Source organism: Nocardiopsis sp. NRRL B-16309, assembly GCF_001279585.1.
Lineage (GTDB): Bacteria > Actinomycetota > Actinomycetes > Streptosporangiales > Streptosporangiaceae > Nocardiopsis.
In genome coordinates, this window is the sequence record NZ_LGEC01000148.1 from 56,351 (window position 1) to 114,021 (window position 57,671).

At 72.9% G+C, this 57,671-nt stretch carries 50 protein-coding genes (2 of these 50 running past the window's edge); 10 read left to right on the forward strand and 40 right to left on the reverse strand.

Annotated features, from left to right (window positions below):
* Positions 1 to 749 carry the 5' portion of a LysR family transcriptional regulator gene (locus ADL05_RS28670; RefSeq protein WP_053620139.1) on the reverse strand. Its footprint begins 157 nt before the window's first position, so only the first 749 of its 906 coding nucleotides appear in the window; the start codon lies at positions 747 to 749; its stop codon lies beyond the left edge, outside the window.
* 73 nt (positions 750 to 822) lie between these two features.
* Here ADL05_RS28670 and ADL05_RS28675 point away from each other — a divergent pair, with 73 nt between their 5' ends.
* Positions 823 to 1,791, forward strand: coding sequence for a DMT family transporter (locus ADL05_RS28675; protein WP_053620140.1), 969 nt, complete (start codon positions 823 to 825; stop codon positions 1,789 to 1,791).
* Between the two features lie 81 nt (positions 1,792 to 1,872).
* Here ADL05_RS28675 and ADL05_RS28680 read toward each other — a convergent pair whose 3' ends face one another.
* From ADL05_RS28680 to ADL05_RS28700, 5 genes are all read right to left on the reverse strand, one after another.
* Complete coding sequence (locus tag ADL05_RS28680; protein WP_053620141.1) at positions 1,873 to 2,799, reverse strand: RluA family pseudouridine synthase; 927 nt, start codon at positions 2,797 to 2,799, stop codon at positions 1,873 to 1,875.
* Complete coding sequence (lspA, locus tag ADL05_RS28685) at positions 2,796 to 3,377, reverse strand: signal peptidase II (RefSeq protein ID WP_053620142.1); 582 nt, start codon at positions 3,375 to 3,377, stop codon at positions 2,796 to 2,798. Before lspA ends, ADL05_RS28680 begins: the two co-directional genes overlap by 4 nt.
* A 29-nt stretch (positions 3,378 to 3,406) precedes the next feature.
* Positions 3,407 to 3,817: a TraR/DksA C4-type zinc finger protein gene (locus ADL05_RS28690; RefSeq protein WP_053620143.1), complete on the reverse strand. Its 411-nt coding sequence runs from the start codon at positions 3,815 to 3,817 to the stop codon at positions 3,407 to 3,409.
* 121 nt (positions 3,818 to 3,938) lie between these two features.
* On the reverse strand, positions 3,939 to 4,478 hold the full coding sequence (locus ADL05_RS28695) for a GNAT family N-acetyltransferase (RefSeq protein WP_053620144.1): 540 nt from the start codon (positions 4,476 to 4,478) through the stop codon (positions 3,939 to 3,941).
* Positions 4,479 to 4,665: 187 nt separating this feature from the next.
* Positions 4,666 to 4,926 carry a hypothetical protein gene (locus ADL05_RS28700; protein WP_053620145.1) on the reverse strand — a complete coding sequence of 87 codons (261 nt, stop codon included), beginning with the start codon at positions 4,924 to 4,926 and terminating at the stop codon, positions 4,666 to 4,668.
* Between the two features lie 365 nt (positions 4,927 to 5,291).
* On the opposite strand from ADL05_RS28700, the gene ileS reads away from it, so the two are divergent.
* Complete coding sequence (ileS, locus tag ADL05_RS28705; RefSeq protein WP_053620146.1) at positions 5,292 to 8,492, forward strand: isoleucine--tRNA ligase; 3,201 nt, start codon at positions 5,292 to 5,294, stop codon at positions 8,490 to 8,492.
* A 93-nt stretch (positions 8,493 to 8,585) separates the two neighbouring features.
* Here the strand turns inward: ileS and ADL05_RS28710 are convergent, their stop codons facing one another.
* The 15 genes from ADL05_RS28710 to ADL05_RS28780 all read right to left on the reverse strand — a co-directional run bounded on the left by ADL05_RS28710 (position 8,586) and on the right by ADL05_RS28780 (position 28,342).
* A complete protein-coding gene (locus ADL05_RS28710; protein WP_053620147.1) occupies positions 8,586 to 10,640 on the reverse strand; it encodes a hypothetical protein in 2,055 nt (684 codons plus the stop codon).
* Between the two features lie 70 nt (positions 10,641 to 10,710).
* The gene (locus tag ADL05_RS28715; protein WP_053620148.1) at positions 10,711 to 11,586 is read right to left on the reverse strand and encodes a DivIVA domain-containing protein; all 876 of its coding nucleotides are present in this window, start codon (positions 11,584 to 11,586) and stop codon (positions 10,711 to 10,713) included.
* 132 nt (positions 11,587 to 11,718) lie between these two features.
* Positions 11,719 to 12,006: a YggT family protein gene (locus tag ADL05_RS28720; protein ID WP_053620149.1), complete on the reverse strand. Its 288-nt coding sequence runs from the start codon at positions 12,004 to 12,006 to the stop codon at positions 11,719 to 11,721.
* 39 nt (positions 12,007 to 12,045) lie between these two features.
* Positions 12,046 to 12,576: a cell division protein SepF gene (locus ADL05_RS28725; RefSeq protein ID WP_053620150.1), complete on the reverse strand. Its 531-nt coding sequence runs from the start codon at positions 12,574 to 12,576 to the stop codon at positions 12,046 to 12,048.
* 135 nt (positions 12,577 to 12,711) lie between these two features.
* Positions 12,712 to 13,440, reverse strand: coding sequence for a YggS family pyridoxal phosphate-dependent enzyme (locus tag ADL05_RS28730; RefSeq protein ID WP_053620151.1), 729 nt, complete (start codon positions 13,438 to 13,440; stop codon positions 12,712 to 12,714).
* Positions 13,441 to 13,631: 191 nt separating this feature from the next.
* Complete coding sequence (gene pgeF / locus ADL05_RS28735; protein WP_053620152.1) at positions 13,632 to 14,351, reverse strand: peptidoglycan editing factor PgeF; 720 nt, start codon at positions 14,349 to 14,351, stop codon at positions 13,632 to 13,634.
* A gap of 522 nt (positions 14,352 to 14,873) precedes the next feature.
* Positions 14,874 to 16,400, reverse strand: a complete 1,527-nt coding sequence (gene ftsZ / locus ADL05_RS28740) for a cell division protein FtsZ (protein ID WP_053620153.1) — start codon at positions 16,398 to 16,400, stop codon at positions 14,874 to 14,876.
* Positions 16,401 to 16,899: 499 nt separating this feature from the next.
* Positions 16,900 to 17,622, reverse strand: coding sequence for a cell division protein FtsQ/DivIB (locus ADL05_RS28745; RefSeq protein WP_053620154.1), 723 nt, complete (start codon positions 17,620 to 17,622; stop codon positions 16,900 to 16,902).
* A gap of 474 nt (positions 17,623 to 18,096) precedes the next feature.
* Positions 18,097 to 19,530, reverse strand: a complete 1,434-nt coding sequence (gene murC, locus ADL05_RS28750; protein ID WP_053620155.1) for a UDP-N-acetylmuramate--L-alanine ligase — start codon at positions 19,528 to 19,530, stop codon at positions 18,097 to 18,099.
* Positions 19,527 to 20,690, reverse strand: a complete 1,164-nt coding sequence (gene murG, locus ADL05_RS28755) for an undecaprenyldiphospho-muramoylpentapeptide beta-N-acetylglucosaminyltransferase (protein WP_053620156.1) — start codon at positions 20,688 to 20,690, stop codon at positions 19,527 to 19,529. Before murG ends, murC begins: the two co-directional genes overlap by 4 nt.
* The gene (gene ftsW, locus ADL05_RS28760; RefSeq protein ID WP_053620157.1) at positions 20,687 to 22,108 is read right to left on the reverse strand and encodes a putative lipid II flippase FtsW; all 1,422 of its coding nucleotides are present in this window, start codon (positions 22,106 to 22,108) and stop codon (positions 20,687 to 20,689) included. Before ftsW ends, murG begins: the two co-directional genes overlap by 4 nt.
* Before the next feature lie 164 nt (positions 22,109 to 22,272).
* Positions 22,273 to 23,769, reverse strand: a complete 1,497-nt coding sequence (murD, locus tag ADL05_RS28765) for a UDP-N-acetylmuramoyl-L-alanine--D-glutamate ligase (protein WP_369801010.1) — start codon at positions 23,767 to 23,769, stop codon at positions 22,273 to 22,275.
* Between the two features lie 4 nt (positions 23,770 to 23,773).
* Positions 23,774 to 24,847: a phospho-N-acetylmuramoyl-pentapeptide-transferase gene (mraY, locus tag ADL05_RS28770; RefSeq protein WP_053620158.1), complete on the reverse strand. Its 1,074-nt coding sequence runs from the start codon at positions 24,845 to 24,847 to the stop codon at positions 23,774 to 23,776.
* Positions 24,844 to 26,292 (reverse strand): UDP-N-acetylmuramoyl-tripeptide--D-alanyl-D-alanine ligase, encoded by a 1,449-nt coding sequence (gene murF / locus ADL05_RS28775; RefSeq protein ID WP_053620159.1) that lies wholly within the window; start codon positions 26,290 to 26,292, stop codon positions 24,844 to 24,846. The genes mraY and murF overlap by 4 nt, the downstream gene beginning before the upstream one ends.
* Before the next feature lie 382 nt (positions 26,293 to 26,674).
* Positions 26,675 to 28,342, reverse strand: coding sequence for a UDP-N-acetylmuramoyl-L-alanyl-D-glutamate--2,6-diaminopimelate ligase (locus ADL05_RS28780; RefSeq protein WP_053620160.1), 1,668 nt, complete (start codon positions 28,340 to 28,342; stop codon positions 26,675 to 26,677).
* 143 nt (positions 28,343 to 28,485) lie between these two features.
* Between ADL05_RS28780 and mmuM the strand changes: the two genes are divergently transcribed.
* On the forward strand, positions 28,486 to 29,388 hold the full coding sequence (gene mmuM, locus ADL05_RS28785; RefSeq protein WP_053620161.1) for a homocysteine S-methyltransferase: 903 nt from the start codon (positions 28,486 to 28,488) through the stop codon (positions 29,386 to 29,388).
* A gap of 64 nt (positions 29,389 to 29,452) precedes the next feature.
* Here the strand turns inward: mmuM and ADL05_RS28790 are convergent, their stop codons facing one another.
* The 4 genes from ADL05_RS28790 to mraZ all read right to left on the reverse strand — a co-directional run bounded on the left by ADL05_RS28790 (position 29,453) and on the right by mraZ (position 33,659).
* Positions 29,453 to 31,429: a penicillin-binding protein 2 gene (locus tag ADL05_RS28790; RefSeq protein WP_053620162.1), complete on the reverse strand. Its 1,977-nt coding sequence runs from the start codon at positions 31,427 to 31,429 to the stop codon at positions 29,453 to 29,455.
* Positions 31,426 to 31,878, reverse strand: coding sequence for a hypothetical protein (locus ADL05_RS28795; protein ID WP_053620163.1), 453 nt, complete (start codon positions 31,876 to 31,878; stop codon positions 31,426 to 31,428). The genes ADL05_RS28790 and ADL05_RS28795 overlap by 4 nt, the downstream gene beginning before the upstream one ends.
* 9 nt (positions 31,879 to 31,887) lie before the next feature.
* Complete coding sequence (gene rsmH / locus ADL05_RS28800; RefSeq protein ID WP_053620164.1) at positions 31,888 to 32,949, reverse strand: 16S rRNA (cytosine(1402)-N(4))-methyltransferase RsmH; 1,062 nt, start codon at positions 32,947 to 32,949, stop codon at positions 31,888 to 31,890.
* Between the two features lie 278 nt (positions 32,950 to 33,227).
* Positions 33,228 to 33,659, reverse strand: a complete 432-nt coding sequence (mraZ, locus tag ADL05_RS28805) for a division/cell wall cluster transcriptional repressor MraZ (protein ID WP_053620165.1) — start codon at positions 33,657 to 33,659, stop codon at positions 33,228 to 33,230.
* 541 nt (positions 33,660 to 34,200) lie between these two features.
* On the opposite strand from mraZ, the gene ADL05_RS28810 reads away from it, so the two are divergent.
* From ADL05_RS28810 to ADL05_RS28820, 3 genes are all read left to right on the forward strand, one after another.
* Positions 34,201 to 35,199: a MoxR family ATPase gene (locus ADL05_RS28810; RefSeq protein WP_053620166.1), complete on the forward strand. Its 999-nt coding sequence runs from the start codon at positions 34,201 to 34,203 to the stop codon at positions 35,197 to 35,199.
* 295 nt (positions 35,200 to 35,494) lie between these two features.
* Complete coding sequence (locus ADL05_RS28815; RefSeq protein ID WP_053620226.1) at positions 35,495 to 36,739, forward strand: DUF58 domain-containing protein; 1,245 nt, start codon at positions 35,495 to 35,497, stop codon at positions 36,737 to 36,739.
* An 8-nt stretch (positions 36,740 to 36,747) separates the two neighbouring features.
* Positions 36,748 to 39,057: a transglutaminaseTgpA domain-containing protein gene (locus tag ADL05_RS28820; protein WP_053620167.1), complete on the forward strand. Its 2,310-nt coding sequence runs from the start codon at positions 36,748 to 36,750 to the stop codon at positions 39,055 to 39,057.
* Positions 39,058 to 39,296: 239 nt separating this feature from the next.
* On the opposite strand, the gene ADL05_RS28825 is transcribed toward ADL05_RS28820, so the two are convergent.
* The 11 genes from ADL05_RS28825 to ADL05_RS28875 all read right to left on the reverse strand — a co-directional run bounded on the left by ADL05_RS28825 (position 39,297) and on the right by ADL05_RS28875 (position 48,964).
* A complete protein-coding gene (locus ADL05_RS28825) occupies positions 39,297 to 39,707 on the reverse strand; it encodes a DUF3040 domain-containing protein (protein ID WP_053620168.1) in 411 nt (136 codons plus the stop codon).
* A gap of 243 nt (positions 39,708 to 39,950) precedes the next feature.
* Positions 39,951 to 41,195, reverse strand: coding sequence for a DNA polymerase IV (gene dinB, locus ADL05_RS28830; RefSeq protein ID WP_053620169.1), 1,245 nt, complete (start codon positions 41,193 to 41,195; stop codon positions 39,951 to 39,953).
* 355 nt (positions 41,196 to 41,550) lie between these two features.
* A complete protein-coding gene (locus ADL05_RS28835; protein WP_053620170.1) occupies positions 41,551 to 42,351 on the reverse strand; it encodes a methyltransferase domain-containing protein in 801 nt (266 codons plus the stop codon).
* 53 nt (positions 42,352 to 42,404) lie between these two features.
* Positions 42,405 to 42,818, reverse strand: a complete 414-nt coding sequence (gene nusB / locus ADL05_RS28840; protein ID WP_053620171.1) for a transcription antitermination factor NusB — start codon at positions 42,816 to 42,818, stop codon at positions 42,405 to 42,407.
* Positions 42,818 to 43,381, reverse strand: a complete 564-nt coding sequence (efp, locus tag ADL05_RS28845; protein ID WP_053620172.1) for an elongation factor P — start codon at positions 43,379 to 43,381, stop codon at positions 42,818 to 42,820. Before efp ends, nusB begins: the two co-directional genes overlap by 1 nt.
* 150 nt (positions 43,382 to 43,531) lie before the next feature.
* Positions 43,532 to 44,614, reverse strand: coding sequence for a 3-dehydroquinate synthase (gene aroB / locus ADL05_RS28850; protein WP_053620173.1), 1,083 nt, complete (start codon positions 44,612 to 44,614; stop codon positions 43,532 to 43,534).
* Entirely contained in the window at positions 44,611 to 45,117 is a 507-nt protein-coding gene (locus tag ADL05_RS28855) for a shikimate kinase (protein WP_053620174.1), read from the reverse strand. Before ADL05_RS28855 ends, aroB begins: the two co-directional genes overlap by 4 nt.
* Before the next feature lie 284 nt (positions 45,118 to 45,401).
* Positions 45,402 to 46,583, reverse strand: coding sequence for a chorismate synthase (aroC, locus tag ADL05_RS28860; RefSeq protein ID WP_053620175.1), 1,182 nt, complete (start codon positions 46,581 to 46,583; stop codon positions 45,402 to 45,404).
* A 45-nt stretch (positions 46,584 to 46,628) separates the two neighbouring features.
* Positions 46,629 to 47,594: an A24 family peptidase gene (locus ADL05_RS28865; protein ID WP_053620176.1), complete on the reverse strand. Its 966-nt coding sequence runs from the start codon at positions 47,592 to 47,594 to the stop codon at positions 46,629 to 46,631.
* A gap of 157 nt (positions 47,595 to 47,751) precedes the next feature.
* Positions 47,752 to 48,459 carry an SseB family protein gene (locus ADL05_RS28870; protein WP_053620177.1) on the reverse strand — a complete coding sequence of 236 codons (708 nt, stop codon included), beginning with the start codon at positions 48,457 to 48,459 and terminating at the stop codon, positions 47,752 to 47,754.
* A gap of 52 nt (positions 48,460 to 48,511) precedes the next feature.
* Complete coding sequence (locus tag ADL05_RS28875) at positions 48,512 to 48,964, reverse strand: MarR family winged helix-turn-helix transcriptional regulator (RefSeq protein WP_053620227.1); 453 nt, start codon at positions 48,962 to 48,964, stop codon at positions 48,512 to 48,514.
* A gap of 242 nt (positions 48,965 to 49,206) precedes the next feature.
* Here ADL05_RS28875 and ADL05_RS28880 point away from each other — a divergent pair, with 242 nt between their 5' ends.
* From ADL05_RS28880 to ADL05_RS28895, 4 genes are all read left to right on the forward strand, one after another.
* Positions 49,207 to 49,749, forward strand: a complete 543-nt coding sequence (locus ADL05_RS28880; RefSeq protein ID WP_053620178.1) for a YceI family protein — start codon at positions 49,207 to 49,209, stop codon at positions 49,747 to 49,749.
* A gap of 137 nt (positions 49,750 to 49,886) precedes the next feature.
* Positions 49,887 to 50,195, forward strand: a complete 309-nt coding sequence (locus ADL05_RS28885; RefSeq protein ID WP_082376965.1) for a DUF2470 domain-containing protein — start codon at positions 49,887 to 49,889, stop codon at positions 50,193 to 50,195.
* Between the two features lie 448 nt (positions 50,196 to 50,643).
* On the forward strand, positions 50,644 to 53,376 hold the full coding sequence (locus ADL05_RS28890; protein WP_053620179.1) for a phosphotransferase: 2,733 nt from the start codon (positions 50,644 to 50,646) through the stop codon (positions 53,374 to 53,376).
* Positions 53,377 to 53,653: 277 nt separating this feature from the next.
* Positions 53,654 to 54,577 (forward strand): aldose 1-epimerase family protein, encoded by a 924-nt coding sequence (locus tag ADL05_RS28895; protein ID WP_053620180.1) that lies wholly within the window; start codon positions 53,654 to 53,656, stop codon positions 54,575 to 54,577.
* A gap of 206 nt (positions 54,578 to 54,783) precedes the next feature.
* Here the strand turns inward: ADL05_RS28895 and ADL05_RS28900 are convergent, their stop codons facing one another.
* From ADL05_RS28900 to ribH, 4 genes are all read right to left on the reverse strand, one after another.
* Complete coding sequence (locus ADL05_RS28900; protein WP_053620181.1) at positions 54,784 to 55,356, reverse strand: NTP transferase domain-containing protein; 573 nt, start codon at positions 55,354 to 55,356, stop codon at positions 54,784 to 54,786.
* A 172-nt stretch (positions 55,357 to 55,528) separates the two neighbouring features.
* Positions 55,529 to 56,695 carry an XdhC family protein gene (locus tag ADL05_RS28905; RefSeq protein WP_053620182.1) on the reverse strand — a complete coding sequence of 389 codons (1,167 nt, stop codon included), beginning with the start codon at positions 56,693 to 56,695 and terminating at the stop codon, positions 55,529 to 55,531.
* 154 nt (positions 56,696 to 56,849) lie between these two features.
* Entirely contained in the window at positions 56,850 to 57,278 is a 429-nt protein-coding gene (locus tag ADL05_RS28910) for a PH domain-containing protein (protein WP_369801012.1), read from the reverse strand.
* A gap of 172 nt (positions 57,279 to 57,450) precedes the next feature.
* On the reverse strand, positions 57,451 to 57,671 hold the final stretch of the coding sequence (gene ribH / locus ADL05_RS28915) for a 6,7-dimethyl-8-ribityllumazine synthase (RefSeq protein WP_053620184.1). Its footprint extends 253 nt past the window's final position; the window shows 221 of its 474 coding nt (coding positions 254–474); its start codon lies beyond the right edge, outside the window; the stop codon is at positions 57,451 to 57,453.

Consider the following 57,671-nt stretch of genomic DNA (forward strand, 5'->3'; position numbering starts at 1 on the left):
CCCAGCCTGGGCATGACGGCGGCGCCGATCCCCGCGGCGATGAGCGCGAGCTTGGTCTGGTGCTCCTCGACGTTGTGCACGATCCGCGGTTCGGCGCCGCGGGAGCGGATCATGTCGTGGAGCCAGTCGTTGCAGATCGAGGCCTTGGACCAGCTGATCCAGGGCAGGGTGAGGATCTCGTCGATCTCCAGCAGCTCGCGGTGGGCCAGGGGGTGGTCGGCGGGCAGCGCGATGTCACCGATGTCCTCCATGAGCGAGGCGCGGCTCATGCCCGGGGGCAGCTCCAGCGGCGAGCCGACCCAGTCGATGATCATCGCCAGGTCGGCGTCGCCGCGGACCATGGCCGGGAGGCTCTCGTGCGGTTCCTCCTCGTGCAGTTCCAGGCGCAGCCCGGGATGGGCCTCGTTCAGGGCGTTGAGCGCGTGCGGAAGCAGGCCGCGCACGGCGGTGGGGGTGCCGGACAGGCGCAGGTGGCCGGTGACGTCGTCGCGGTGGGCCTCCAGTTCGGCCTCGGCGCGCTGGACCATCGACAGGATGCGCGCGGTGTGCTCGACCAGGAGTTCGGCGGCGTCGGTGAGGCGCACGCCCCGGCCGTTGCGTTCGACGAGGGGCTGGCCGGTCTCGCGTTCGAGCTTGGTGAGCTGCTGGGACACGGCCGAGTTGGTGACGTGGAGCGCCTGGGCCGCGGCACTGAGGGACCCGTGCACGGCGATGGCGTGGAGGACGCGGAGGCGGTCGACACTGAGCATGTAAGGGATGCTAACTGGTGCCTTAAGAAAAGCGAAGTAGACCTAAGACATGGGACCACGGTAGAACCAGACCATGTCCGTTCTCGCTCCGTCCGGGGCCTCGCCCGGCACCGCCTCCCGGATCCTGTCCGACTGGCGCGCCAAGTTCGTCCTGCTGGCCCTGATCTGGGGGCTGAGCTTCCTGTTCATCAAGGTCGGAGCACAGGCGCTGACCCCGCTACAGCTGTCCCTGGGCAGGATGCTCTGCGGCGGCCTCCCCCTGCTGGCCGTCCTGGCCCTGCGCGGCGGACGCGTGCCGCGCTCGCCGCGCCTGTGGTGGCACCTGTTCGTGACGGCGCTGCTGCTCAACACGATCCCCTTCACCCTGTTCGGCTACGCGGCCCAGCTCATCCCGTCCGCGCTGATGGGGATCGTCAACGCCTCGACACCGCTGTTCGCCGTGGTGTTCTCGATGCTGCTGCTCAGCGACGAGCGCCCCGACCTGAACCGGATCCTCGGCCTGGGCGTCGGCTTCCTGGGCGTGCTGACCGTACTCGGCGTGTGGAACTCCCTGGGCGAGGTCGCCGTGAGCGACCGCGACGCCCAGCTCGGCATGCTGTTCGTCGTCGGCGCGACCGCCTGCTACGGGATCGGAACGCCCTACCTGCGCCGCTTCGTCGCGGGCAGCCCGCACGGCGCCCTGGAGCTGAGCACGCTCCAGCTCCTGCTGGGCGCGGCGCCGCTGGTGCTCCTGGCGCCGGTGCTGGACGGGGTGCCCACGGGGGTGACGTGGCAGGTGGTGGTCTCGGTGGTCCTCCTCGGCTCCCTGGGCACGGGGGCCGCCTACATCCTGCAGTACGCGATCGTGCGCGCCGCCGGGGCGACGGTCGCCACGACGGTGACCTACGTGGTGCCCCTGGTCGCGGTCGTCGCGGGTGTGGTCCTCATGGGAGAGACCCTGGCCTGGAACCAGCCTCTGGGCGCCGTCGTGATCATCGTGGGCGCCGCCCTGTGCCAGGGCCTGCTGCGGGTCAGGCCCGCCAGACCGGTGGCCGACCACTGATCCGCGCCGCGGCCGGGGAGGGCCGGACACGCGTCGGGGCGCCCGGGGCGAACCCGGACGCCCCGGCGGCGAGGTCGGCGGTCAGTCCTCGCGCAGTCCGTCGATCGCGGTGGCGAGGTCCTCGGGGTAGGTGCTGGAGAACTCCACCGGGCGGTGCTCGGTGGGGTGGTCGAAGCCCAGCCGCACGGCGTGCAGCCACTGGCGCCGCACGCCCAGGCGCTCGGCCAGGGTGGGGTCGGCGCCGTACAGCAGGTCACCCACGCACGGGTGCCGCAGCGCCGCCATGTGCACCCGGATCTGGTGGGTGCGCCCGGTCTCCAGCTTGATCTCCAACAGGCTGGCGGCCCGGAAGGCCTCCTGCGTGTCGTAGTGCGTCACCGAGGGGCGCCCGCCCGCGACCACGGCCCAGCGCCCGTCACCGGCCGGGTGCCGGTCGATCGGCGCGTCCACGGTCCCCCGGAGCGGATCCGGGTGGCCCTGGACGAGCGTGTGGTAGCGCTTGTCGACCGTGCGCTCCTTGAACGCCCGCTTGAGGACGCTGTAGGCGGTCTCGCTCTTGGCCACGACCATCAGGCCGGTGGTGTTGGCGTCCAGCCGGTGCACGATCCCCTGGCGCTCGGCGGCCCCGCTGGTGGCCAGCTGCACGCCGGAGGCCAGCAGTCCTTCCAGGACGCTCGGCCCGGTCCAGCCGACCGTGGGGTGGGCGACCACCCCGACCGGCTTGTCCACCACGATGATGTCGGTGTCCTCGTGCACGATCTTCATGCCCGGGACGGCCTCGGCCCGGGGCACCGGCGCGGTGGGCGGCGGCGGGAGGGTGATCTCCAGCCAGGCGCCCGCCTGCACGCGGTCGGACTTGCCCGCCTCGGACCCGTCCACCAGGACGCTGCCGTCCACGATCAGCTCGGCGGCGCGGGTCCGCGAGAGCCCGAACAGCCGGGCGATCGCCGCGTCGAGCCGGTCGCCCTCCAACCCGTCGGGCACGGGCAGGCTACGCGTGTCGCTCACTGGCCCTTCCCTTCGGTGGAGTCGTCCGGGCCGCCCCGGCCCTTCCTGGTCTTCTTCGTCTCCCGCGTGTCCTCGACGATCGCACCGTCCATGCCCAGGCCCTTGAAGGTCAGCACCACGACGAGGATCGCGCCGACCACCACGCAGGAGTCGGCGATGTTGAACACGGGGTAGTTCGGCAGCCGGATGAAGTCCACGACCGCCCCGTGGAACGGGGCCGGGTCGCGGAAGAAGCGGTCGACGAGGTTGCCCGCGGCGCCGCCCATCATCAGTCCGAGCGTCACGGCCCACCACACGCTGCGCACGCGTCGGCCGATGTAGGCGATGGCGAGGACCACGCAACTGGCGATGATGGTGAACACCCAGGTGTAGCCGGTGCCGAGCGAGAACGCCGCGCCGGTGTTGAACACCAGGGTGAACTGGAGGAAGCTGCCGATCACGTCGACGCTCTCGCCCTCGCTGAAGGTCGACAGGACCCACTGCTTGGTGGCGAGGTCGACGATGATCGCGGTGAGAGCGACGAGCAGCAGGAGCACGAACCTGCGCGGACGCGCACCCGTGTCGTCGTTCGTGGTCATGTTCTGGTCCCCAGAGGGCTCTACCTCAGTCAGCGACGCTCCTCGCGCTGTTTGCAGGTCACGCACAGGGTGGCCCGTGGATACGCCTGCAGGCGCGCCTTTCCGATGGCCCGGCCGCATGACTCACAGACCCCGTAGGTTCCCGCGTCCATTCGTTCGATCGCCTGCTCGCTCTTGGCGAGCAGGTCACGTGTATTGTAGGCCAACGCCAGGTCGTGCTCGCGCTGGAAGGCCTTGGCCCCGGTGTCGGCGGGATCGTCACCGGCACCCTCCACGGGGTCGGTGAGCCGCTCGGCGAGGGCGTCCTCGGCTTCGCGGATCTCCTCCCTCGCCGTGGCGACGTCGGCCTCCAGACGGTCGCGCACCTCGGAGATCTCGTCGGTCGTCCAGGGCTCCTCGCCCGACCCGACCGGCAGTCCGGCGATCTTCGTGGCCTTCATCGCACTCCCCCTCCACAACGGAGCGCCACCGTTCCGTACCCCCGCTGAGCTGCGAGGGCTCCCCCTCGGGCGGTGCCGCGCATGGTGCCGGAAGCTTAGGCAATCCGCGGCCGCATGGCAATCATCCCCGCGCAGCGCCACCGGCCGCCGCCCCGTCCAGGAGGCGGTGGAAACGGACCCTGTGCACGTACACGCCGTTGATCGGCCCCCACCGCTCGACCGCCTCGCCGGACCGCCAGCCCTGGGCGGTGTAGAAGCGGCGCGCCCGGTCGTTGGCCGAGAGCACCCACAGGACCGCCTCGGTGTACCCGCCCGCCGCGAGGGCGTCGGTGACCGCGCCCATCAGGCGCTGGTTGACGCCGGTGCCCCACACCTCGGGCACGGAGTAGAAGGCGGCGACCTCCGGCACGTCCGGGGCGTCCTCCAACGGGCCGAAGTTGGCGAAGGCCACGACGCTCCCGGCCTCCTCGGCGACCAGCATCGCCTCCCGCGGCCCCTCCGCGTCCCCGATCCACCGCGCCCAGCGGTCCGCCCGGCGCCCGGTGTCCATGCCGTCCAGGAAGCTCTGCGGCATGATGCCGCGATAGGCGGCCCGCCAGGAACGGACCTGCACGCCGGCGACGGCCTCGGCGTCCCCGACCCCTGCTCGGCGAATCCTCATGGCGCCATCCTGTCGCCCCCGCCGGCCGCCGACAAGGGGCACCAGGGGCGGGAGGAGCACGGGAGACGGCGCGGGACCGGGGCCACCCGGTACGGGCCCGCCCCGCAAGCCGACAGGGAATGCGCGACGCGCGGCATCGGGCGCGCGGCGCACGCCACCTGGCGCGGGACCTGCCCGGAGGCCTCGCCTACTCGGCGACGGCGAAGCCGCCGTAGTCCTCGGCGAGCGCGCCCAGGTGGGGTTCGTCGAACACCGCCGGTCCGCCGTGCGGGCCGGTCAGCACCTCGATCACCCAGTCCGCGTCCTCGGCGTCGTCCTCCCCGGCGAGCATGTCGCGGTGCACCCGGCACGGCTCGTAGCCCTGCTCCTGGAGCTGCTCGGCCAGCTCGACGGCGTCCTCGCGGTCGTGCAGTGTCACCATGACCGCGCCCCGCGAACCCTCCGCCATGACGGCCCCTCTCCGAAATGGCGCGGTGGCTCCACCGCGCTGCGTTATCCTGGCTCCCAGATGGTGTCGATGGGGACGAGTAGTGCTGGCCCCGACCGGACGGACCACAGCCTAGAGGGCCGGGTCCGGCCCAGCGACCCGGGGACGGTGGGAGCCCGGGGGTACGACCAGCGCGAAGATCACCCCGGAGCCGCCGGAGGAACGGGCCGCCGTCACCGCGCGCCCCAGTAGAACCGGCACAGCGCAACGAAGTGGGATCCGCGACAGGCCGCCCGTCGGTCCGCGCACGGATCCAAGGAGGGTGGTACCGCGGGGCCCCGGCCTCGTCCCTCCGTCAGGAACACCCCTGATGGAAAGGTACGACGGTGGCCAACGACCCCCGGCCCGCATCCCGCGCGCTGCCCCAGCTGCCCGCGCAGATCGACCTGCCAGCGACGGAGCGCGAGATCCTCGGCCGCTGGTCGAAGGAGAACGTCTTCGAGCGCTCGCTCGACCAGACCCGCGGCGGACCCAACTGGGTCTTCTACGAGGGTCCGCCCACGGCCAACGGCCAGCCCGGCGTCCACCACGTCGAGGCACGCGCCTTCAAGGACGTCTTCCCGCGCTTTCGCACGATGCGCGGCTTCCACGTCGACCGCAAGGCCGGCTGGGACTGCCACGGCCTGCCCGTCGAGGTCGCCGTGGAGAAGGAACTTGGCCTGTCCGGCAAGAAGGACATCGAGACCTTCGGCATCGCCGAGTTCAACGACCGCTGCCGCGAGTCCGTGCTGCGCAACGTCGACGCGTTCACCGCGATGACCGAGCGCATGGGCTACTGGGTCAACATGGACGACGCCTACCGCACCATGGACCCGCAGTACGTGGAGTCCGTCTGGTGGGCGCTCAAGCAGATCTGGGACAAGGGCCTGCTGGTCCGCGACTACCGGATCAGCCCGTACTGCCCGCGCTGCGGCACCACCCTGTCCGACCACGAGCTCGCCCAGGGGTACGAGACCGTCACCGACCCGTCGGTCTACGTCCGCTTCCCGGTGACCTCCGGCCCGCTGGCCTCGCCCGAGCACCCCACCTCCCTGCTGGTGTGGACCACGACCCCCTGGACGCTGGTGTCCAACACCGCGGTCGCGGTGCACCCGGACGTGGAGTACGTGGTGGCCACCGACGGCAACGAGCGGCTGCTGGTCGCCCGCCCGCTGTTCGAGAAGGTCCTCGGCGAGGGCTGGGAGCTCACCGGGGAGAGCTTCGAGGGCGACGAGATGGAGCGCTGGAACTACCAGCGGCCCTTCGACCTGGTGGACTTCGACGAGCCCGCGCACTACATCGTGCTCGCCGACTACGTGACCGTCGAGGACGGCACCGGCCTCGTCCACCAGTCGCCCGCCTTCGGTGCCGACGACATGGCGGTGTGCCGCGCCTACGGCCTGCCGGTGGTCAACCCGGTCCGCGCCGACGGCACGTTCGAGGCCGACCTGGACCTCGTGGGCGGAGTCTTCTTCAAGACGGCCGACAAGACGCTGGTCCGCGACCTCAGGGACCGCGGCCTGCTCTACCGGCACCAGAGCTACGAGCACTCCTACCCGCACTGCTGGCGCTGCCACACCGCCCTGCTGTACTACGCGCTCCCGTCCTGGTACATCCGCACGACGGCGGTCAAGGACGAGCTGATCGCGCAGAACGACGTCACCCACTGGGTGCCGGAGAACGTCAAGGAGGGCCGCTTCGGCGAGTGGCTGCGCGGCAACGTCGACTGGGCGCTGTCCCGCAACCGCTACTGGGGCACCCCGCTGCCGATCTGGGAGTTCCCCGACGGGCGCCAGATCTGCGTGGGCTCCCTGGAGGAGCTGGGCCGCCTGAGCGGGCAGGACCTGTCGAACCTGGACCCGCACCGCCCGTACGTGGACGACATCGTCATCCCCGACCCGGACGCCGACCCCTCCCTGCCCGAGGAGCAGCGGGTGGCCCGGCGGGTGCCCGAGGTCATCGACGCCTGGTTCGACTCGGGGTCCATGCCGTTCGCCCAGTGGGGCGCGCCGCACCGGAACGCGGACACCTTCCAGGAGAACTTCCCCGCGCAGTACATCTCCGAGGCCATCGACCAGACCCGCGGCTGGTTCTACTCGCTGCTGGCCGTCAGCACCCTGGTGTTCGGCCGCAACTCGTTCGAGAACGTGGTCGTGCTCGGCCACATCCTCGCCGAGGACGGCCGCAAGATGAGCAAGCACCTGGGCAACGTCATGGAGCCCATCCCGGTGATGGACCGGCACGGCGCCGACGCGCTGCGGTGGTTCATGCTGGCCAGCGGCTCGCCGTGGACCGCCCGCCGGGTGGGCCACGCCGCCCTGGAGGAGATCGTCCGCAAGGTGCTGCTCACCTACTACAGCACCGTGTCGTTCTTCACCCTGTACGCCAACGCCGGCGAGGGCTGGGACCACTCCATGCTGGAGAAGGCCCCCGCGCCCCAGGACCGCCCGCTGCTGGACCGGTGGCTGCTCTCGGAGCTCAACGAGGTCGTCCGCGACGTCACGAGTGCCATGGACGCCTTCGACACCACCACGGCCGGACGCAGGCTGACGGCGTTCGTCGACGACGTGTCCAACTGGTACGTGCGCCGCTCCCGCCGCCGGTTCTGGGGCGGGGCGAGCACCCCCGAGGGCGCGTCGGCGTTCGCGACCCTGTTCGAGGCGCTGGAGACCGTCACGCTGCTGATGGCGCCGATCGTGCCGTTCCTGACCGACCACGTGTGGTCGTCGATCCGCCGCCCGGACGCGGCGGACTCGGTGCACCTGGCGTCCTGGCCCGAGGTCCGCGAGGAGCTCGTCGACACGGAGCTGTCCGGCCACATGGCGCTGACGCGGCGCCTGGTGGAGCTGGGGCGCTCGGCGCGGGTCGACTCGGCCATGCGCACCCGGCAGCCGCTGGCGCGCGCCCTGGTGGGCGCTCCGGGGTTCGCCGAGCTGCCCGAGCAGCTACGGGCGCAGATCTCCGACGAGCTCAACGTGGCCCGGCTGGACTCGCTGTCCTCCGTGGGCGGCGACCTGGTGGACTACATCGTCAAGCCGAACTTCCGTTCGCTGGGCAAGCGGTTCGCCAAGCGCACGCCTCTGGTGGCCAAGGCCGTCCAGGCGGCCGATCCGGCCCTGCTGGTGGAGCAGGTCCGCGCCAGCGGCTGGGCCCGGGTCCAGGTGGAGGACGAACCGGTGGAGGTCAGTGCCGACGAGCTGCTGGTCACCGAGCAGCCCCGCGAGGGCTGGGCGGTCGCCTCGGAGTCCGGTGAGACCGTCGCCCTGGACCTGGAGCTGACGCCGGAGCTGCGCCGCGCCGGTCTGGCGCGCGAGATGGTGCGCATGCTGCAGGAGGCGCGCAAGAACAGCGGGCTGGACGTGTCGGACCGGATCCACGTGTGGTGGTCGGCCACGGACCCGGGTACCGAGCAGGCGCTCGTGGAGCACTCCGAGGCCATCGCCGGCGAGGTGCTGGCGGACGCGTTCGTCGCCGGTGAGATCGCCGGGGACCTGCACACGGCCTCCTCGGAGGAGTTCGGTGTGGCGTTCGGCTTCCGCCGGGCCTGACCGACGGCGAACGGGCGCCGCTCCGGTGGGAGCGGCGCCCGTCGTGTGTCCGGGGTGTGTGCCCGGGCGCTGTGTCCGGGTCGGGTGCCGGCGTCAGGGGACCTGGTCCGGGTCCTGCCTGCGCGAGGGCTCGTCGGAGGACGAGGGCTCGTCGTCGGGGTCAGGGATGGCCGCGTAGGACGCGGACGGGTCCTCGTCGCGGTCCGCCGACGACGCGCGGTAGGTGAACGCCGCGGCCCCGTCCGCGTGGGGCTCCGCGGCGCCGTCGGTGCCGGTGTCCGGCACACGGTAGGAGAAGGCGGCCGTCGTGTCCGCGTCGGGGTCGGCCTCGGAGGAGTCCGCGGCATCGGCGGGCCCGCTCTTCGTGCCGGTGCCCGCGCCCGGTATCCGGTACGGGGACCCCACCGGCCTGCGCGCGCCCTGGTCGGCGGGCGTCTCCGCCGCGTCGTCGCCGTCCGCGGCGCGCTCCGCCCCGTCGTCGGTGCCGACGGCCTCGGCGGGCCGGGTGCGCGTGCTCGGTATCCGGTAGGGGGACGCCGGGGGTGTGCGCGGTCCCTGGTCGGCGGGCGTCTCCGCCGCCGGGTCCCCGTCCCCGCCGCGCTCCGCCGCGTCGTCGGCGGGGCCCGGTACCCGGTAGGAGAAGGCGGGGGAAGCGTCGGTGCCGGAGCCGGCCGGCTCGACCGCGTCGGCGGCCGGGGCCTCGTCGCCGGACGCGCTGTCCGCGGCGTCCGCCGCGGTGGCCGCCACAGCGTCCGAGGGATCGGTGGGCTCGGCGGCCCCGTCGGATCCGGCCGTCCCGGACCCGTGCTCGGACTCGGACGCGTGCTTGGACTCGGACACGTGCTCGGTCGGCTCGGCGTCCGCCCCGACGGTGCCGGTCGGCGCCGGTGCGCCGTCGGGCTCGTCGCGGACCATGGCCTGGGTGTCGTCCGTGCCCGCGTCGTCGGACTCGTCGCGGGCCTGGGCCCCGGTCTCGTCCGTGCGCGCCTCGCCGTGCTCGGCCCGGGTGTCGTCCGTGGCCGCGTCGTCGAGCTCATCCCGCTCGGCCCGGGTGTCCTCCGCGCTCGCGTCGTCGGACTCCTCACGGACCACGGGCCCGGCCGTACCCGCCTCGTCGGAGGCGTCCGCGGTGGGGACGCGGTAGTGGAAGGTGGGCCCGTCGTCGGGCTCGGTGTCCTCGAAGCCGTCCTCCTGGGCGGAGGGCTCCTCGTGGCGGACGGTGTCGCGCGGCTCCACGGTGTCCGCGTCGTCGGTCTCACCGGCGGCGGAGTCCGCGTGGTCGGAGGGAGCCGTCCCCGCGGTGCCGTGGTCGGCGCCGGGTTCGTCGTCCGCCGGCTCACCGGTCTCGGGCGCCGCGGCGCCGCTCCGGGCCCGCGCGGCGAAGGCCGCGAAGGTGTCCGCCTCGGCCGGGGCGCCGATCTCGTCGGCGTGGTCGGCCGGACCGTCCTGGGGTTCCGTCGGCGGAACGGCCACGGCGGGGCCGTCGCCGGGCGGGGTGGGAAGCACCCGCTCCTCGTCGCCCTCCGCCCCCTCGGCCGCGCTCGGTTCGTCCGGCCGGGTCGGGGTCCAGTCGGAGAAGGACTCCGCGTCCAGGGACTCCGGTTCCGGTGCCGCGTCGCGCTCCTCGGGCACCGCCGCCCAGGTGTGGCCCTCGGTCCGGCCCTGGTGCGGGATCCGGTGGTCGAAGGGCTCCGGTTCCGGGGCGGTCCGGACCTCGTCGGCGGACGGGTGTCCGTGCGGGCGGCCCGGGTCGGGGTCAGGCGACCCGGCGGCCGTTTCCGGCCAGTCCCCCGTGACCGGTGTGAATCCTGTGCTTCCGTGCTCCGACACAACACCGTCCCGCACCGGCTCGGGAGCCGGTGCGGGCGCGCGCCCGGAGTCCTCCGGCCCGTGGTGTGTTCCCGGTGCCGTCACCGCCGTGGTGACGGGGACGGACGACTTCCCCAAACCGTCCGTCCCGGTGCGCGTCCGATCCTGTCCTGCCGCACGTATCCCGCCTTGTACCAGCGCCGCCAAGAGCAGCAGGACGCTGATTCCGCCGAGCCCGAGTGCGAAGTACACCAGGGTGGTCTCGGCCAGGAGGAGGGCAGCCGCGATGGTGGCGATGGCCGCCAGCACCGCCACGGTGGCGAGGATGCTCAGGATCACGGATCGACCAGGGCCTTTACACATGTGGAGCCGGAGTGTTCAGTTGTTCGGAGCCGCGTGCCGCTGGTGGTCAACGACGCTCGTGGGGGGCCTCACCCGGGTGGAACCCACCGTGCTGCGCGGGCTCGGGCTGGCCGAACGGGTTGCCGCCGGGGCCGTGCTGCTGCAGCGCGGGCGTGCCGCCCGTCGGGGGAGCCATCGTCTGGAAGCCGCCCGTGGTGTTCGGGTTGGCCTCGGCGGGCTTGCCCTCCTCGTTGAGCTCACGCAGCTGGCGCTCGAAGTAGTCCTTCAGGCGGCTGCGGTACTCACGCTCGAAGTCCTTGAGCACGTTGACCTTGTGCTCCAGCTCCTCGCGCTGCTGCACGAGGCTGCCCATGACCTGGCGGTGGCGCTCCTGGGCGTCGCGGTCCAGGTTCTCCGAACGCGCGCGGGCCTCGCCGATGATCTGGTCGGCCTGGCGGCGAGCCTTGCCGAGGATGTCCTCGGACTCGTGCCGGGCGCGGCCCAGGGTCTCGTCGGCCTCGCGGCGGGCGTCGGAGATCGCCTGGTCGGCGGTCTGCTGGGCCAGGGCCAGGACACGTGCGGCCGTGTCCATGTTCTCCTCGCCGCCCATCGCCATGTTGGCGCCGGTCATCTGCATCTGCTGCTGCGGCTGCTGGGGCTCGACGGCCTGGGGAGCCTGGACCGGCTCGGGGCGCATCTGCTCCATCTGCGGCTCAGGAGCGGCCTCCTGGGGCTGCTGGAAGTCCTGCATGCCGGCGTTGGGGACCTTGCCCCGCAGGCACTCGGCCAGCTTGCCGCGCAGTTCCTCGTTCTCCTGGATCAGGCGGTCGAGCTCGGACTCGACCTCGTCGAGGAAGGCGTCGACCTCCTCCTCGTCATACCCCGGCCGAAGCCGGGTTGTACTGAACTGCTTGTTCCGCACATCGGCGGGTGTCAGCGGCATGTTCGTCTCCTTGGCGCGCTTGGAGTCTGTCCGTAGGGACGCTACCTGATCGTGACCTTACGGCAATCCAGATCATGACCAAGACCACATATCGGAACCCGAGGCACAAGAGTCACCTCCGGTTCCATCTGACTAGATGAAGCCCCGGATGAGGAACATCAGAATGTAGACACCGAAGAAGAGGACCAGCACACTCAGGTCGAGTGCGATGCTCCCCAGGCGTACGGGCTTGATGAACCTGCGCAGGAACCTCAGCGGCGGGTCGGTGATCGAGTACACGATCTCGGCGAGCACGAGAACGAACCCCCGCGGACGCCAGTCCCTGGAGAAGGACTGGACCATCTCCAGAACCACCCTCGCGATCAGCACGAACAGGAAGAGCTGTAGCGCGAAGAGCAGCCCGGACAGGACGTAAATCACGGTCGTTCCTCGACCCAATCTCTGGACGGATGTGACGGTCTAGCTCTGGTTGAAGAACCCTCGCTCGGCGATCCGCGCCTTGTCTTCGGCGGTCACCTCGACGTTGGCCGGGGACAGCAGGAACACCTTGTTGGTCACGCGTTCGATACTGCCATGCAGACCGAAGATCAGACCAGCCGCGAAGTCGACGAGACGCTTGGCGTCGCTGTCGACCATCTCGGTCAGGTTCATGATCACCGGCGTGCCCTCCCGGAAATGCTCTCCGATAGTACGCGCCTCGTTGTAGGTGCGTGGGTGGAGCGTGGTGATTCGCGCCAGGTCCGCGGTCGAGGCCGTCATGGTGGTACCACCGCGTCGGTCACCTGAACCCAGGTAGTCGCCGGCGTCCGTCACGTCGCCGCCCCGTACTTCCTCGCCACGTGGAGGCTCGGCGTCGCGGTCACGCTGCTGCACCTCCGCGCCCTCGTCGAAATCATCGAACTCATCATATTCGTCCGCATAACGGTGATCGTAACGGTCGTCCTCCACGAGGCCGAGGTAGACCGCCATCTTGCGCATCGCGCCGGCCATCTCATGTCCTCCGTCGTCCCCGCGGCCCTCACACCGCAGCCGACTGTTCAACATCACCCGTCCGGCCCGTGTGAGCGGGATCGACGCCCATTCGGGCGAACTCCACAGACGGGCTCCAAGGTCTATGTGGGGACATTACCCCACGATCGGCCCGCGGTCGCCGAGCAACGCCGTGCCGAGGCGCACGTGTGTCGCCCCCCTCTCGACCGCCGATTCCAGGTCCGCGCTCATCCCCGCGGACACCATCGTGGCCCGAGCGTAGCGATCGCGGATGCGGTCCGCGACCCCTTTGAGCCGGGCGAACGCCTCCGAGGGATCCCCGCCCAGCGGGGCCACGGCCATCACGCCGCCGAGTGTGAGCGCGTCGTGTTCCTCCACACGCGCGGCCAGGTCCAGCGCGTCGGCGGGGTCGACACCGCCGCGCGGACCGATGACGCCCGCCCGCGAGTCCTCGTCGAGGTTGACCTGGACAAGGCAGGTCAGCCGCCGCCCGGCCGCCTCGGCCCGCTCGCCCAGGGCCCGCGCCAGCTTGGCGCGGTCCACCGAGTGCACGACGTCGGCGTAGGAGGCCACCGAGCGCGCCTTGTTGGTCTGGAGCTGACCCACGAAGTGCCAGGTCAGACCGAGGTCCGCCGTCTCGGCGGCCTTGGGCGCCGCCTCCTGGTCGCGGTTCTCGCCCACGTCGGTCACACCGAGGGAGGCCAGAATCCGGACGTCACTGGCGGGGTGGGTCTTGGTGACCGCGATCAGGGACACCTCGGAGGGGTCCCGGTCGGCCTTGAGGCAGGCGGCCTCGATCCTGGCCCGCGCCGCGCGGAGGTTCGCCCGGACCTGTTCGACACGTGCGGAGTCGGCGTGTGACACGGTGTCCCTTCTCATGCTCCGGGGGCGGAGCACTCCCTGATGTACGAGGTGTCTGGTGTGCATGGTGTGAACGCGGGGGCCACGGGACCGTTCTACCCGAGACCGGGACCGCCCCGCTCCCGACCGTCCTGGCAAGACCCGTCGGATGGCCGGAGGTGGCCCCGGTGTGGCCGGGAGTGGCCGCGCGATCGTCAGGTGCGCCAGACGAAGGACGCGAACCGGCCCGTCGGCGCGTCCCGCCGGTGGGAGAAGAGTTCGGGGCTCTCAAGGGTGCAGCGGCCGTCGCTGGAGATCTCGGTGACGCCCGCGCGGCGCAGCTGGGCGGTGACGGCGGCGCGCATGTCGACGCCGGTGGTGCCCTGGCGGGTCGAGCACGCCGCCTCGGGCGTGTCCCGGGCGGTCTCGGCCTGCACCTCGGGCGGAACCTCGTAGCACGTGCCGCAGATGGCCGGACCCAGGTGGACCCGGATCCGGTCCGGGCGGGCGCCCTGGTCCACCATCGCCTCCACCAGGCGGGCGGCCACGCCCCCGGCGGTCCCCAGACGCCCCGAGTGGGCCGCGCCCAGGACCCCGGCCGCCCCGTCCGCTGCCAGGACGGGCAGGCAGTCGGCGGCCAGCGACGCCAGGACCAGGTCCGGCCGGGTGGTCACCACGCCGTCACAGGTCCCCACGCCGCCGGGCTCGGTGGCCACGAGCACGTCGGTGCTGTGCACCTGGTTCATCCACACCACGCGTTCGGGCCCGAAGCCGAGGCGGGCGGCGGCCCGCTCCCGGTTCTCCAGGACGGGGGCCCGCTCGTCCCCCGAGCCCAGGCCGAGGTTCAGCGACGCGAACGGCGGCGCGGAGACGCCCCCGTTCCGTTCGGTGACGGCGGCACGGACCCCGTGCCCCAGATCGATGACGTCGCCCATCCGTCCACACCTTCCCACCCGTCGCCCACCATCGCCCCACCGGGCGCTTCACGAGGGGTGGAGCTTCCACCCTCAACCGCGAGCCTCCGGCTCCAGCCCTACCTGCCCGTCGCCCACCATCGCCCCGAGCACTCCGTGCGAGGGGCTACCACCCTCAACCGCGAGCCTCCGGCTCCAGCCCTACCTGCCCGTCGCCCACCATCGCCCCACCGGGCGCTACGCGAGGGGTGGAGCTTCCACCCTCAACCGCGAGCCTCCGACTCCAGCCCCACCTGCCCGTCACCCGCCATCGCCCCGAGCACTGCGTGCGGGGCGGGGCTTCCACCCTCGACCGAGCCTCCGGCTCCAGCCCCACTCACCCGTCTTCCCGTAGTGGCGAGGGAGGCGCTGAGGCGTCCGGGCCGTTGGCACGTCGATGCTACCGGTGGCCGCGCACGGCCTACGCGGGCAGCGGCCCCCGCACACGCGAACGGGGCCCCGCCCGGTGGGCGGAACCCCGTTCTTCGCTCCGTTCGGGAGCGCCTACTTCAGGAACTCCGGCACGTCGAGGTCGTCGGGGTCGTCGAAGATCACCCGGCGCCGTGGCGTGGGCACCTCGCCCCGGCGGTCGGCCGACGCGTCGGAGACGGCGTGGATGTGGTTGGACTGGCCGTCCTGCCGTTCCTCGTGCTGCTCCTGCGGCTCGGACCGCTGCGCCTCCGGCTGCGCGGGCTCGGGCGCGGGACCCCCGTAGGTGAAGGTCTCCGCCGGCTGGGCCTCGGCCGCACCGTGCTCCGGCCCCGCCTGCGCGGTCGGCTCGGCCGCGACCGGCTCCGGCTCGGCCTGGGCGGGCGGCGCCTGGTACGACGGCGCGGGCTCGGCCGGACGGCTCACCGGCGGTGCCGCCGGCCGCGTGGTCTCCTGCGCGGGAGCGGGAGCGGGCTCGGCCGGTCGGGACGGCGCGATCCACGGCATGCTGTTGGCCGACGCCCCGCTCGCGCCCGCGGCGGTGGGCGCCGCCTGGGCGGACGATCCCTCCCGGCCGGACGTGACGCCCCCGGTGGGGGCGGCGGCCTCAGGAGGGTCCACCGGCCGGTGCTCCCGGGCGACCCCTCCGTTGACCTCGGGCTCGTCGAAGCCCGCCGCGATCACCGTCACACGGACCTCGTCGCCCAGGGCGTCGTCGATGACGGCGCCGAAGATGATGTTGGCCTCGGGCGCCGCCGAGTTCGCCACGAGCTGGGCGGCCTCGTTGATCTCGAACAACCCCAGGTCGGAACCGCCCTGGATGGACAGCAGCACCCCGTGCGCCCCGTCGATGCTCGCTTCGAGCAGGGGCGACGAGATCGCCATCTCCGCCGCCGCGACCGCACGGTCGTCCCCCCGCGCGGAACCGATGCCCATGAGCGCCGACCCCGCCCCGGACATGACCGACTTCACGTCGGCGAAGTCCAGGTTGATCAGGCCCGGTGTGGTGATCAGGTCGGTGATGCCCTGCACACCGGAGAGCAGGACCTGGTCGGCGGCCTTGAACGCGTCCAGCACGCTGACCTGGCGGTCAGAGATGGACAGCAGCCGGTCGTTGGGAATCACGATGAGTGTGTCGACCTCCTCGCGGAGCATCGCTATCCCCGACTCGGCCTGCGTGGCCCTGCGCTTGCCCTCGAAGCCGAAGGGCCGCGTGACCACACCGATCGTGAGGGCGCCCAGGGACCGCGCGATGTTCGCGACGACCGGGGCGCCGCCGGTACCGGTGCCGCCCCCCTCGCCCGCGGTGACGAAGACCATGTCGGCCCCCTTGAGGACCTCCTCGATCTCCTCCCGGTGGTCCTCGGCCGCCCTGCAGCCGACGTCGGGGTTGGCTCCGGCTCCCAGGCCGCGGGTGAGTTCTCGGCCGACGTCGAGCTTGACGTCGGCGTCACTCATCAGCAGCGCCTGGGCGTCGGTATTGATGGCGATGAACTCGACGCCCTTGAGCCCCTCTTCGATCATTCGGTTGACGGCGTTGACACCGCCGCCGCCGATGCCGACGACTTTGATGACCGCGAGGTAGTTCTGCGGTGCTGCCACGACGAGGGGCCTTTCCGCTCGCATACGCCGTTCCGTCACCGTCTCCGGTGGCGGTGGGCCACCGGATACGCCTCTGGTTCGGCATCCGGTTCTACAGTGTGCGTTTCGGGTGACCCGCCGCCGCGTGCGCCGGTGGCGCCGCTGCTCGGGCCCCGGGGCCACCAGGACCGTTCCCGCGCCGGTTCTGCCTCCCGGCGAGGCCCGTCCTCTCGACGGACACCACGGTCTCGCGTACCCCAAAAGCGTGTTTTGTTGCTTTGTTGACGTTGGTTGTGCTTCCCGACAGTAAGCGGACCGCCGACTACGGGCAACCGATGACGAGGTCAGCCTAACGGCGTATAACGCAAGGAAGCGAAGTGCGCACTCGGCGCGTCGCGTCTGGAATGTCCTCGTCGGGTGATCGGTGACCCCGCCGGGCTGTCGCGCGGTGACCGTGCGACAGCTTCACCGCCTTCCTCGGCCGACACCCGGAAGCCTTGTCCCGTACCAGGATTCCCCTTCACCGGACGATGGCCAGATCCGGGGTGCCGACGTCGTAGACCCGGTCCTCGGTGGGCGGGTGCTCGCGCATGAGGACGCGCAGGATCTCGCTCTTGTCCCGGGTGCGTTCGGGATCACCCCACTCCACGAGCGCGCCGTTGCCGAGCTCGACGGAGATCGCCTCGGTGTCGGTGGCGTCGATGAGCTGGATCTGTGCGAGCAGCGAGTCGGGCGCCTGCTCGACGATGGCGGCGGCGGCCCGCACCGCGTCACTGCCCTCGATCTCCCCCGTGACCCTGACCAGCGGATGCGTGCCGGGCCGCGTCGAGGAGTCCTCGATCCGCACGCCGTCGCCGTCCACCAGCCGGTACTCCTCGCCCACGCGGATGGCGAGCAGCGGTCGGCGCTCGACGACCTCCACCCGCAGGGTCGCCGGCCAGCCGCGCGTGACCGTCGCGGACTCGACCAGGTCCAGGGACTCCGCCCGGGCCGCGCTGCGGTCCAGGTCCACCCGGATCAGCGGCGTGCCCGTGCTCACGTCGACGGCGGCCACGACCTCCTCGGAGGAGACCCGGTCCAGGCCGGTGACCGCGACGCCCCGGACCACCAGCAGCCGGGAACCGAGCAGGACCCAGGTGACGACGCAGACCAGGGAGACCACGAGCAGCGCCACGAAGGCGACCTTCCACGGATCGGACCTGGTCCGCGCGACGGGCGCGGGAGCCTCCTGGTCGGTGGTCATGGGGTCCTCCGTCTTCTCGTGGGCCGCCGCCCGTTCCGCGCTCGGGTGCCTTGGGGACGGGGCCCTCCCCGTGCCTGCCTTGAACCTCCGCCCGTTCCTCGCTCGGGCGCCTGGTGGACGGGGCCCTCGCGCCTTCTGGTGCCCCCGCGAGTTCGGTACCACGGCGCCAGGCGACCCCCGCGGGCCGAACGGCCCACGCCTGACCCCCTGTGGTCGCGCCACAGGGGCGGCCGACCCTTCACTCCGGCGGCCCCGCAGGGCCGTCTGTGCACGTCCGACCCCCGAGACCCCGGCGGCCGGCGCCCCGCGAGGTTCTGTGGGGCACCCCTTCCGCAGGACTCAGTGGTCCCATGGCCGGGACCCCGAATTCAAGCTTCTCGGGAGCGCGTTTCCCACGTGTCCCCCGCGACGCACCGAACTCCCGGCGCCCGCAGGCGATCCCCGGCGCCCCGGCATGCCATGGGACTCCCGGTACTAGGAGAGGGCTTCGACGATCCGCGGGCCCAGTTCCGTGACGTCTCCGGCGCCCATGGTGAGCACGATGTCTCCGGGACGGGTGAGGTCGGCGACCGCGCGCACGACCTCCTCGCGGCCCGGGACGTAGTACACGTGGTCGTGCGAGACGCGGGAGGTGATGAGCTCGCCGGTGACCCCGGGCTCGGGGTCCTCGCGGGCCGCGTAGACCTCCATCACCACGACCTCGTCGGCGAGGCTGAGCGCGGCGGCGAACTCCTCGGCGAAGAAGCGGGTGCGGCTGTACAGGTGCGGCTGGAAGAGGGCGACGACACGGCCCTCGGGACGGCCCTGCTCGGCCGCCTCGTCGGCCAGGGACGCCAGCGCGGCACGGGTGGCGCGCAGGTCGGCCTCGATCTCCGTGGGGTGGTGGGCGTAGCTGTCGTAGACGGCCACACCGGCGGCCTCGCCCTTGGGCTCGAAGCGGCGCGCCGCACCGACGAAGTCGGCGATGCCCTCCACGGCGACCTGCAGGTCGTGGCCGAGTTCGTCGGCCACGGCCACGGCCGCGGCGGCGTTGAGCACGTTGTGCCGGCCGGGAACGGCCACCACGCCCTCGATCGGGTCCTCTTCGTCCGCGGTCTCCAGGGTGAACTCGGTGGCGAAGCCCCGCGCGCTGATCCGGGTGATCCGGTAGTCGGCGTCGGCGGCCTCGCCGTAGGTGCGCACCCGCTTGCCGCGCTCGCGGGCGAGGTCGGCGACCTTGCGGGCGCCGGGGTCGTCGATCCCGACGATCACCGTGCGCTCCACCCGGTCCACGAAGGACGCGAAGTTGGCGTGGATCTCCTCGATACCGCTGTAGTTGTCGAGGTGGTCGGCCTCGACGTTGGTCACCACGGCGATCTTCGGGGAGAGCATGAGGAAGGAGCCGTCGCTCTCGTCGGCCTCGGCGACGATCGCGTCGCCCGTGCCGGCGTCGGCGCCCAGGCCGGTGGTGACCAGCTTGCCGCCGATCACGTAGCCGGGGTCGGTGCCCAGGTGCTGGAGCACCACCGCGACCATCGAGGTCGTGGTGGTCTTGCCGTGGGTTCCGGACACCGCGACGCCCTCGCGGCCCAGCAGGAGCGCGCCCAGGGCGGCGGCCCGGGGCAGGACCCGCAGGCCGCGGCGGTGCGCCTCGACGAGTTCGGGGTTGTCCTCGCGGATCGCGGACGAGACCACGAGGGTCTCGGCCGTGCCGAGGTGGTCGGCGCGGTGGCCCACGTGGACGGTCGCGCCCATCGCCTCCAGCTCGCGCAGGGTGTCGCCGTCGCGGGCGTCGCTGCCCGAGACCTCGACCCCGGACTGCAGCAGGACCCGGGCGATGCCGGACATCCCCGCACCGCCGATCCCGATGAAGTGGGTCCGTCCGAGCTTGTCGACGGGGACCGGTTCGGTCGCCTGCACCAGGCTCATCGTGCGTCCTTCCCGTCGTCGTAGAACGCCTCGTCCTCGGCGTCGTCGTCTGGGATCGGGATCTCCGGCGTGGGGTTGTCGCCCCTGGCGATCGCCAGGACCTCGCGCGCCAGCGCCTCGTCGGCGTCGCGGCGGCCCATCCGGGCCGCCGCCTCGGACATGGTCACGACGCGGTCGGTGTCGGTGAGCAGCGGGATGAGCTCGCCCGCGATCCACTCCGCGGAGATGTCGGAGTTGTGGACCATGAGCCCGCCGCCGGCGCTGACGATCGGTTCGGCGTTCTTGGCCTGTTCGCCGTTGCCGATGGCCAGCGGCACGAACGCGCCCGGCAGGCCGACGGCGGTCAGTTCGGCGCAGGTCATCGCCCCGGAGCGGCACATCGCCACGTCCGCGGCCGCGTAGGCCATGTCCATCCGGTCCACGTAGGGGACCGCGACGTAGGGGATCCCGTCCTCGGTCAGGTCCTGGGGCTCGTCGGCGTTCTTCGGGCCCACGACGTGCAGGACCTGCACGCCCCGGTCGCGGAAGTAGGCCCGGGAGGCGAAGGCGGCCTCGTTGAGCCGCTGGGCGCCCTGGGAGCCGCCGAAGATCAGCAGTGTGGGCAGGTCGTGGCGCAGGCCGAAGAACGCACGGGCCTTGTCGCCCATGGCGAGCCGGTCCAGCGTGGAGATCTGCCGGCGCAGGGGGATGCCGATGAACCGGCCGCCCCGGATCTGGGCGTGGGGGTGCCCGGTGTACACGTGCGGGGTGAGGCGGGCGCCGAGCCGGTTGGCCAGACCGGGCAGCGGGTTGGCCTCGTGCACGACCGTGGGGATGCGGCGCCGGCGCGCGGCCAGGTAGCCGGGGGTGGCGACGTAGCCGCCGAAACCGACGAGGATGTCGGCCTGGAGCCGGTCCAGCTGGTCGCCCGCCGCGCTCAGCGCGCCCGCGAGCTTGCCGGGCACGGTGAGCAGCTTGGGGGTGAGCCTGCGCGGAAGGGGGACCGCGGGGATCAGGCCCAGTTCGTATCCGCGCATGGGTACCAGCCTGGTCTCCAGGCCCCGTTCGGTCCCCAGGCACAGGATCTCCGTGTTCGGTTCGAGCCGCCGCAACGCGTCCGCAAGGGAGAGTGCGGGCTCGATATGCCCGGCCGTGCCGCCTCCGGCGAGGGCTACCCTCATCGTCGCCTATTCCTCCTTGGCCGGTCGCCTGCCGGGACCGGTCCGTTCCTGTGCTTGGCCGTGGTCGTCCCGCCGCGGGGGCCCGGCGTCCGCGGGCCGCGCGCCGTGGTGGGACGCCTGGAGGTGGTCTTCGCGACCCGTTCCCTGAGGGGGGACGCGACCTTGTCCAGGCCAAGCCAGCTTAGAGCCCTTTGTGCCCAACCGGGACCCCGGGCCGCCAGGGCTTTCTGCGCCTGGGGCTCGGTGCGGGCCAGGGAGAGCAGCACCCCGAGCCCGATCATGGTGGGGATGAGCGACGATCCGCCGTAGGACACCAGGGGCAGCGGGATGCCGGTCACGGGCAGCAGACCGATGACGGCGGCGATGTTGATCATGGCCTGCCCGAGGATCCAGGTCACGATGGCGGCGGCGGCCAGGCGCGCGAACGGGTCGGTGACCCTGCTCGCCACGCGCAGCCCGGCGTAGCCCAGGACGCCGAAGAGGCAGAGCACGAGCAGGGTGCCGATGAGGCCGAACTCCTCGCCGATGATGGCGAAGATGAAGTCGGTCTCGGCGAAGGGCAGGAAGCCCCACTTCTCCCGGCTGGCGCCGATGCCCACGCCCAGGATGCCGCCCGTGCCCAGCGCGTAGAGGCCGTGCAGGGACTGGAAGCCCGCCCCGGTCGGGTCGGCGGCCGGGTCGAGGAAGTGGGTCACGCGCCGGAGCCGGTAGGGCTCGATCGCGATGACGATGACGGCCAGGGTCAGGACGAGGCCGATCATGGCGACGAAGAGCCGGCCCGGGGCGCCCACGACCCACAGCAGTCCCAGGAAGGTGAGCAGCAGGACCAGGGTGGTGGACAGGTCCGAGCCGATCAGCACGAGCAGCGCCAGCAGGCCGCAGCCGGGCAGCAGCGGGATGAGCAGGTGCCGCCACTCGGTGAGTTCGCGCAGTTCGTCCTTGCGCGCCAGGATGTTGGCGCCCCACAAGGCGAAGGCGAGTTTGGCGGGTTCGGAGGGCTGCATCACCACGCCCCCGACCTCCAGCCAGCGCACGGCCCCGTTGACCTCGGTCCCCTGGAACGCGGTGATGAGGAGCAGGGCGACGGACACGATCATCGCGGGATAGCCGACCAGGCGGAACACCCACGGGGGCATCTGCGAGGCGATCAGCATGAGCGGCAGGCCGATGGAGGCCGAGACCGCCTGCTTCTGGAACATGGAGAAGGCGGAGCCGGTCTCGGTGATCGAGTCGACCATGGTCGAGGACAGCACCATCACCAGTCCCAGGGCGATGAGTATCACGCCGCTGCCCAGGACGAGGTAGTAGGAGGTGAGGGGACGGTCCAGCGACCGCGCCCACGCGCGCCACACGGGCCTGTCCCGGCCACCGGTCACCGCACGCCCCGGGACCACCCGGGGAACCGTCGTCGTCGCCATCCACACCCTCCGCACGATTAGCGCCTCAATACTGGCGTACCGGCGGGTCGGGAACCGTGGACATTTCCCGCGTGTTGGTCATCTTTGGCGCGTGGGAGCGTGGTGGTGGGCACACGACTCGCCGCCCGCGCGCGCTTGGTCACGCACGGGCGGTGAGCGACTACTCAGAGCAGGCGGTGGACGGCCTCGGCGAAGAAGCGGCCCCGCTCGGGGTAGTTGGTGAACATGTCCATGGAGGCGGCGGCCGGCGCCAGCAGCACCGTGTCGCCCTCCTCGGCCAGGGCGGCGGCCTCGGCGACCACCGTGTCCATGACCGTGGGCCGCCCGGGTGCGTTCTCGACGGGTCCCTCCACCTCGACCACGGGGACGTCGGGCGCGTGCCGCTCCAGCGCCTCGCGGATCCGGGCGCGGTCGCGGCCGATGAGGACGGCGCCGCGCAGGCGGGAGGCGGCCTCGGCGACGAGTTCGTCGACCTCGGCGCCCTTGAGCAGGCCGCCGGCCACCCAGACCACGGAGCCGTAGGAGTTCAGGGAGGCCGCCGCCGCGTGCGGGTTGGTCGCCTTGGAGTCGTCCACGTAGTCGACCCCGCCGACCGTGGCCACGTGTGCGATGCGGTGCGGTTCGGGCTCGAACGCGGCCAGCCCCTCCCGGACCGCGGCGGGGGCGACGCCCACCGACCGGGCGAGCGCGGCCGCGGCGAGCGCGTTGGCCACGTTGTGGGGTGCCGGCGGGCGCACGTCCGCGAGTGTGGCGAGTTCCTCGGCGCTGCTGGCCGGTTCGGCGACGAAGGCGCGGTCCACCAGCAGGTCCTCGACCACGCCCAGCTCGCCGGGCCGGGGCGTGTCCAGCCGGAAGCCGACGAGCGGCGTGTGCGGGTCACCGTCCTCCTCGGCCAGGCGGACCGACCAGGCGTCGGCGGTGTTGACGACCCGGAGGGTGCCGCGCGCGAAGACGCGGCCCTTGGCGCGGGCGTAGGGGTCCAGTCCGCCGTGCCAGTCCAGGTGGTCGGCCGCGACGTTGAGGACGGCGGCGGCGTGCGGTCGCACGCTGCTGGACCAGTGCAGCTGGAAGCTGGAGAGTTCCACGGCGAGGACGTCGTGGTGGCCGCCGTCGGCGTCGGGCCGGACCGCGTCGATGATCGGGGTCCCGACGTTGCCGACCGCGAGCGCGTCGCGGCCGTCGGCGCGCAGGATGGACTCCAGCATGCGCACGGTGGTGGTCTTGCCGTTGGTGCCGGTGATGGCCAGCCACACCTGGTCGGCGGGCTTGAGCCGCCAGGCGAGTTCGACGTCGCCGATGACCTCGACGCCGGCCTCGGCCGCCCGGAGCAGCAGCGGCGAGTCGGGCCGCCAGCCGGGCGAGGTGACGACGAGGTCGCAGTCCTCGGGCAGGGGGGTCTGGCCCAGCACGACCCGGGCCCCCTCGGCGGTGAGGGCGTCGGCGATCGGACGGGTGGTGTCGTCGTCGCGGCCGTCGACCACGACGACGCGGGCCTGCTCGGCCAGCAGGGCGCGGGCGACCGGGGGCCCGGACACGCCCAGGCCGGCGACGCAGACCGATCGGCCCTTCAGCCGCGCGGCGAAGTCGGGCCCGGCGCCCGGAGAGGCCGGAGGCGTCGGTCGAGGGGGGTGGGCGGCGGGTGGGCTCTGTTCGTGCGGCACGGTGCTACCTCGGCATCCATTCCAGGTAGAACAGGCCGATGGCGGTGGCCACGAACAGCCCCTGGATGATCCAGAAGCGGATCACGATGGTGGTCTCGGCCCAGCCCCTGAGCTCGAAGTGGTGCTGCAGCGGCGCCATCCGGAACACGCGCTTGCCGGTGAGGCGGAAGGAAGTGATCTGGATCATCACGGACAGGGTGATGATGACGAAGAGGCCGCCGATGAGCAGGAGCAGCAGCTGGGTGCGGGTGGTGATGGCCAGGCCGACGATGAGGCCGCCCAGGGCGAGCGAACCGGTGTCGCCCATGAAGATCTTGGCGGGCGGGGCGTTGAACCAGAGGAAGCCGATGCACGCGCCGAGCGCGGCGGCGGCCACCACGGCCAGGTCCAGGGGGTCGCGGACCGTGTAGCAGTTGTTGGCCAGGTAGGACACGCAGGACTGGCGCAGCTGCCAGTTGCCAATGATGACGTAGGCGACCAGCGACAGGATGGTGGCGCCGGTGGCCAGGCCGTCGAGCCCGTCGGTCAGGTTGACCGCGTTGGAGAAGCCGACGATGAGGAACAGGGCCCAGGCGATGAAGACGACCACCATCAGGGGCGGTCCGAAGTCGCGCAGGAAGGACAGGCTGGGCGCGGCGGGGGTGTAGCCGTACCCGTTGGGGAACATGGTGACCCCGTAGGCGAATCCGACGCCGACGATGGCTTGGCCGACCATCTTCGCGCCGCTGCGCAGGCCCAGGCTGCGGCGTTTGTAGATCTTGATGAAGTCGTCGAGGAAGCCGACGCAGCCCATGCCGACGAACAGGAACATCACCAGCAGGCCGGAGGCGGTGGGTCCGGTGGCGGTGGGCTGGACGATCCAGAGCACCAGGTGCGAGCCGAAGTAGCCGATCACCGCGCCGAGGATGATGACGACGCCGCCCATGGTGGGCGTGCCCTGCTTGGTCTTGTGCCCCTCGGGGCCGTCGTCGCGCACCTCCTGGCCGAACTTGAACCGGTAGAGGAGCTTGATCAGCGGCGGCATCAGCGCCATGGACAGGATCAGCGACAGCGCCGCCGCGATGGAGATGCCGATCACTGGACATCACCCTTGGTGATGTGGTCGATAACCCTTTCGAGCGCTGCCACCCGAGATCCCTTCACAATGACGACGTCTCCCGTGCGTATCCGTTCGCGCAGTGCCGAGGCCGCCGCCTCCGCGTCGGCCGCCCTGACGGTCTCCCCGTCCCACTGCCCGGCCCGGGCGGCGCGTTCGGCTCCGACGGCGATGCCCTCGGCCTCGGCGCCCACCACGATCAGGTGGGACACGCCCGTGCGGGCGGCCAGTTCGCCGACCTTCTCGTGTTCGGCGCGGCCGTCCCCGCCGAGTTCGGCCATGTGGGCCAGGACGGCGATGGAGCGGCGTTCGCGGGCGAGCGCGCCCAGTGTGGTCAGCGCCGCCCGCATGGACTCGGGATTGGCGTTGTAGGCGTCGTTGACGAAGGTGGCACCGTCGTGCTCGGTGACCTCCATCCGCCACCGGCTGACCGGCGTGGCGGCCCCGAGCGCCTCGGCGACGGCGTCGGCGTCCATGCCGAGTTCGTCGGCGACCGCGGCCGCGGCCAACGCGTTGTGCACCTGGTGGGCGCCCACCAGCGCCAACCGCACCTGGGCCGTGCGACCGCCCAGGTGCAGTGTGAAGGAGGGCGCGCCGTCGTCGCCCAGGACGACGTCGGTGGCGCGCACGTGCGCGTCGTCGGCCAGCCCGTAGGTGACCACGCGCGCGGTGGTGCGCGCGGCCATGGCGCTCACCCGGGGGTCGTCGGCGTTGAGGACGGCCACGCCGCCGCTGCCGCGGCCCTCGCCGCCCGGGGGCAGGGACTCCACGAGCTCGCCCTTGGCCCGGGCGATGGCGTCGCGGTCGCCGAACTCGCCCATGTGGGCGCTGCCCACGTTGAGGACCACGCCGATCCGGGGCGGGGCCACCCGGCACAGGTGGGCGATGTGCCCGATGCCGCGCGCGGCCACCTCCAGGACGAGCTGGCGGGTGCCGGTGTCGGCCCGCAGCACGGTCAGCGGGTGGCCGATCTCGTTGTTGAACGAGCCGGAGGGGGCCACGGTCGGCCCGAGGCGCCCCACGACCTGGGCGATCAGGTCCTTGGTGGTGGTCTTGCCGGAGGAGCCGGTCACGCCGATGACCTCGGTGGCCTCCGCTCCGCGCCGGGGGTCGCCGAGTTCCAGGGCCACGTGCCGGGCGAGCCGGGCCAGCGCCGCCACGACCGCGTCGTCCCCGCCGTCCACCAGCAGGTGGGGCACGTCCACCGGGCGGGAGGCCAGGACGGCCGTCGCACCGGCCTCGACGGCCCGCCGGGCGAAGTCGTGTCCGTCGACGCGTTCGCCGCTCAGGGCGACGAAGAGCGCCCCCGGAGCGGACTGCCGCGAATCGATGACGACGGGGCCGTCGACGACGGCGTCGGGGCGCGCTGATCCGCCGATGGCGGCTTGGGTGATCTCAGCGATCCGATCGAGCGTGAGCGCGATCAAATCCACTCCTCATGTCAGGCCGGTCCCACGGCGCCGCTGGGGCTGTAGGCCACCCGGCCGGAGTCAGGTCAGGGGATGGCACCGCGGGTGCCGTGCGCGCTGTGCCGTACGGGCGTCACCACGGGACCGGCCGGAGCCGAGCCCGCGGGCGCCACCGTGGGCGGCACGTGTCAGGCTGCGATTGCCGGACCTACCTTAGAACATGTTGGGGTCCCCGGGGTCCCCACGGGGCCCGTGTGGAGCAATATGCGCCAGTTCGTGACCGTCCGTGGGCTGGGACGTCACCAGCCAAGGGGCCCGTCGCCGGGTGCGCGCGCCGGGGCGCGGGAGGCGTGCCCCCGCTCCCCGGCGCGCGTGTCCGCCCCGCGGGGGCGGCCCGGTGTCAACCCAGGTCGGGCACGCGGTGGATGTCCTGGAGGGCGACGCCCAGGCGCTCGCGGGCACTCATGCTCAGGTGTCCCTCGATGGCCTGGCGCAGCACCTCCCGGTCGTCGAAGGGCAGGACCTCGCCCTTGACGTACTGGCCGGTCTCGTGGCCCTTACCGGCCACGACGACCACGTCCCCGGGGCCGGCCCGGTCCACGGCCAGGCCGATCGCCTCGGCCCGGTCGAACTCCACCGTGACCCGCGCGCGCTGGTCCTCCGGCACCTTGGCGACGCCTTCGAGCATGGCGGCGGCGATGGCGACGGGGTCCTCGGTCCGCGGATTGTCATTGGTGACGATGAGCTGGTCGGCCAGCCGCGCGGCGGCCTCGCCCATGAGCGGGCGCTTGGCGCGGTCGCGGTCCCCGCCGCAGCCCACGACCATGGTGAGGCGGCCCTCGGTGGTGGCGCGCAGCGCTGTGAGCACGGCCTCGATGGCCCCGGGTTTGTGGGAGTAGTCCACGAGCGCGGTGAAGTCCTGGACCGCGCTGGGCACCGAGCCGACCACGACCTGCTCCATGCGCCCGGGCACCCCGGGCGCGGCGGCCACACCGGCGATGGCGGTCTCCAGGGGCAGGCCGGCCTCGACCAGCCCGACGATGGCGGCCATCGCGTTGGAGACGTTGAAGGGGCCGGGCAGGGCGACGGAGGCGTCGGCCTCCATCCCGCCGGGTCCGACGATGCGGAAGGTGCTGCCCGCGGCGCCCAGCTCCACGTCCACGGCCTGCCAGTCGGCCGCCATCCCGTTCTCCGGCCCGGCGTCGGACCGGCCCTCCACGGCGAACGTGGTGACGGGCACGGCGCCGTCGCCGCGCACCATGTCCACCAGCGCCCGCCCGAAGCGGTCGTCGGTGTTGACCACGGCGATGTCGCAGTACTCCGCGGAGAACAGGCGGGCCTTGGTCTCGAAGTAGTCGCGCAGGTCCGAGTGGAAGTCCAGATGGTCCTGGGACAGGTTGGTGAAGATCGCGACGTCGTAGCGCGTCCCCCCGACCCGGCCGAGCGCCAGGGCGTGGCTGGAGACCTCCATGGCCGCGGCGGTGACGCCGCGCTCGCGCATGACGGCGAAGAGCCCGTGCAGGTCGGTGGCCTCGGGGGTGGTGAGGGAGGAGGCGACGCGTTCGTCGCCCACGCGCATCTCGACGGTGCCGATCAGGCCGGTGTTCATCCCGGCCGCGCGCAGTCCCGACTCCACCAGGTAGGTGATGGTGGTCTTGCCGCTGGTGCCGGTCGTGCCGACCAGGAGGAGGTCGTGGCCGGGGTCGTCGAAGACCCAGGAGGCGGCCGTGCCGAGCGCGGCTCGGGCGTCGGGGACCACCAGGGCGGGCAGGCCGGCGGCCGTGGCCCGGTCGGCCCCGGCCGCGTCGGTGAGGACGGCGGCGGCTCCGGCCCCGGCCGCCTGCGCGGCGAAGTCCGCGCCGTGCGCGCGGGTGCCGGGGAGGGCGGCGTAGAGGTCGCCGGGGCGGACCTTGCGGGAGTCGTGGGTGATGCCGCGGACGTGCACCTCCTCGCCGGGCACCTCGGCGGTCTCGCGCGCGCCCGTTTCGGGGCGCAGCAGGGTGGCGTCCGGCCCGAGCAGCGTCGCGAGGGCGGACAGCGGACGGAGTTGAGTGTGTTCTGGTCGCATTACCGGTGGCACGAGTGGAGGTTAACGGCTGTGGAGGACCGCTCGGTAATTTCCACGCTGCGATGAGGGAGGAATCTCCGAACTGGCGTTTCACCCAGGTTACGCCCGGGGCCGCCCGATCACCCTCGACTAGCCTCGTTCCCATGGAAGCCCGAAACACGCCGCTCGTCCTGGACGGCGGCCTGGCCACCCTCCTGGAGTCCTACGGCCGCGACCTGGGCGGCGGGCTGTGGTCGGCACGTCTGCTGGCCGAGGATCCCGACGTGATCCGCCGGGCGCACCGCGACTACTTCGAGGCGGGAGCCGACGTGGCCATCGCCGCCGGGTACCAGGCGAGCGTTCCGGCGTTCACCGCCCGGGGGTACGGGCGGGCGGAGGCGGAGCGGCTGGTCGTGCGCTCGGTGGAGTTGGCGCTGGCCGAGCGGGACGCGTTCGGGTCCGGCCTGGTCGCCGCGGGGGTGGGGCCCTACGGCGCGTCCCTGGCCGACGGCTCGGAGTACACCGGCGACTACGGCCTCGACGAGGACGGCCTGTACCGGTGGCACGAGGAGCGCTGGCGGCTGCTCGTCGGCGCGGGCGCGGACCTCGTCGCCTGCGAGACCATCCCCTCCCAGGTCGAGGCGAGGGCCCTGGCCCGGCTGGTCCGGGAGACGCCGGGCGTGCGGGCGTGGGTGAGCTTCTCGTGCCGCGACGGCGAGCACCTCAACGACGGCACCCCGATGCGCGAGGCCGTGGCCGAACTGGCGCCGCTGTACGCCGCCGGCGGTCTGGTGGCGGTCGGCGCCAACTGCACGGCGCCCCGGTTCGTGCCGTCCCTGGTGCGCACGGTCGCCGAGGCGGGCGTCCCGGCGGTCGCCTACCCCAACTCGGGCGAGAGGTGGGACGCCGCGGCGCGGCGCTGGACCGGCACGAGCGAACCGCAGGAGTTCGGGGCCGCGGCCCGGGGCTGGTGGGAGGCCGGGGCGGCACTGGTCGGCGGGTGCTGCCGGACCGGCCCCGAGCACGTCAGGTCGGTGCGCGCGCACCTGGCCTCCGCCGCCCCGTGAGCGAACGGCGGGGACGGGCGGCACCGACCGCGCCGTCCGCCCCCGTGACCATCGGCCGGTCCCGTCACTCCTCCAGGCGGATCGCGGGCGGCTCGGTCTCCGTCGGCGGCACCTTGAGCGACTGCAGGGCGAAGGACATGATGTCGTTGAACACCGGCCCCGCGGCCTCGCCGCCGTAGTAGGTGTCCTGGGGGTTGTGCAGGACCACCTGGACGACGACCTCCGGCGCGTCGGCCGGGGCGAAACCGGCGAAGGTCGCGGTGTAGCCGCCGCCCTCGTAGGTCCCGGTCTCGGGGTTGATGCGGTTGGCCGTACCGGTCTTGCCCGCCACGCGGTAGCCGTCGATGCGGGCCTGGGGGGCGGTGCCCTCGTCGCTGGTGACCGCCTCCAGCATCAGGGCGAGCCGGTCCGCGGTCTCCTGGCTGACCACCCGCCGCTGCTCGGGGTCGTCCGAGGGCGTGAACTCCCCGTCCGCGTCGACCGTCCCGGCGACGATGGTCGGGTCGGCCCGCACACCGCCGTTGGCGATGGTCGCGTACACCGACGCCATCTGCGTGGCGTTGACCGACAGGCTGTGGCCGATCGACACCGACGGCAGCTGTGTGCCCCACCAGTCGTCGGGGTCGGTGAGGACGCCCGCCTCCTCCCCCGGCAGGTGCAGCCCGGTGGGCTGGCCGAGCCCGAAGTCCTCCATGTAGGAGTGCAGGACGCCGGCTCCGACCTGGTCGGCGATCTTGATAGTGCCCACGTTGCTGGAGTGGGCCATGATCCCGTTGACGGTCAGGCGCTGGGTCTCGTGGTAGCTGGAGTCCTTGAAGGTCTGGTCGTAGTACTGCTGGGCGTAGGGCACGGTGTAGACCGTGTCGGGCGTGGTCAGCCCCTCCTCCAGGGCCGATCCGATGGTGATGACCTTGTTGGTGCTGCCCGGCTCGAAGGTCTCGTGCACGGCCCCGTTCGACCACTCCTCGGGCCCGGTCGCCTGGATGTCGTTCTGGTCGTAGCTGGGGTAGTCGGCCATGCCGATGACCTCGCCGGTGGGCAGCATGGCGATGGCGCTGCCCCCTTCGGCGTCGAGTTCCTCGACCCGCTCGGCCAACACCTGGGCCATGTGGAACTGCAGGTCGCGGTCCAGTGTCAGGCGCACGTCCTGGCCGGGAACCGGGTCGCGGACCAGGCCGCCCGCCATGGGGATCTGCGTGCCGTCGGCGCCCACCTCGACCTGGCGCTTGCCGGCCTCGCCCGCCAGGGTGCCGTCGAGGTAGCCCTCCAGGCCCTCCAGTCCGTGGCCCTCGGCTCCGACGAAGCCGACCAGGTCGGCGGCACCGGTCTCCTCGGGGTAGACGCGGTCGTAGTCGACCTGGGCGCCGACACCGGACAGGCCCAGGTCGCGCATCTCGCCCCACGCCTCGGGGGTGACCTCGTTCGCCACCACCTGGTAGCGGCTGGGCCTGGCGTCGACCTTGGCCTCGACCTCGTCCTCCTCCAGGTCGAAGCGGGTGACGAGTTCGTCCACGAGCTGGTCGCGCTCGTCCTCCTCGACCTCCTCGGGGTCGACGAAGACGGTGCGCACCTCCACCGACAGGGCGAAGGGGTGGCCCCCGGCGTCGGTGATCTGGCCGCGCAGCGTGGGGATGTCGATGGTCTGCAGGCGCAGGTTGGAGGCGGCTTCGGCGTAGGTCTCGGCGTCCAGCCCCTGGATCTGGACCAGGCGGCCGGCGAACAGCAGGATGACGACCGCGATCAGCGCCGCCCCGAGCTTGAGCCGCTTGCGCGGGTCGCCCCGGTGGAAGGTGCGCCGCAGCAGGGGCGGCGGCGGAGGCGGTGGCGCGGGACGGCGGCGGGGGGCACCGCCCTCCGGCGCCCGGCGGACCCGGCGCGCGCTGGACCCGCCCTGGGCGGCCCGCGCCGCCGCGGACGCGCGCGTGCCGCCGTCGGGACGGCGCGGTTCGCGCTGGGGGCGCTTGTTCGGTCTGGAGCCGGAGCGCCCGGACGCGCCGGGTCTGCGGGGGTCGCGGGGGCGCCGGTCACGGGGCGTGCTCAATCACCGCTCCCAACGCTCCCGGACACCCGGCCCTCGTCGAGGTCGAGGAAGAGCGGGCCCTCACCGGGCTCCATGCCCATCTCCTCGGCCTCCGAGGCGATCCGCTCGGAGGTCTCCAGGTGGGCGACGCTCTCCCGCAGCTGCTGCTCCTCGTAGGACAGCTCGCGGTTCTCCGCCTGCAGGCTCGTGATGGCGAAGGCCTCCTCGGCCACGACGCTGCGCAGGACGAGCAGGCCGACGAGCGCTCCCCCGAGCAGGCACAGCACGAGTAGGACGAAGGGGATGCGCGGTGCGCGCCCCGCGTGCTCGCGCGGTGCCCCGGCGGTGGTCGCCGGGCGTGCCGGCGCGCGCTTGGGCGCGGCCTTGGGTACGGCCTTGGTCCCCGGCCGGGTCCTGGTGCCGGCGGTGCCGCGCGAGGAGGCACGGCGTGTGTCCGTCCTGGTGCTCATGTGGTCTCCCTACTGCCGCGACGGCCTGCGCACGCGTTCGACCGCCCGGAGACGGGCGGACTGCGCACGCGGGTTGCGTTCGTTCTCTTCGTCCGTGGGGAGCTCGGCCCCCCGGGTGAGGAGTCGGAGTTCGGGCTGCCGGTCGGGGAGCGGGACGGGCAGGTCCGCGGGGGTGGTGTCCTTGGCCAGCGCGGCGAACGCCCGCTTGGTGATGCGGTCCTCCAGCGAGTGGTAGGACAGCACGGCGATGCGTCCGCCGACGGCGAGCCGGGACAGGGCCGCGGGCAGGGTGCGTTCGAGGATGGACAGTTCCGCGTTGACCTCGATGCGCAGCCCCTGGAAGGTCCGCTTGGCGGGGTGGCCGCCGGTGCGGCGGGTGGCCGCGGGGATGGCGTCGCGGACGAGCTCGGCGAGTTCGCGGGTGGAGGTGATGGGCTCCTGGGCGCGCCGGCGCTCGATCGCCCGGGCCACACGGGAGGCGAAGCGCTCCTCCCCGTAGGCGCGCAGGACGCGGGTGAGCTCGGCGACGGGGTAGGTGTTGACGACCTGGCCGGCGGTGAGCTCCTGGGTGCGGTCCATCCGCATGTCCAGCGGCGCGTCGTGGGCGTAGGCGAAGCCGCGGTCGGTCTCGTCCAGCTGGGGTGAGGAGACCCCGAGGTCGAGCAGGACCGCGTCGGCCTCGGAGACGCCCGCCTCGTCCAGGGCGCGCGGGATCTCGGAGTAGACCGCGTGCACGAAGTGGGTGCGGTCGGCGTAGGGCGCGAGCCGGGCGGCGCTGCGCTCCAGGGCGGTGGTGTCGCGGTCGACGCCGACGAGCCGCAGGGTGGGGCAGGCCTTGAGCAGGGCCTCGGAGTGCCCGCCCAGCCCCAGGGTGCCGTCCACCAGGACGGCGCCGGGCTCGCTGAGCGCGGGCGCGAGCAGTTCCACGATGCGGTCGAGCATGACGGGCACGTGGAGGGGGTCGATCCCCTCGCGCGCGGCCCGGATGCGGTCCTCGATGTCACCGGAGCCGTGCCCACGGTGTGGCCCGCCGTCGCGGCCGGGGTGTTCCCGCCGCCCGTTGTCCCCCATGCGCCGCCGATCCTCCACGCTGTCGCCGTCTCCCCCTGAGTCGCCGCGGTCGCGTCGTTCGTACGCTCCGCGGTGTCCGTCGCGTGGCCCGGCCGGGTTCCGGCAGGGCCGTCCGGACACGGCCGCTATTGTCCACCTTCCGGCGGACCCGCGTTCACCACCTGGCACCGGGGAAGTCGCGCCAGCTCGTGTGTGCCGTCTCCGGAGGCCGTTGCCGGACTCCGACGTGCAAGGGTGTGGACTTCGTGCTGGTGATCCCGACGATGGCGCCACCGGGCTCACAGCACCCCGGGCAGCACCTCCTCCGACAGTCGCGCGAAAGCCTGCTCCTGCTCGGCCTCGTAGTCCGACCACGCCTCGTCCGCCCAGACCTCCAGGCGGGTGTTGGCACCGATCACGACGCAGTCGCGATCGAGTCCCGCGTAGGCGCGCAGCTTCGGCGGGATGGTGATCCGGCCCTGCTTGTCACAGGACTCGTCGGACGCGCTGGCGAAGAGGATCCTGCTGTAGTCGCGAACCGCCTTGGCGGTGACCGGGGCCGAGCTGAGCGCGTCGGTGACGCGCTGGAACTCCGCCGTCGGGAAGACGTAGAGACAGTGCTCCTGGCCTTTCGTGATCACCAATCCCCCCGACAGTTCGTCGCGGTACTTCGCCGGAAGGAACAACCGTCCCTTCTGATCGAGGCGAGGCGTGTGAGTGCCGAGGAACACAGTGGCACCCTCCTCACCCCGAAGTGGAGAATTCACCAGCTCCACGATGCTCCACCTTACTCCACTCCGCCCCACCGTCAACAGCTTCAATCCCGATTCGCGCCGCAAAGAATCGATAAATGCGCAGGTCAGCGGGGTGGAGCAGAGTGGAGGGCGCTGGCGTGCCACCCACGGCCCGCCCGCGCCGCACCACGAGCCCGCTGAGGTGGTGCGACGCCGCCGCGACGCGCGGGCGCACGCGCGCGCGAGACGTGGCGGATTCCGGGCGGGCCGGAACACCGGTTCCCTGGATTCCGGGGTCGCCCCACGCGACGCGGGCGCGAATGGAAGGTGGGCGATTCGGGCCCTTCGGCCTCTTTGGCCGACCCCCGCCCCTCGCGGCCCGGCGGACACCGGCGGGAATGGGGCGGGGCCAGAACCACGGCACCGGTACGAGCGTCACAATTTCCGCGAGTGCGAAGTATCGCTCCACGCCGGTGACCAAGCCGGTAGCCTCGGTTCGACCATCGGTACACGAAGACCAGACGGAGCGGAGGTTCTCGTGTCACTCCACACACACCACGGCGGCCGCGGGGGCGCAGGCGGTGCCCACGACGGCGTCAGCGAGGTCGTCGCCGTCGCCGACCGGATCACGACCGCCATCGAGACCGTCATCGAGGGCAAACCGGAGGTGCTGCGGATCGCGCTGACGGTGCTCCTCGCCGAAGGCCACCTGCTCATCGAGGACGTCCCCGGCGTCGGCAAGACCATGCTCGCCAAGGCCCTGGGCCGCGCCGTGGACTGCTCGGTCCAGCGCGTCCAGTTCACCCCCGACCTGCTGCCCAGCGACATCACCGGGGTCAGCGTCTTCCACCAGGACCGCCACGAGTTCGAGTTCAACCCGGGCCCGGTGTTCGCCAACATCGTCCTGGGCGACGAGATCAACCGCGCCTCCCCCAAGACCCAGGCGGCCCTGCTGGAGTGCATGGAGGAGCGCCAGGTCAGCGTCGACGGCCAGACCCGCGCCCTGGAGCGGCCGTTCATGGTCGTCGCCACCCAGAACCCCGCCGACATGGAGGGGACCTACGCCCTGCCCGAGGCCCAGCGCGACCGGTTCATGGCGCGCGTCTCGGTCGGCTACCCCTCGCCGCAGTCCGAGCTGGACATGATCGACTCGCACGGCTCGCGCTCACCGCTGGACTCCCTGGCCGCGGTCACCAACGCCGAGCGGGTCCGCGACCTCGCCGACCAGGTGCGCTCGGTGCACGTCGCCCCCGGCATGCGCCGCTACGTCGTCGACCTGGTCAACTCCACCCGGACCAGCCCGGAGCTGCGCCTGGGCGCCTCTCCCCGCGCGACCCTGCACCTGGTGCGCGCCGCCCGCGCCTACGCCGCCCTGGACGGGCGCCACTACGTCGTCCCCGACGACGTGCAGGCGCTGGCGGTCCCCGTTCTCGCGCACCGGCTGCTGCCCGCACCCGAGGCCCAGATGGAACGGCTCACCGCCGAGCAGATCGTCGCCAAGCTGGTGGCGCGCCTTCCGGTCCCCGGCCCGAACTGACCGACCGCGCCCCCGCGGCGCCCCGACGCCCGAGAGAGGGCACATGCGCCCACCCGTCTCCCACCACCACCCTCAAGGGACGCCAGCGGCGCAGTCCCAACCCGACGTCTCCCACCACCACCCCCAAGGGACGCCAGCGGCGCAGCCCCACCCCAACGCCAACCACCACCGACCGACGGCCCCCGTGATCCCGACACCTCCGGTGCGGTCCCCCGCACCCGCCTCCCACGACTCCGCGCCGGCACCCGCCGCGCGGCCGCGCCGGCGCCGCCGCTTCACCGCCCGCGGTGTGTGCATGCTGGTCCTCGGCCTGGTCGCGGTGGTCGCCGGTTCCGTTCTGGGCCAGCGCGAACTCGTCGCCGTGGGCGTCCTGCTCCTGGCCGTGCCGCCGCTGTCCGCGCTCACCGTCGTGGGCGCGACCGCGCGGATCGCGCACAGCCGGTCGGTCGTCCCGGTCCGGGTCGCCGCCGGGCACGACGCCCGGGTCCTGGTGCGGGTGGGCAACACCTCGCGGACGTGGCCGGTCTCCGCGCTCTTCGTCGAGGACACCCTCCCGGCGCCGCTGGGCACCGAGCCCCGCTACACCATCGGCCACCTCGGTCCGCGCGCGGTCCGCGACGTCACCTACCTCGTACGCCCCGCGGTGCGCGGCAGCTACCCGGTGGGGCCGCTCCGGATCGGTGTCGCCGACCCGCTCGGGTGCGTACGCGTCACCCGCGACGTCGGCGCGCCCTCGACCCTGCTCGTGACCCCGCCGGTCGTGCCGCTGGACGCGCTGGGCGGGGCCGACGGCTCCCAAGGCGAGCAGTCCCCGCGCCGGACGGTGAGCGGCGTGGGCGAACAGGACCCGGTGCCGCGCGAGTACCGGCACGGCGACGAACTGCGCCGCGTGCACTGGCGCTCCACCGCCAAGCAGGGCGAGCTGATGGTCCGCCGCGACGAACAGCACTGGCGGGAGAACAGCTCCATCCTGCTGGACACCCGTCGGAGCGCCCACCGGGGCGAGGGCCCCGGCGGTTCACTGGAGACGGCGGTGAGCGCGGCGGCGTCGGTGGCCGTGCACCTGATCGACGGCGGCCACGAGCTGCGCTTCCTGACCGAGAGAGGCCGGATGCACACGGCCGACGCCTCCGGTGTGCTGGACGGTCTGGCCGTCACCCGCGCCTCGGACGCCCCCGGCCTGTTCGGCGGGATCGACCAGCTCGGCGGATCCCGCAGCGCCTCCTCCAGCCTGCTCGTGGCGGTGCTGGGCGCGGTCTCGGCCGAGGAGGCCGCCGCGCTGTCGGCGGTGCGGGGCGCCGCCGCCCGGGTCGCCGTGCTGTGCGCGCACGGCGCCTGGCCCGCCCATCCCTCCGCGCCCGAGGCCGCCCCCGCCCCCGGACTGCCCGAGTCGGTCCGCGGTGTGCGCGACGTCCTCACCTCCGGCGGCTGGCGCGTCCTCATCGTCTCCTCCGCCTCCGAACTGCCCGCGCTGTGGCGTCGCGCGACCGCCGGTGAGGGCGCCGCCGCTCCGTACCCGTCCCGGGAGGGTCGGCGTTGAGAACACTGATGCCCCTGGCCACCCTGGTCTGCCTGCTCCTGGCGATGCCGCTGCTGAGTTCGCTGCTCCGCGGCCCCTGGTGGGTCCCGGCGGTCGTGCTGATGGTCGCGGTCACCGCGGTGTCGGCGCTGTACCGGCTGACCAGCTGGAACCTGCTGCCCGTGCCGCTCCTGCAACTGCTGGCGGCCGCCGTGCTGATCACCCCGATGTTCGCCGCTGGGGACGCACTTGCGGGTGTCGTTCCCACGGCCGACAGCATCGCGCACCTGGCGAGGACGCTCCAGCAGGGCCTGAACACCATCGACACGAACGCACCGCCGGTCGCCGCCTCCGCCGGAGTGCCCCTGATCATCGGGGTGGTGTTCGTCGTGTTCATGATCACCGCGGACTTCCTGGCGGTGACGGCGCGCTGCCCGGGCATGGTGGGCGGTCTGCTGCTGGCGCTGCTGGCCGTACCTCTGGTCGTGGAGGGCGAGACCCTGGCCTGGGGAGCGATGGCCGCCGCCGCGGCGGGGTTCCTCGGCCTGCTGGCCGCGGACATGTGGGTACGCGGCCGGGAGTGGGGCATGTTCGTCCCCTACGAGGGGCCGGAGGCCCGCGTCCTGGGCGGTCTGCGCCGGTTCGCGGTGACGGCGGTCGCCGTGACCGCGGCGATCCTGCTGGCGCTCTCCCTGCCCGCGGCGGTCCCGTCCCTGCGCAGCGACGTCTTCAACGACCTGGCCGACGGCACCTACATCCGCACGGGCGGGGAGGACATCACCACCCCACACCCGTTCGTGTCGCTGCGGCGGGACTTGGGGTCGCTCTCGGACCGCACGGTGCTCACCTACCGCTCCACCAGTGACGACCCGGACTACCTGCGCATGTTCGCGCTCGACGAGTTCGACGGCGTGAACTGGACGATGACGCCCGTCAACGCCTCCGACGACAACGAGGCCTCGGGGGAGCTGCCGCTGCCCGCGGGATGGTCCGAACCCGCGCCCGAGGAGACGGTCACGACCCAGATCTCCATGGACTCCGACTCGCCGCGGGTGGACTTCCTCCCGATGCCGTACTGGGCGAGTTCGGTCGAGGTCCCCGGCCAGTGGTACATCGATCCCGCGTCCCACATGGTCTTCACCACGAGCAGCCCGACCACCGGTCTGAACTTCACCGTGGAGTCCGTGGAGCACCAACCCTCCGGGGACGAGCTGGCGGCGGCCGGGAACCCGCGGTCGCTGGGCGGTGGCCACCTGGACCTGCCCGACGACCTCGACCCGGCGGTGGAGCAGCTGACCGAGCAGGTGACCGCCAACGCCGACACGCCCTACGAGCGCTCGGTCGCGATCCAGGAGTACTTCACCGACGGGTCCTTCACCTACGACCTGTCCCCGCCCTCCGCGCCCGAGGGGGTCGACCCGCTGGCGCACTTCCTGCTGACCGACCAGGTGGGCTACTGCGAGCAGTTCGCGGGCGCCATGGCCGTGATGGCGCGCCAGGCCGACGTACCGTCGCGGGTGGCGGTGGGCTACACCGCGGGCGAGAACATCGAGGGCGACCGCTGGTCGGTGACCGTGGGCGACGCCCACGCGTGGCCGGAACTGTACTTCGAGGACGTGGGCTGGGTGCGCTTCGAGCCGACCCCGGCGTCGTCGGACGCCGGCCAGGGCTCGGCGACTGTTCCGGAGTACTCCTCCGGTGGCAGGGCGCCGGGCACCGATCCGGTCGAGCTGCCCGAGCCCGGCGCCGAGGAGCCCGCACCGCCGGAGCCCAGCACGCCCGCCGACGAACCGTCGGAGTCGCCACGGGAGAGCGAGTCGCCGGAGGACGAGGCCTCCGCGCCGATGGCCGACGGAGGGGACGACGGCACCTCGGACACCGACCTGTCGTGGCTGCCCGCGGCGGGCGCGGTGGCCGGGGGCCTACTCCTGCTGTCGCTGCCCGCGCTGGCCCGGGTGCTCGTGCGCTGGACGCGGACGTCCGGGCTGCCGGGGGCCGCACCGGTCGCCGGTGCGCACACCGCCTGGCGCGAACTGCGTGACACGTGGCTGGACCTGGGTGGCGTGTGGGACCTGGCTGAGAGCCCGAGGGCGACAGCCGAGCGGCTGGCCGGGCACGACGCGCGCACGCGCGCGGCGCTGTGGCGGCTCGCCCTGGCCGAGGAGTCGGCGCGCTACGCTCCGGCGCCCGCGGACGGGACGGGGCTACGGGAGGACCTGCTCACGGCCCGTGCGGGCCTGATGTCGGCGGCCTCTCGGGGGGCGCGGCTGCGCGCGGTGCTCCTGCCCCGCTCGCTCCCCCCCTGGGCGGCCCCGCGCCCCGCCCCCGCACCGGCGTAGGGCGGGGTCCGGCACCGGGCGGAGTACACGGCCCGGCGGCGCGCGCCCGGTCATCGGCGGGCCGAGGCGCACGGCACCGGGCGCACGAGCACAGGCAGGTGGAACACGAACGTGGTGGGGGCCGCACGGTGACCGTGCGGCCCCCACCACGTGGGTTCCGGAACCCCTGGGTCCCGAAGCGAACGCCCCCGCGCCCCGCCCTGGAACAGGGTCCTCGTGGCGGCGGGAGGCGAACCGAGCTACTCGTTGCCCTCCTGGCGACGCCGCCAGCGCTCCTCGAAGCGGTTCATCATGCCCGGACGGCTGCCGCCGCCCTTGCGCCGCTGCCGTGGCTCCGCCGCCGCGGTCGCGGCCTCGGCGCCGCCACCGGCCGCTTTGCGCCAGGCGTTGGCCCCCCAGAGGAAGCACGCCAGCATGACGATGAAACCGAGGACACTGATGAGCACCTGCATGACCGGGTTGCCGATCAGAAGCCCGGCCAACAGCAGGACGACGCCGATGACGAATCCGAGACCGGCCTTGATGATCCAGCGCTTGTAATGGACCGCGGGGTTCGTTTGCCGAACGGTGTTCGCGAACTTCGGGTCCTCGGCATACAGCGCCCGCTCGATCTGGTCGAGCATGCGCTGCTCGTGTTCAGAGAGCGGCACGGCGCCTCCCTACGACAGTCCCCGGTTGGGGTGACGGGTACTGATAAACAGTCTCTTGGTCAGTGGTATGCCCAGAATACGGTGCACTAGCGCCTGCTGGAAAGAAAAGCTGCGTGTGTACCTGGCCCACTACGGCCACGATACCCGCGCCCTGTATCGGAAACACCAGCTTCCATGCCTCTCTGCTACCCCTGACTGCGATCCTACTGTTGGAACGCTTCACGGTGACCGGAAGTTGCCGCATCATACGTCGTTTTCGTCACGTTTGGCCAGCACTGCCGACTGTATCGCGCCCTGCCCGAAACGTGCGGTAACGCGGTCCATCACGCGCTCCACGTCCCTCCACCCGGTGTCCTCCTCCCCCAGTGCCAACTGGCGGTGTGCCTGGTCGGCGGGGGTGACCCCCTCGACCCGTACACCCACCAGCCTCAGGCGTACCCGCTCCATCCCGGCGGCGGCGTACAGTTCGCGCGCGACGGCGCTGATCTCCCGGGCCACGTCCGTGCTCTCGGGGAGGGTGCGCGACCGCGAGATCGTGGAGAAGTCGGCTCGCCGCAGCTTCACGCTCACCGTGCGCCCCACCTGTTCGGTCGCGCGCAGCCGCCGCGCCACCTTCTCCGAGAGCCGGAGCAGCTCCCGGTTGATCACGTCCGGGTCGCCGACGTCGACGTCGAAGGTCTCCTCCGCGCCGATGCTCTTGTCCGGCGACTCCGGGACGACCGCACTGGTGTCGATCCCGCGGGACAGCTCGGACAGCCGGGTGCCCGCCTTGGTGCCGAGCTCCATCCGCAGCAGGTCGGGTTCGACCCGGGCCAGTGCTCCGACCGTGCGCAGGCCGAGCTTGACGAGGGTCTGCTCGGTCTTGTCGCCCACGCCGGGCAGGGCCCCGACGGGCAGGGGGTCCAGGAAGCCCTGGACCCGGTCGGTGGGGACGAGCAGCAGGCCGTCCGGCTTGCAGTGCGTGGAGCCGAGCTTGGCGGTGAAGCGGGTGGCGGCCACGCCCACCGAGCAGGTGAGCCGCTGCTCGGCGCGGACGCGCTCGCGGATCATCGCGGCGATGCGCACCGGGCCGCCCAGCCGGCGGCGGGCACCCGAGACGTCCAGGAAGGCCTCGTCCAGGGACAGGGGCTGCACCAGGGGCGTCACGGACCTCAGGATGTCCATGACCGCCTCGGAGACCTCCCGGTAGGCGCGGCCGTCGGGCGGGAAGACCACGGCGTCCGGGCACAGGCGCGTCGCCCGCACCATCGGCATCGCCGAGTGCACGCCCTTCGCCCGGGCCAGGTAGTCGGCGGAGGAGACGACGCCGCGCGGGCCGGTCCCGCCGACGATGACCGGACGGCCGCGCGCCTCGGGGTTGCGCAGCTGTTCCACGCTCGCGAAGAACGCGTCCATGTCCAGGTGCAGGATGTGGCAGTCGGTGTCAGGGCCCGAACCGTCCGCGGGGAAGTCGGCGCCCAGCGGCACGATGCCCTCGGCGGAGACCATCCCCCGCAGCGCCGCGCCGCGTTCCAGTTGCCGTCGGCTCAATGTTCTCCACGACCTCGCAGGCTCGGTACGGGGCTCGGGACGCCCGGAGTCCGGGGTTCCTCGTCGCCGGCGCGGCTCGCTCGCGGGCCCGCACCGTCGCCCGCCCAGGCGGACGCCTTCGGCGCGGTCCCTCCCGCCGCGACCCCGTCTGCGCCCGCGGAACCCTGGCGCGCCCCTCGCTGCTCCCTGGACTCGGGGGCGGCCGAACGGCCCACCTCTGACCGCACGGGATCGGAGGCCGCCCTTCGTGAACGCCCTGGTAGGGCGCCCACACACCAGCTTACGCCGACCACCGGGCTCCGCGGGGCCGAGGTCAGGGGCGGTGGGCGACGGCGTGGAGCTGGGTGGCGATCCCGATGAGCTCGGGGTGCTCGGCGGCGGCCCGCTCCAGTTCCACCAGGCGCTGTCCGGCCTGCGCGTCGCCCTCCCAGGCGTGCCCGGGGAGGACGTCGGCGAACGCCCGGACACCGCGGATGCTCTCCTGCTCCAGACCGGCTCCGCCGATCAGCGCCAACAGCTGCTGACGGGTGAACCGGCGCGGCATGGGGTCGCTCTCGCCCCAGCGGCCGTCGGGGTCGACGAGGAGCCGGTGGGCGTCCTCGATGTGCCCGGCCAGGGCCCGGTGGAGGGCGCCGGCCACCGCGTTGGTGACCAGCACGCTGACCGCGCCGCCGGGCCGGGTGATGCCGACCACGTCGTGCATCGCGGCGGCCGGGTCCTCGACGTACTCCAGGACGTTGTGCACCAGGACCAGGTCCGTGCTGCCGGGCGTGAACAGCCCGGACAGGTCGCGCGTCTCGCCCTGGACGCCGCGTACGGCGACTCCGCGCTCGGCGGCCCGGCGCTCCAGCGCGGCCAGCGAGTCCGGGCTGGGCTCGACGACCGTGACCCGGTGGCCGAGTTCGGCGAGCGGGACGGCGGCGCCGCCGGTGCCCCCTCCCGCGTCCACGATCTCCAGGGGTCCGCCGTCACCGAGCCGGGCCAGCAGTCCCTCCAGGGCGTCCCACACGACCGCGGTCCGCGCGGCGTTGGCCGCCCGCACCGGTCCGGCCGTGCCGCCGGCGCCCGGCCCGCCGCTGTCGGCGGTCGCGGTCGCAGTGCTCCTGTCAGTCACCTGACGTCCCCTCCATCACTGTGCCCGGCCCCGCCGGCCCTCGTTCGCCGATGTCAGAGCGCGAGCGTCGCCTTGTTCTCCATCAAGCGTGACAGAAGTCCGCTGACGAAGTTCGGCGACTCGTCGGTGGACAGCTCCTTGGCGACGCCGACGGCCTCGGCGATGGCCACGCCGTCGGGGATCTCGTCGTCCCAGAGCAGCTCGAAAGCGCCCATCCGCAGGATGTTGCGGTCGACGACGGGCATCCGCTCCAGGGTCCAGCCGATGGCGTAGGTGCCCAGAAGCTCGTCGATACGGGCGCGCCGACCGTCGACGGAGCGCGCCAGGTTCTCGGTGAACTCGTTGATGGGCGGTTCGGGCTGGGCACGCCGGCGCTTGATGACCTCCTCGACGGAGATAGCGCGGACCTCGGCCTCGTAGAGGACCTCGACCGCGCGCCGCCGCGCCTTGCGCCGTGCTCCGCTCATCAGTTGACTCGCCCGAGGTAGTCGCCCGTGCGGGTGTCGACCTTGATGCGCTCGCCCTCGGTGATGAAGAGCGGCACCTGGATGACGGCGCCGGTCTGGACGGTGGCGGGCTTGGTGCCGCCGGTGGAGCGGTCGCCCTGCACGCCGGGGTCGGTCTGGGTGATCTCCAGCTCGACGGCGGCGGGCAGCTCGATGTAGAGCGGGTTGCCCTCGTTGGTGGCCACCGTGACCCGGGTGTTCTCCAGGAGGAAGTCCTTGTCGCCGCCGACGACCGCTTCGCCGACCGGGATCTGGTCGAAGGTCGTGGTGTCCATGAAGATGAACGAGTCGCCGTCGTGGTACAGGTACTCCATCTCACGGCGGTCGACGCTGGCGAACTCGACCTTCGAACCGGCGTTGAAGGTCTTGTCGACGATCTTGCCCGTGAGGACGTTCTTCAGCTTCGTGCGGACGAACGCGCCGCCCTTGCCCGGCTTGACGTGCTGGAACTCCAGGACATTCCAGAGGACGCCGCCGTCGAGCCGCAGGGTCGTGCCGTTCTTGATGTCGTTCGTCGTGGCCACTTCGGTCGTCTCTCCAAGGGGTCTGACACGTCGGTCACCGGACTCGCGGCCCGGTCGTGATGAGTGGGGCGGTGTGCGGGCACCTCGGGGGTCGACCCCGGTGCACCAGTGCGAATGTCGCCCGACTGCAGTCTAGTGGCTTCGCGGAACTCAGGCGTCGCCCGCGACCGCGCGGTAGGCCTGCGCCAACTGTTCGTCGGTGGGGCCGCTGAGGATGGCGGGCTTCGCCAGGCCGTCCAGGACCACGAAGCGCAGTGTGGCGCCGCGGGCCTTCTTGTCCACGCTCATCGCGTCGCGCAGCCGGGGCCAGGCCTCGGGGGCGTAGGAGGTGGGAAGTCCCACCGAGGACAGGATGGTGCGGTGCCGTTCCACGAGTCCGGCGTCGATGCGGCCGGTGATCCTGGCGAGCTCCGCGGCGAAGACCATGCCGATGGCGACGGCGTAGCCGTGCCGGAAGGTGTAGTTCTCGGCGCGCTCGACCGCGTGGCCCAGGGTGTGCCCGTAGTTGAGGATCTCGCGCCGGCCGCTCTCCCTCAGGTCGCCGGAGACGACGTCGGCCTTGACCCGGACGGCGCGTTCGACCAGTTCCCGGGTGTGCCGGCCCTCGGGGGTGGTGGCGCCCCGGGGGTCGTCCTCGATCAGGTCGCAGATGACGGGGTCGTCGATGAATCCGGCCTTGATGATCTCGGCGAGGCCGCCGATGTAGTCGGCCGTGGGCAGGCTCGGCAGGGTGGCGAGGTCGCACAGGACGCCGACCGGGGGGTGGAAGGCGCCCACGAGGTTCTTGCCCTCGGGGGTGTTGATGCCGGTCTTGCCGCCCACGGCGGCGTCGACCATGCCGAGCAGTGTGGTGGGGACCAGGACCGAGCGCACGCCGCGCAGCCAGGTGGCGGCGACGAACCCGGCCAGGTCCGTGGCGGCACCGCCGCCGACGCCGACGACGGCGTCGGTGCGGGTGAACGCGTGCCGTCCCAGCCGCGACCACAGGTCGGTGGCCACGGCGGCGGTCTTGGCGGCCTCCCCGTCGGGGACGGGCATGGGCCGGACCGTGTACCCGGCGGCTTCGAGGACTCCGACGACGGGGCGGGCCACGGCTCCCAGGCCCTCGGGGTGGATGACGGCGACCTGGGCGGCGTCACCGACCAGCGAGGGGAGTTCGGACAGGACTCCGCTGCCGATCACGGCGTCGTAGCGGGAGGCGGGCTCGCCCACCCCGATGCGGGTCACGCTCACTTGTGGGCCTTTCCGGCGTCCTGGAGGGTGGGCAGGATGGCGTCGACGACCTCTTCGGGGTGGAAGTCCGTCGTGGGCACGGTGACGGTGGCCAGGCCCTCGTAGACGGGCAGGCGCTCGTTGAGCAGCCGTCGCAGCTGGGTACGGGGGTTGCCCGCCAGGAGCGGACGGGCGACGTCCATGCCGACGCGACGGGCCAGTTCGCCGAACTCGACCTGGAGGTAGACCACGTGGTGGTCGGCCAGGTCGGCACGTGTGTCCTCGTCCAGGACGGCGCCGCCGCCGACGGCGATCACGCCCTCCCACTCGCGCAGTCCCTCGGCCACGATCTCGCGCTCCATGGCGCGGAAGGCCTCCTCGCCGTCCTCGACGAAGATCTCGCTGATGGGCTTGCCCGCGCGCTTCTCGATCTCGCTGTCGGTGCACAGCAGGCCGACGCCCAGACGATCGGCCAGCGCCCGGCCGACGGTCGACTTCCCCGATCCGGGAGAACCGATGAGCACCGCGATCGCTCTAGCCACGCTTAGCCTGCCTCGAAGGGTCCACCCCCGCGAGCGCGGGGGTCCTGCCGGGTATGTGTGCTTCCCTGTCTAGCAGAACCGCGGCTCCGCCGTGCGCGGAGTCCCAGGACATGGACACCCGCGACGCGTCACGGCGGTGGGTACGGATCCGGGGATCCGGAACCGCACCCGGACGACGGCGGTAGGCAGGACGCGGGAATCCGGAACCGCACCGGGACGACGGCGGCCCGCCCCGTCGGTGGACGGGGCGGGCCGGGTCGCACGTCCTAGCGGATCTCCAGGGAGTCCAGGTAGCCGCGCAGGTTGCGGCCGGTCTCGGTGACCGAGTCGCCGCCGAACTTCTCCACGGCGGCCTCGGCCAGCACCAGGGCGACCATGGCCTCGGCGACCACGCCCGCCGCCGGGACGGCGGTCACGTCGCTGCGCTGGTGGTCGGCGCGCGTGGCCTCGCCCGTGGTGACGTCGATGGTGTCGAGCGCCTTGGGGACGGTGGCGATGGGCTTCATCGCCGCGCGCACGCGCAGTGCGTCACCGGTGCTCATGCCGCCCTCGACACCGCCCGCGCGGTTGGTCCGGCGGCGCACGCCCTCCGGACCGGGCTCGATCTCGTCGTGGGCGGCCGATCCGCGGCGGGCCGCGGTGCGGAAGCCGTCGCCGACCTCCACGCCCTTGATGGCCTGGATGCCCATGAGGGCACCCGCCAGGCGGGAGTCCAGGCGCCGGTCCCAGTGCACGTGGCTGCCCAGGCCGGGCGGGAGCCCGTAGGCCAGCACCTCGACGACGCCGCCGAGGGTGTCGCCGGACTTCTTGGTGTCGTCGACCTCCTCGACCATGCGGGCGCTGGTCTCGGGGTCGAAGCAGCGCAGCGGATCGGCGTCGATCGCGGCCAGGTCCTCGGGACGCGGTTCGACCGAGCCCTCGGGCACGGCGACCGGCCCCATGGACACCACGTGGCTCAGGATCTCCACGCCGAGCGCCTGGCGCAGGAACTGGCGGGCCACCTCGCCGATGGCCACGCGCGCGGCGGTCTCACGGGCGCTGGCGCGCTCCAGGATCGGCCGGGACTCCTCGTGCCCGTACTTCTGCATGCCGACGAGGTCGGCGTGCCCCGGCCGGGGCCGGGTCAGCGGCGCGTTGCGCGCCACGCCGTCCAGCTCCTCGGCGGGTACGGGATCGGGAGACATCACCTTCTCCCACTTGGGCCACTCGGTGTTCCCGACCTCGATCGCGACCGGACCCCCCTGGGTCAGGCCGTGCCGGATACCCCCGATGACGGAGACCTGGTCCTGCTCGAACTTCATCCGGGCGCCTCGTCCGTACCCGGCGCGGCGGCGGAGCAGCGCGGCGGCGATGTCGTCAGAAGTGACGGACACACCGGCCGGGAGGCCCTCCAGAATCGCGACGAGTGCCGGCCCGTGGGACTCCCCTGCGGTCAGCCAACGCAACATGGTGACGATCTTCCCACGGATGGAAGCGCCTCGTTGCACCAGGGCTCACGGATGGACCACCAGGGGCGCCCCGACGAGCACGGTGACGAGGGTGGCGCCGAGCATGAAGGGGCCCAGCGGGAAGGGCTGCATGGGTCTGAGCCGCCGCAGGACCAGTAGCACCAGGCCCAGCGCGGAGAAGGCGGCGAAGGCCCAGAACACCGCGACGAGCGCCCCCAGGGGACCCGCCGCCCAGCCCGCGTACAGCCCGGTCAGGCCGGACAGCTTGACGTCGCCGAAGCCGAACCCGCGCGGGGAGACCCGCCACAGCAGCCAGTACAGGACCGTGACCAGGACCATGCTGACCAGGGCCGCCCCCGCGCGGTCCAGCCCCTGGCCGCTGGGCGGCAGGAACACCGCGGCGGCGAGCAGGAGGAAGGCCACGACGTATCCCGGGCCGACCAGGGGGTCGGGCAGGCGCAGCACCCGCAGGTCGATGACGGACAGGACCGCGGTGAGCACCGCCAGCCACAGCACGGCGAGCAGTTCGACGGGCGACCACCGGGGGTCCGTGGCGGCGACGGTCCCCACGACCGCGAACAGCGCGCCGGTGGCGGCGACGACCGCGAGGTGGGGGCGGATGACCTGCTCACAGTGCGGACAGGCGCCGCGTCTGCGGAAGGCCCGGGAGGCGACGGTCGGGGTCCAGGGGACGAAGGTCAGCTCGGCGCGGCAGAACGGGCAGCGCGGTGGCGGCGGCCCCTCCTCGTCCTCCCCCGGAGCGGCGGCGGGCGGCGCCCCGGCGACGCTCCCGGTCTCGGACGCCGACGCCGTGGCCTCGCTCTGGCCGGCGGGCGCGGCGAGCGTTCTCGGCGCTCCCGGCAGCGGGTCGCCGGACGCGTCCGCGGCGCCGAAGAGGTGCACGAGGCGGCCGGCGGTGTGGCCGACGCCCAGCCCGAGCAGGGCCAGGCAGGCGGTCGCCGCGACCGTCCACAGAGTCGGGTCCAGTCCGAGCGTCGAGGGGGTGGTCATGACCGAAAAATACCGGTCCGCGGCGCCGGAGGACAGGTGCACGCGCGGCCTGTGGACAACTCGGCTTCGGAGGGAGGACCGTCCGTGCGCGATTGGACCGCGCGGCCGGAGAACCACAGGAGTGCCGCGGTCCGCGGACCACCGGGCGCGGGCGGGATCAGCCCCGGTCGCGCCGGGCGCGCACCACGGCGCTGAGTTCCACGCCGCCCGGCAGCACGTGCCGCAGCTCGGCGGCCAGCCGGTCGGCGACCCGGCGCAGCGACTCGTCGTCGCGCTCCTCCAGCTCCAGGCGGATGCCGATGTCGGCGCGCTCGGAGGGGTGCACGCGTACGCGCTCGATGCCGAACTCGGCGTGCGTGACCCGGTAGATGAGGGCCAGGACCTGCGGGTCGTCCTTGGGCTCGGGGACGGCGCCCTGCTCGGCGAGCAGGGTGAGGAAACGCCCCTGGATCGTGTAGGGCGTCGGCCCGGACACGTCGAGGACGAGCGCGTCGGCGCCCTCCTCCACGGCGGCCTGGCAGGCGTCCTTGGTCGTGAAGGGCACCGGCCGGGCGTCGGCCCGCCAGCGCCGGACGGCGTCGACGCAGGTGAAGGCGAGGACGCCGCGCCGCCCGTCCTTGCCCGTCATGACGGGGACGGCCACCTCGCTGTGCTTGTCCTTGGTGAGCCCGCCGACGCCCTTGCCGGTCTCGGTGGCCACGGCGACCACGGGGATGAGGAGCCGGGAACGGCTGAGCGCGTCCAGGACCTGGCGGTCGCCGACCAGGCCCACGGCGTGGTCGCGCAGTCGGGCCTCGACGTCCGGGTCGACGCTGCCGTCGTCGTCGCGGAAGTTCTGGGCGCCGATGATCGATGGTCTGCTCACGGGCTCTGACTCTATCTGTGGTCGGGGGACGGCGGTCGGTGCCGCGGCCGTGTCAGGTCCGGTCCGGTTCCAGGACCCTGACGATGGCGGCGAGCTGGTCGACCTGCTCGGCGGAGAGCCGGTCGAACATCAGCGAGCGCACCCGCGCGGCGTGCCCGGGTGCGGCCGCGCGGAGCAGGTCCGCGCCCTCGTCGGTGAGGACCGCCCACAGTCCGCGTCGGTCGTCGTCGCAGTGCTCGCGGCGCACGTAGCCGCCCCGTTCGAGCCGGGCGACCTGGTGGGACAGGCGGCTCTTGGACACGATGACGCTGTCGGCCAGCGCGCGCATGCGCATGCGCCGCTCGGGCGCCTCCGACAGGTGGGCCAGGATGCCGTACTCGATGAGCGACACCCCGTTCCTCTCCCGCAGATCCCGTTCGAGCTCGTCGTAGATCCGCGTGTTCATGCGGAGGAACCCACGCCAGACGTGCTGTTCCGCGGCGTCGAGCCACACGGCTTGCTCCATGGTGTCCATCCTAGATCGCCCGGCACGGGCGGGGGCCCGGAACGGCGGGGCGGGCACGCTCCGCCGGGGTCGCCCGACGGTGTGTCCGGTGCCACCCGGACGGAGGCGTGAGCCGCTTGCGTGAGCAGGCCCTGCCGCCTAATCTACTTCCAAGGAAGATTCTTCTCCAGAACTTTGTTACCGCTCAGGCACAACAAACGCAGGTCCCGATCGTGGGGCCGCAGAACCCACAGGGAGACCCCATGGCAGCGCAGGAACTCAAGGCCGGCACCTGGAAGATCGACGCCGCCCACTCGGTCGTCGGCTTCTCCGTCCGCCACATGATGGTCAGCAAGGTCCGTGGCCGCTTCGAGAAGTTCGACGCCACCCTCACCGTCCCCGCCGACCCGACGCAGGCCTCCGTCGAGGCCGTCATCGACGCCGGATCGCTCAACACCGACAACGGCGACCGTGACAACCACGTCCGCTCCAAGGACTTCTTCGACACCGAGAACTTCCCCGAGTTCACCTTCCGCTCCACCGGCATCGCCGCCAAGGGCGAGGACTTCGTCCTCAAGGGCGAGCTGAGCATCAAGGGCAACACCCGCCCGGTCGAGCTGGACCTGGAGTTCAACGGCTCCACCCTCGACCCCTTCGGCCTGGACCGCGCCGGCTTCACCGCCTCGACGACGATCAGCCGCAAGGAGTTCGGCGTGGACATCGAGATGCCGATGGACGGCGGCGGCGTGGTCGTCGGCGACAAGATCACCATCGACATCGACGCCGAGTTCACGCACCAGGCCTGATCCGGGCCCGTGGACGGCACCCCACGGGTTGACGACACACCGTCGTCTCCCGTGCCGTGCCTCGGTTATCGTCAGTGGGGGAGGGCACACGCCCTCCCCCACTGCCGTGCGCTCCCTCGCCCCGCCAGGAGGACCCGTTGCCGTCCAGCCCCTTCTCCCCCGAGGTCGTCGCCGCCGTCACCCGGCACATGAACGGCGACCACCCCGAGGACACCCTGGTCATCTGCCGTTCCCTGGGCGGCCGGCCCGAGGCCACCGCGGCCAGGATGACCGGTCTGGACGGTGAGGGCGGCGACTACGCGGTCACGGTCGGCGACGCGGAGCAGACGATCCGGATCCCCTGGTCCGAGCCGCTGACCGAACGTACCCAGATCCGCGCCGAGGTCGTGCGCATGTACCAGGAGGGGTGCGCGCGACTGGGCCTCGCCCCGCGCGGCGAGCACTGACCCGCCGCGGACGGCCACCGAGGGCCGCCGCGCCGCCCGCCCACCACGGCCGGTCCGCCGGGACCAGCGACCGGTTCACAGCCGCGCTGCCGCACCGCCCGACCGGTGGCCCGCCCGACCAGCGACCCGCCCGACTGCTGGCCTGGCCCACCAGCGGCCCGCCGGACCGCCGACTCGCCGCTCGACCGATGGCCCGCCGGACCGGTGGCCCGGCCGACCAGCGGCGCGGCCACCGCACGCGCCGCGAACACCACACGACCCACCGGGGCCGCGACGGAACTCAAAGGCGTCGCCGGGAGTCCTATGGGGCATGGGGGAATCGGCACGGTCGCGGTCCCGGCGATGAGCGCCGCACCGACGCGGTGGGCACGCCTACTCTGGAACCGCAGTCCCCTCCCCCGCACGCCCACGACACGAACGCCTCTTCCGAAGGGTGGCTCCGACCATAATGGTCACGCCCGAATCCGGTGACGACAACGCTCCGACCCGACGGATCGACCCCGCGGCACCCACGAGCCGGACCGGACCCACCGTCCGGACCGGCCCGGCGGCCGGCGCCACGCGGTGGGTCACCCGTGTGTTCCGTCCCGGCGGCGACCGGCGGGACGGTGTCGAGGCCACCCGTGTGGTCGAGCCCGGCGCAGGCCCCACCCGGGTCGCCGGCCCGGGAGCCGACCGCACCAGCGTCCTGCCCGGGGGCTCGGCCGCCCCCGCGACCGCCAAGGCGCCCCGCCGCACGTTGGGCGAGGCAGGAACGAGCGGCGCGGCCCCCTGGTGGCGCACTCTCTTCGGCCCGCTCCTCGACTGGGTGAACCGGCTCCTGACCCGCGTGGTCGTCGGCCCCGCCGGAGACCTCGGCTACGCCGTCCCGGCCGAGCTGCGCCGCCGCTACCACGTGCTCGGCCACCTCGGCGCGGGAGGGGAGGCGGTCGTCTACCGCGCCCATCCCGTGGACGAGCCCGAACGCGAACTGGCCCTGAAGGTCTACCGGCCCGGGCACGACATCAACCGCGAGCTGCTCGACCGCCTGCGCGCCCGGGGCACGGCCTCGCCGCACACCCCGGCGGTCCAGGGGTACGGGACCGCCGCCAGCTCCTGGGGCGACGACCTGGCCTGGGAGGCCCAGGAGTTCTTCCCCCTGGGCTCCCTGCGCTCGGTGATCGACGAGGCGCCGCTGGAGGAGGAGCGGGCCCGCGCCGTCGTCGCGGCCGTCGCGGAGTGCCTGCGCCACTGGCACGTGGAGCTCCAGCACAACCACACCGACGTCAAGCCCGAGAACCTGCTCGTGCGCTCGCTGGACCCGCCGGTGGTCGCGCTCACCGACTTCGGCGGCGCCGTGCGCGCCACGATGAGCCGCGTCTACGGCGGACTCGCCATCACCGAGGACTACGCCGCTCCCGAGGTCGTCGAGGGCCGACGCGAGGCGCCCGCCGCCTGGTGGTCCCTGGGCGTCATGGCGCACGAGCTGGTCACCGGCCGCCGCCCCGAGCGCGGCGGCAACTGGCTGACCGCGCGCAACACCGAGGTGGACATCTCCGCCATCACCGACGAGCGCTGGCGCCTGCTGGTCCGCGGCCTGCTCGCGCCCACCCCGTCGGCCCGCTGGGGCTACGACGAGGTCACGCAGTGGCTGGCCGGTGAGCGGCCCGAGATCCGGACCGTGCGGCGGCTGCGCCCGATCGAGTTCGCGGGGACCAACCACGACGATCCGCCGAGCCTGGCCTTCGACCTGCTCGACCGCTCCGACACCGGCGCCCTGTGGCTGCGCAGCCACTGGCCCCAGCTGCGCACCTGGCTGGACCGGGAGGTCAACGACTACACGTTCGACCGCGCCTACCTGACCGGGCTGGAGGACCACCCGGAGCTCGCGCACGTGGCGATCAGCGCCCTGGCCGCGCGCTACGTGCCCGGGATGCCGCCGCGCTACCGCGGGCACGAGATCAGTGCCGACGGGCTGCTCGCCCTGGCCACCGGGCAGGCCAGCCGCCACGCCCTGGTGCGCGAGGCCGTGGAGTCGGGGGCAGTGGGGCTGGGCGCCCAGCACTGGTGCCCCCACCCGGAGTGCCGTTCGGGCGGCTCGGGGCGGTGCGCCCTGCTCGAACGCGTGCAGCACGAGGTACCGCTCCTGATGCGCCGGGTCGGCGAGACCGTCGACCGGCTGGTCGGCTCGGGTCCGGACGCGCCCCGGCGGCCCGCCGCGCACGAGACCGACGCCGTGTGGGCCCAGGCGGTGGAACTGGTCCTGGTGCCCGAGACCGCCTCGGAGCACCGTTCGCTGCTGCGCCGCCAGTCGTGGCACCCCACGCAGCGCAGCGCCGCCCCGCACGCCCCGTGGTGGACCGAGCAGCGGCGCACGGCGCTGCGCGACGGTTCGGGCGGCGACGCCCTGGCGACGCGTGGCTCGATGCTCACCGCGCTCCTGCTGCTGCCCGAGGCGGTGCGGGTCGGCGGTGTCGTCAGTGCGCGCGAGCGCGCGGACGGGCGGGCCCGGCGCCAGGACCGGTGGGCCTCGCTCGCCGGTTCGGCGCGGGAGCGCTGGGCGGGCGCCAAGGAGCGGCTGGCGACCGCGAAACAGCGCCGGGTGGAGGCCGCCACGGCGCCGACCAGGCCGGATGTCCCGGTGGTGCCGGGCGCCTATGGCGACCACGGGCAACAGCGTGCGACCGAGACGGCGCGCACCCGCCGCGAGCAGGAGCGGGCCCAGCGCCGGGTCGACCGGACCATGAGCCAGATCCAGCGGGCGATGTCGGCGGGCAAGTGCCGCCGTTTCGCCTACCCGGCCGCTCTTTTGGGACTGGTGGACGGGCTCGGCCGGTCGCTGCGCCCCTCCGAGGGCTTCTACCCCGAGAGCGAGTTCGTCACCTCGGCCTACACCGGGCTGCTCGACGCGAGCGACGGCGCGGTGCTCGGCTGGCTGTCGGAGGTGACCGGTGCGGTGACGGGACTGCTGCCCGGGGCCATGGGCACGTCCTGGTGGTGGCCCGTGCTGCTGTCGGTGGTGCTGGTGGTCCTGGGGCGCACGGCGGCGAGCAAGCGGCCCGCCACCCGGGCCCGCCGCCGCCTGGCCGCGTTCCGGCTGGCGCTGGCCGGGTCGCTCCTGATGGTGGTGGTCCTGCTGTCCACCGGCCTGGTCGCGCTGGGGTCGGGCGTGCTCATCCCGTTGGACGGACTGCTCGGCTGATCCGGCGGCCCCTGGGCCCCCTGGCCCCGGCGGTGGGCGCGATCAGCGCGATGCCGTGGCCGTCCGCGGGTGCCGCCCGGCTGCGCCGGGGCACGGCCGCGTGGGACCTCGAAGGACCACGGGCCGGTCGCGGACACCCGCGCGACCGGCCCGAACGGCCAGTCCGGCCGGTCCGGCCGGTCCGGGACCCGGGCGGGTGTGAGCGCGCACAAGTGCTGGTGGGCTATGATCGCCCGGTTCGGCACACGGCCGGACTCCGAGCTGAAAAGGGTGACGTGTGGCTGAGGTGATCGAGCTGCGCGCGGGCGACTTCCGCGCGCGCGTCGACCGGTCCGGGGCGGGACTGCAGTCCCTGACCTGTGGTGGTCGCGACCTGGTGTGGCCCTACACCAGAGGCAGCGGTCCGGTCGCCTTCCAGGGCCAGGTGCTCGCCCCGTGGCCGAACCGGGTCGGCGGCGGCCGGTACGCGTTCGGCGGTCGCGAGTTCCAGCTGGAGATCAACAACCCCGCCACGGGCACGGCCATCCACGGCCTGGTGCACGACCTGGAGTGGTCCCCCGTCGACCTCGCCGACGACGCGGTGACCCTGCGGCTGGTCTTCGAGGGCACCCCGGCCTTCCCGTTCCCCCTGGACCTGAGCGTCACCTACACGCTGACCGGGACGGGGCTGACCGTCTCGACCAGCGCGTCGAACCGCGGTTCCGGTCCGGCGCCGTTCGGGTTGGGCTTCCACCCCTACCTCACGCTCGGCGAGCCGCTGTCGGAGCTGGCCGCCCGGGGAGAGGTCGAGGTGGAGATCACCGCTGGCTCCCACCAGCCGGTCGACGAGCACCTGCTGCCGTCCGGTCCCCCGGAGCCCGTGGAGGGCAGCGGGCTGGACTTCCGTTCGCCGGGGCGCGCACTGGGCGACACGGTGCTGGACACCGCGTTCACCGACCTGGCCCGCGACGGGGACGGGCGCGCGTGGGTGCGGCTCATCGGACCGGAGCACCGGGTGGAACTGTGGTGCGACGCCTCGTTCGGCTGGCTCCAGGTCTTCAGCGCCGACACGCTGGGCGGTCCCGCCCACCGGGCGCACCTGGCCGCGGAGCCGATGACCTGTCCGCCCAACGCCCTGGCCACGGGCCGGGACCTGATCGTCCTGGAGCCCGGGGAGTCCACCGAGCACACGTTCGGGATCACCACGTCCGCCCGCGGCTAGGTCGTGTCCTGCGCGGCATCCGGGCTCGCGGCCGCCAGGGCAGCCTCTCGCCGCGCCTCCGCGCTCGTGCGGCAACCAGGCTGAACGTCGCGCATTGGCGTGCGAGAGAGGGACCGACGACCCGCTCGCTCACCCGAAAGCCCGCAGAAGAACACTCCCCAGGCCGTCTCGCGCCTGATACCCCCCGCCGTCCGCGTCGCGGGGTGTCAGGCCCGGTCGAGCATGCCGCTGAGGCGCGCCAGGTCCTCCGCGGTGTCGATGTCGTCCGGGCTGGCGATGTCGTCGCAGGCCACGGTGGTCACCAGGTGCGAGTACGCGCGCAGGAACGGGCGCGCTCCCACGTCCTGCTTGGCCATGGCGTGCACGGTCGACCAGTGCTCACGTCCGAGCATGACCGGGTTGCGGGGGTTGCCGGCGTAGGTGGCGACCGCGGCGCGGGCGCCCCGGTCGTACTCGTCGATCAGCCTCCGCACCGCCAGGGGCGTCACGAGCGGCTGATCGGCCAGCGCGACCAGGACCGCGTCCACGGTGTCGGGCAGCGCGTCGATCCCCGCCCGCACCGACGACCCCATGCCGGTCGCCCAGTCCGGGTTGTGCACGGTGTGGGCGCCCGGCACGGACGTCTCCGCCGCCCCGAGCACCACCATGACGGGGTCGCAGCCGCCCTCCGTCAGCGTGCGGATCCCCCGGTCGACCAGGCGCTCCCCACCCACCTCGACCAGCGCCTTGGGGCGGCCGAGCCTGCTCCCCGAGCCCGCCGCCAACAGCAGGCCCGCCACGCAGGCCGGCCTTCCCCGGTTCGTTCCCTCCACGTCCCCACTGCCCATGACGAGATGATGTCACGCGGTCGCCGACCGGGTTGGGGACCTCGGTCACTCGCCCGCTGAAATTTCAGGGCCGACTTTCACACTCGGCCGTGACCAGCGCGTTTCCGGAACGCGGCTTTTCGGTTCACCTCTGAGCGTGACCGAATCCGGCCGGAACCGGGCCCGGATCCGGTGTGTCCCGGTGGATTCGTCCCGATGTCTCACGCAGGGCCCGTCCGCTGCCGCCCCAGCGCACCTGGACCAGCTCGGCGGCGATCGACACCGCCGTCTCCTCCGGCGTGCGCGCGCCCAGGTCCAGCCCGATCGGTGAGTGCAGGCGCTCCAGCCGCTCCTCGTCCACGCCCGCCTCGCGCAGCCGTTCCAGCCGGTCCTCGTGGGTGCGCCGGGACCCCATCGCGCCGATGTAGCCCGCACGGGTGGCCAGGGCGGCCTTGATGACCGGGACGTCGAACTTGGGGTCGTGGGTGAGCACGCACACGACGGTCCGCTCGTCCACCTGGTCGGCGATCTCGTCGAGGAACACGTGCGGCCACTTGACCACCACCTCCTCGGCGGTGGGGAAGCGCTTGCGGGTCGCGAAGACCGGGCGGGCGTCGCACACCGTGACCCGGTAGCCCAGGTAGGTGCCCAGGTCGGCGACGGCCGCGGCGAAGTCGATGGCGCCGAACACCAGCATGCGCGGCGCGGGCGTGAACGACTGGACGAACACCTCCAGCTCGTCGCCGCGCCGCTGCCCGTCGGCCCCGTACCGCAGCACCCCCGTGCTGCCCTGGGCCAGCATGCCGCGCACGTCGTCGTCGAGCGCGTCGGCCAGGCGTCCGCCGGCCGCCCCCAGGTCGCCGTCGGCGTGCGTCGGCCACACCACGCGGCGCATCCCGACCCGGTCGGCGCCGGAGGGATCGGCCACGACGGTGGCCACGGCGACCGGCTGGTGCTCGTCGACGGCGCCGATGACGGCACCGAGTTGGGGGAAGGAGTCCCGGCTGAGGGGTTCGACGAACATGTGGAGGGTCCCGCCGCAGGTCAGCCCGACGCTGAACGCCTCCTCGTCGCTGTAGCCGTACGTGCGCCGCACCGGCTCGCCGGTACGGATCGCTTCCAGGGCCTCCTCGTAGACGGCGCCCTCCACGCAGCCGCCCGACACGCTCCCGGTGACCTCCCCGGACGCGCTGACCAGCATGGCCGCCCCCGGCCCGCGCGGTGCGCTCTTGTCCGTGTCGATGACCGTGGCCAGCGCGAACGTCTCACCCGAGGCGTACAGCCGCGACACGGCCGCTCGGATATCCCTCACGCGACACCCCTTCTTCCACTCGTCCCGCGTCCCCCGGCGCTCGCGGGGGAAGGGCGCGGGCCTCGCCTTCCACGGTATGTGCCCCGCACAACGGAAGGGGAGTCGCCGTTCACTCAAGAAACGGCGACTCCCCTTGTACGTCTCTACGAACGACTCACGTGCGGTCCGGCTCCGGCGCCTCGCCGCGCTCGTGCAGCAGGGCCCGGAAGTCCCTGAGCTGGTGTCGGGCGAGCTCGCCGTCCGCGCTCTGGATGCCCATCACCGCGAGCGTGCTGCCGTCGGACAGGTCGACCGAGGGCCAGGGCTCCCCTTCGCGCATCTGCGCGTCGATGATCTCGGGCCAGGCCAGCACGTGGGTGCGGATGCTGTTGACGATGGTGACGTTGTCCCTGGTGGCCACCAGGCGCGGCCGTCCGAGCAGGTGGAGGATCGCGGCGATGACCAGGCCGAGCCCGAACAGCATCACCCGGTCCATGATCCGCCAGTCCTCCGGCAGGGTCGCGGAGAGCACGCCCATGGTGGCCACGACCAGCAGGGCCAGGCCGTAGGCGACCCAGCGCATCGCGCGCGGCCGCCACGTCATGGGCAGCGTCGGCTGCCCGGAGACCTCGTCCACCGCTTGTTCCTCAGTCCGCACCAACTGCTCCGCTCCGAGCCCCGTCGGCGTCCGCCGACGGGAGGGGTCCACCTCGTCCGTCCTGGCCGTGACCGGGCCGGGGCCGCGGGTTCGCCCGCGGCCGGTCCGCGCGCGGGACTCAGCGGCGCAGCCCGCGCAGGGCCACCGCCGTGTCCAGGGCGGCCAGCGCCGCCTCCGCGCCCTTGTCCTCGGCACTGCCCGGCAGGCCGGCGCGGTCACGCGCCTGTTCAAGGGTGTCACATGTCAGCACGCCGTTGCCGACGGGGGTGGACTGGCGCAGGGCGACCTCGGTGAGCCCGTGGGTGACGGACTGGCACACGTAGTCGAAGTGCGGTGTGC

Bases quoted from the DNA above. Each gene is read 5' to 3' on its own strand.
- ADL05_RS28795 (WP_053620163.1), bottom strand. From the start codon at position 31,878: ATGAGCACCAGGACGGACACACGCCGTGCCTCCTCGCGCGGCACCGCC.
- ADL05_RS28780 (WP_053620160.1), bottom strand. From the start codon at position 28,342: ATGCGACCAGAACACACTCAACTCCGTCCGCTGTCCGCCCTCGCGACG.
- nusB (WP_053620171.1), bottom strand. From the start codon at position 42,818: ATGAGCGGAGCACGGCGCAAGGCGCGGCGGCGCGCGGTCGAGGTCCTC.
- ADL05_RS28820 (WP_053620167.1), top strand. From the start codon at position 36,748: ATGCCCCTGGCCACCCTGGTCTGCCTGCTCCTGGCGATGCCGCTGCTG.
- ADL05_RS28695 (WP_053620144.1), bottom strand. From the start codon at position 4,478: ATGAGGATTCGCCGAGCAGGGGTCGGGGACGCCGAGGCCGTCGCCGGC.
- ADL05_RS28725 (WP_053620150.1), bottom strand. From the start codon at position 12,576: ATGGCCGGCGCGATGCGCAAGATGGCGGTCTACCTCGGCCTCGTGGAG.
- murC (WP_053620155.1), bottom strand. From the start codon at position 19,530: ATGAGCCTGGTGCAGGCGACCGAACCGGTCCCCGTCGACAAGCTCGGA.
- ADL05_RS28815 (WP_053620226.1), top strand. From the start codon at position 35,495: ATGCTGGTCCTCGGCCTGGTCGCGGTGGTCGCCGGTTCCGTTCTGGGC.
- ADL05_RS28715 (WP_053620148.1), bottom strand. From the start codon at position 11,586: ATGCCGCTGACACCCGCCGATGTGCGGAACAAGCAGTTCAGTACAACC.
- rsmH (WP_053620164.1), bottom strand. From the start codon at position 32,949: ATGGGGGACAACGGGCGGCGGGAACACCCCGGCCGCGACGGCGGGCCA.
- ADL05_RS28745 (WP_053620154.1), bottom strand. From the start codon at position 17,622: ATGACCACCGACCAGGAGGCTCCCGCGCCCGTCGCGCGGACCAGGTCC.
- ADL05_RS28890 (WP_053620179.1), top strand. From the start codon at position 50,644: ATGGTCACGCCCGAATCCGGTGACGACAACGCTCCGACCCGACGGATC.
- mmuM (WP_053620161.1), top strand. From the start codon at position 28,486: ATGGAAGCCCGAAACACGCCGCTCGTCCTGGACGGCGGCCTGGCCACC.
- ftsW (WP_053620157.1), bottom strand. From the start codon at position 22,108: ATGGCGACGACGACGGTTCCCCGGGTGGTCCCGGGGCGTGCGGTGACC.
- ADL05_RS28675 (WP_053620140.1), top strand. From the start codon at position 823: ATGTCCGTTCTCGCTCCGTCCGGGGCCTCGCCCGGCACCGCCTCCCGG.
- ADL05_RS28865 (WP_053620176.1), bottom strand. From the start codon at position 47,594: ATGACCACCCCCTCGACGCTCGGACTGGACCCGACTCTGTGGACGGTC.
- ADL05_RS28875 (WP_053620227.1), bottom strand. From the start codon at position 48,964: ATGGAGCAAGCCGTGTGGCTCGACGCCGCGGAACAGCACGTCTGGCGT.
- ADL05_RS28910 (WP_369801012.1), bottom strand. From the start codon at position 57,278: ATGACGTGGCGGCCGCGCGCGATGCGCTGGGTCGCCTACGGCCTGGCC.
- lspA (WP_053620142.1), bottom strand. From the start codon at position 3,377: ATGACCACGAACGACGACACGGGTGCGCGTCCGCGCAGGTTCGTGCTC.
- ADL05_RS28690 (WP_053620143.1), bottom strand. From the start codon at position 3,817: ATGAAGGCCACGAAGATCGCCGGACTGCCGGTCGGGTCGGGCGAGGAG.
- ADL05_RS28700 (WP_053620145.1), bottom strand. From the start codon at position 4,926: ATGGCGGAGGGTTCGCGGGGCGCGGTCATGGTGACACTGCACGACCGC.
- aroC (WP_053620175.1), bottom strand. From the start codon at position 46,583: ATGTTGCGTTGGCTGACCGCAGGGGAGTCCCACGGGCCGGCACTCGTC.
- pgeF (WP_053620152.1), bottom strand. From the start codon at position 14,351: ATGGGCGACGTCATCGATCTGGGGCACGGGGTCCGTGCCGCCGTCACC.
- ADL05_RS28880 (WP_053620178.1), top strand. From the start codon at position 49,207: ATGGCAGCGCAGGAACTCAAGGCCGGCACCTGGAAGATCGACGCCGCC.
- dinB (WP_053620169.1), bottom strand. From the start codon at position 41,195: ATGGTCTCCGCCGAGGGCATCGTGCCGCTGGGCGCCGACTTCCCCGCG.
- murG (WP_053620156.1), bottom strand. From the start codon at position 20,690: ATGAGGGTAGCCCTCGCCGGAGGCGGCACGGCCGGGCATATCGAGCCC.